We start from the raw sequence: 56,915 nt of genomic DNA on the forward strand, positions 1-56,915 counted from the left end.
TCATCTACTTTGTCTACAGTCTGAGACTGCAAACGCAGTCTTATTTTTTTGCTTTTTTTAATCCGCAATTTTTTTTCTAGGAAAAATTTTTAAAATAATTTGAAAATTAAAAATAAAAATTTTATTTGTGAAAATTTAATTTTATTATGATAGCATTCTACATTAGTTTAAAGTTATGGTTTTCATCAAAATTTAAAATAGAAAAATAAAATGATAAACAATTGACAAGTGCTTAAATATAAATTAAAATTAAATCGTAAATAAAAAATAAAAATCAAAAATAAGGAGGACTCTATGAAAGGGTTTGCGATGTTGGGAATTGGTAAGACAGGTTGGATTGAAAAACCAGAACCAGAAATGGGACCATTAGATGCGCTTGTTAAACCAATAGCTTTGGCTCCATGTAGCTCAGATATTCACACAGTTTGGGAAGGAGCTATCGGAGATAGACATGATATGATTTTGGGCCATGAGGCTGCTGGAGAAATTGTAAAAGTTGGAGAATTAGTTAAAGATTTTAAACCAGGAGATAGGGTTTTAGTTCCAGCTATTACTCCAGATTGGTCATCTCTTGAAAGTCAAGCAGGATTTCCAATGCATTCAGGCGGAATGCTTGCTGGATGGAAATTCTCAAATTTTAAAGACGGTGTATTTGGAGAAATTTTCCATGTAAATGATGCTGATGCTAACCTTGCTTTAATTCCTGAAGGAGTAGATCCAGTTTTAGCTCCAATGTTATCAGATATGGTTACAACAGGATTCCACGGAGTTGAACAAGCTGATGTTCAATTTGGAGATGAAGTTTTGGTAGTTGGAATTGGACCTGTAGGTTTGATGTCAGTTGCTGGAGCTAACCTAAGAGGAGCAAGTAGAATTTATGCAGTAGGAACTCGTCCAAATTGCGTTGAAGCTGCTAAATTTTATGGGGCAACAGATATAATTTCTTACAAAGACGGATCAATTTCTGAACAAGTTTTAAAACTTACAAATGGTAAGGGCGTTGATAGAGTTATAATTGCTGGTGGAACAGTTGATACATTTGAAGAAGCAATCAAGGCAATGAAACCAGGTGCAAAAATTGGTAACGTAAACTATCTTGACGGTGGAGATTACATTAAAATTCCTAGAGTTGAATGGGGAGTTGGAATGGGCCACAAGGCAATTAATGGAGGTCTAACACCAGGTGGAAGACTAAGAATGGAAAAACTTGCTAAACTTGTTTCTTGTGGAAAATTAGATCTTTCAAAACTTGTTACCCATAAATTCAATGGATTTGAAAATGTTGAAAAAGCATTATACTTAATGAAAGATAAACCAAAAGATTTAATTAAACCAGTTGTAATTGTAGCAGAAGATTTAATGGAAGATTAGATGAAAATAATAATAGTATCGGGATTTTTGGGAAGTGGAAAAACAACCTTTATAGAAAAATTATCAAAAAAATTGGATGATGCAGTAATTTTAGAAAATGATTATGCCAAGGCAAATATAGACAAGGATTTATTAAAAAATACAGGAAAAGAAATTTTATCCTTGGAAGAAGGCTGTATTTGTTGTTCAAAACAAAAAGATTTTGCAACGACAGTTATGAGCATAGAAAATACAATAAATCCAGAATATTTGATAATAGAGCCAACAGGTTTGGGATATCTTTCTAAAATAATTGAAAATATTAGTCCAATTGAATATGAAAAAATCAAAATTTTAAAACCAATAGCCATAGTTGACTATTACAGTATAGATAAGATTATGGGAGAATATAAAGAGCTTTTCCTTGATCAAATCCAAAATTCATCATATATACTATTATCAAAAACTGAAAATATAAGCACAGAAAAAATCGAAAAAGAAGCAAAAAAACTTGAAGACTTAACAAAAGCAAAAGTTTTTACCACCCACTACAATGATTTTGATAAAAAAGAATGGGACTCTCTTATTGGAGAATATGACAAAGAATCTCTAATAAGAGGGGACTATAAACATTTACACCTTGATAATCTGGTTTATGAAAATGTAGTTTTCAAAGATTTCAATGAACTTGGAACAAATTTCAATGCAGTTTGCCAAAATAGGTTTGGAAAATTAATAAGAGCCAAGGGTCTTGTAAATGTAGAAGATAAAAAAGTCAAGGTAGATGTTGTCGATAATAAATTTTCAGTAGAAAAATATGAGGGAGAATCTTTTACAAATTCCCTAATTTTTATAGGAGAAAATTTGGAAGAAAAATCTTTTGATATACTTTTTAAAAAATAATTAAAAGAAGCCCGAAAGCTTATCAGAGCGTAAACAAAATATAGATTCTGCCCATTTAGTACTATAAAAGTGTAAGTAGAAAAAAACTTTCTACTACACTTTTTTTAATATAATGAAGGCAACAGACGCAGTCTATTTAGTTTGAATTTATCTCTTAGTGATCTAATGACTTCAGATATCTGTCTATTTCTTCCTGTGTCATTTGAGAGAATTGAATCTTTTTTTTTAGAATTTCTACTTCCATTTGAAGATAGTAGTTTTCTTTTCTTAGTTTTTCTATTTCACTTATTTCTTTTTTTGTTTTACTACTTTAATCTTAAATTCTGTTTTGTATTTTGCCATTAAAAAACTGACCTCCTTAAGTTGGTTTTTAAGTCCAACTTTTGGGGTCAGTTCAGAATGAAAGTGGTTTTGGAAGAGACAAAAGGCATATTGAAATTGAAAAAATTAAAAATATAAGAATATTTAACTACACATCTTCAATCGAAATATTTATTAACGACGGAGAAGAAGTGATGACAAGTCGTGTTTATACCGAAAGAATTTCAAAAGCAAAATTTATTACAGAAAATATAGGAAAAATCAAATATTATATGCTAAGAAGATATGAATATATAAAATAAGCTACTAGCTAAATTAAAACTACGATTTAATAGAAAAAATTCTATTGGTCGTAGTTTTTTATATATAAATTTTTAATTGTTAATTATTTTACAAATTTTTTAATTAATCATTGAAATAAAAGATTTTTTAATGTACCATATATATAAGAATTTACATTTATTATGTTTGACTTATTAATAAATTGTTTCTAAAAAATCTTTGATTTTTAATTTTATAATTCAAAATCAAAGATGCGTTCGTAGGAGGGTATATTAAATACTTTAAATTTTTTACAAATTATAAAAATGATTTATCTTAGTAATTAAAATATAAGTATTTTATATAGGATTTTTACGAAAAATTAATTATAGGAGGAAAACATATGGTATGAGAGGATTAAAAAAATTTACATCCTTATTATTAGCCTTGTTTATAGTATTAGGAAACCTTGTCCCGGCTTTTGCGGATGAAATTGTTGAATCAAAAGATAAAGAGACCATTGAACAGAGTTCTCAGTCAAATGAAGAAAATAAAAAAATTGAAGATAGTAAAGATAAAAAAATAGAAAATAAAACGCCTATTGAAAAAGAAAATGATGATAAATCTGATTCTAAATCTTTAGAAAATAAAAACTTGACAACTCCATTAGAAAAATCTACGACTTTTCAAAGAGCACAAGTTGAACCTGGATGGGGAGAAAATAATGTTATTGTACAGGTAAATCTTCATGGCTTAAAAGGAAAAGAATTTAATTTTGATAAAATTTTTCCAAAACAAAAATTTCAAGATGGTCCAAGCATAGAATTAGAGGATAATTCTGAAGATGAGACTATTGGTAAAAAAAATTTTACACTTCAAAATACAAGATTAGACTTTAAAATACATCAACAAGTAGATATTGATGATTTTGGTATCTGCTTAGATGAATATTCTACTGATAATCATCAAGGAAGAATAATAGAGTGGATATCTTCCAGAAGTGGTGGATCAGATGGAACTTCAGTACTTAATTATGATATATATGAAGTTCAAAACACCAAGGCAAAATTTAAAACAGTTGACAAGGATGGAAATCTTATCGATAATTCTACAAATCTTACTGTGACTTATAAACTTGGAGATAAGACAAAAGCGAGTCAAAACTTGACTAATTCTACTGATGAAGAAAAAGATATGCTAGAAGGAGAAAGATTTCATAAACCCAATTGGCAAGGCAACTACGATGGTAGCCAAATGCCTACAGTTTCTCTTGATAAGGCCCAAAATGGTTTTGTTGTAGAAGGATATTATGCCTATAAAATTTTAAAGCAAGAGCAAAAAGATGACGATAAGTCAAATCCTTTGGAAGTAACTTTAATAAAAAAACAAAAAGTTATAAAAGGAGGGGAGCGTCCAAAATATATAGATCCAATAAGTGGAAAAGAAGTTGATGATCCTGATTATGTAAAAGTTGAATTTAAAGTTAATGAACATGGGTCAATTGATAGTGGAGAATCTGTTTATTGGGTTTTAAAAGATCTTGATTTAAAAGATTCAATCAAAGCTCCAAAAGTCAAATTAGAATATGGATATGGTTTTAAGGAGTGGAAGCCTTGGTTTAATACTGAAACTCAAAAGTATAGTCAAGATACAAGCCATATTGGTATAATTAATAAAATCAAATATTTTGATTATTTAACTTTTTCTGGAGATGTAACTACTAATAGACTTACATTTAAAGATGGAAGTAGATTAAAGTTAATTGGATTTGTCGATGAATATGGAATTTACAAGAGAGATCAAGTTAAAAGCTATATTGACTTTGAAAAAAATTCAGAAAGAGTAAGGGTGACCATGACAAATGGTTTAGTAGAAAATCCAGGAGTTGGGGAATTAGAAGTTCCTTTCCAGATGAAAGTTGATAATTTCTTTGGGAATGATATTCTAAAAACACAAAAAAAAGAACTTGTAAGAGAAACAACATTTTTTGCAAAAGATATTTATGGTAATACTTCTTGGTGGGGGATAAGATATAAAATCAAAAACCAAAACACCAAGGGAACAGTCACTCCAAAAGAAAAAGAAACTCTAAGGTATGTAGCTTTATCAAAAGATGAAATTTATAAAGCTGTAAAAGATGGAGAATTTACTTATAATGAAGGAGTACCAAAACAAAATAAAAGTGGAAACAATGCTCTTCATAAAGAAGTTGAAGGCAAAAATCTTTTAAATCCTGATAAGGTTAAAGAATTTAATATTAGTGATGAAGATTATAACAATATTGATTTTTCAAAGCTAGGGGATCAAGAAGTTCCAGTTACTATAACTTATTTAGACAATTCCAAATCAACTGTGAAGGTTAAAATAAAAATCAAGGAAAATGTTCCAACAGGAATTATTGATAATAACTACCAAATGCCAAAAATTCTTTTACTTGTAGGAGCTATTGGAGTTTTTGTAAGTGTAATTAATTTTAGGAAAAAAATTCTAAAAAATTATGATTAAGAAAGAAAAAAAGAATAAAAAAAATCAAAAAGATCCTGTGACAAGAGCTTTGCTTAAACTTGCTATAAAAATTGTAAGTATATGTTTGGTCATAGCTTTTGTGTTTACCTTTATTTTTGGAATGTATAGGGTCAATGATACTTCTATGGTACCAAATATAAGTCCAGGAGATATGATTCTTTTTTATAGGCTTGATAAGGACTTTGTTGTGGGAGAAACTGTTGTTTATTCTTACAACAAAGAAAATAAAATTGGTAGGATTGTGGCTATGCCGGGCGATGTTGTAAATATTGATGAAAAAGGATTAGTAGTAAACAATTCTTACCAATATGAACCGAAAATTTACAAGGAAACTTTGCCCTTTAAAGATGGAATAAAGTATCCAGTAAAATTAAAAGAAAATGAAATATTTTTGTTGGCTGATAACAGGGACAAGTCAGTCGATTCAAGATTATTTGGTCCGGTTGAAAAAAAATTTATAAAAGGAAAAATATTTACTCTTCTAAGAAGAAGGGGAATATAATAAAATTTTACGAAAGGAAAAAGAAATATGAAAACATTAAAAAAGAAAATTGTAGCAGGTGCCTTGGCATGTACCCTTGTTGGAGGAGCAGTAATAGCAAATCCACAAAAAGCAGAAGCAGCAAGTAAACCATTAAATATTAAAAAAGTATTAAACCTACCAGCTGAAGGTGTAGAAACACCATATGATACTTTTGGATTTAAATTTACTCCAGTTAGCTTTAATGGAGATACAAATGTTACTACTGATGAAAAAAAAGACTACAGGTGAGATTTATGTTCCACTGATAAGCGCTGGCGTAAATTATGAACCAACTGATAATATAGATAATGATACTAGTACTCCTGGAAAACAAGTTATTAGAGAAACAGAAGATGCATTAAAAAATGCGAACTGGAAAAACGCTGGTCAATATGTTTATAAAGTTACAGAGTATTCTCCATATCAAGATGAAGATGATATGAAAGATATGACTTATTCTAAAGCAGAATATACAGTATCAATTTTTGTAAAAGAACTTGAGGATGGTACTTTCGAAGTATATGATATCCAAATCAAAAAAGATAAAAAAGATGATGGAACAGTAGTGGAAGATGCAAATAAACAAGAATACACACCAGGCCAAGGTGATGATAAAAAAGGTAATGAATTTGTATTTGAAAACAACTGGGATAAAAAAGACGGTAACGATAATCCAAGTGGTGGACCAAAAATACAAGATGCAGATAAAAAAGGTTTTGCTTTAAGAAAAACAATAGCTGGAGAAAATCCAAGTACGACTGATAGATTTACTTTTTCACTTAATGTTGCAAAACCAGAAGGAAGTCACTCCGATGCAACAAGTTATAGCTATTATATAGTTGATTCAAAAGGAGAAAAAAGTGAAAAACTAACTGGAGAATACGGAAAAAATACAGAAGTTAAATTAAAACACAACGAAAGAGTCGTATTTGCTGAAGTTTTACTAGGATCAAAAGTGACAGCGAAAGAAACAAAATCTGGAACTTATATAGGAAAAGTTAAATCTTCAAGCTTTAATGGTACAGCCGGAGAAGCTAGTGAAGGTATCATAGGAGATCAAGGTGGAAACTTTGTAGAGTTTGAAAACAAAGAACAAACTCCTACAGGTTTACTAGTTGACAACCTACCATTTATTGCCTTAATAGCTGTAGCAGGATTAGGTATATTCTTCTTTGTTAAAAATAGAAAAGAAGAGGAAGCTTTAGCATAAATTTGTTGTAATTGATGAAAGAAAATAAGGAAAATACTAATTCTAAAATAAAAAATGAGGAAATGGAAGAGCACTCTTCCGTTTCCAAAGATAAATCAAATATTTTATCAAATAATCAAAGAAAAAAATTATTAGCAATTAGAAATGTTTCTAGATTTTTGGATTATATTGTTTTAATAATTTCCTTGCTTGCACTTTTTATTGGAATCTATGCTTTTTGGGATACTCACCAAATTATGGAAGTTGCTGATTCTGAAACTTATTCAATGTATAAACCAAACAGCGAGGATGATTTAACTTTTGACCAAATAAGGGCGAAAAATCCAGATGTTTTGGGATGGATTGATGTTTATGGGACAAATATTGATTATCCAATTGTCCAAGGCAAGGATAACGAAGAATATTTAAATAAAACTGTTCTTGGAAAATTTTCTACGACCGGATCAATTTTTTTGGATGCTTCAAATAAAAAAGATTTTTCAGATTTTCAAAATATTTTATATGGTCATTATATGGCTGAAAGAAAAATGTTTGGGGATATGGAACTTTTCAAAGACCAAGAATTTTTTAATACTCACAAGTATGGAGTAATTCATAGGCTTAATAAAAAAAGCAAGGGTATTGAATTTTTTGCTTTTTTAAAAACCGTAGGAACGGATGATAAAATTCTTTCTATTGCAAAAAATTCTCAGGAAAAACCTGACCTAATCGATTATATTTATGAAAATGCTGATTATTCTAGAAAATTAGATTTTGGAGAAAATGAAAATTTAGTCATCCTTGACACTTGCGATCTTTCTGTTACAAATGGGAGATATATTTTTATAGGAAGGCTTACGGACAAGGTAGAAGAAAATATTTTTAAAGAAGAAAAAAAGGAAAATAAATTTGCCAAACTTCTTAAAAAATTCTATAAAATTAATATTTTACTGACTTTACTAATAATTTGGATTTTATTAGTTTTGATTTATCTAATATATGATAGGATTAGCCGTAAAAAAGGAGAGGAGTCTAATAAGAATGTACAATAAAATAAGTATTAAGTTAAAAGCACTTTTTTGCTTTTCCTTAACTTTAGCTTTTCTCTCTGTGTTTTTTCTCTTTCAAACAAAAGTTTATGCTAAAGGTGTAGATTATTCTTTTGTGATGAGACAAAATGTGAGTATAAACTCACCATATTCGAAACCTCAAGATAGTTTTGAATATGTTTTGGAAGCAATTTCAAAAGATGCCCCTTTGCCAGAAGCAAGAAAAGGGACTTATAATTTTAGTCTAAAGGCTGATGAGAAAAAACAAATAAATATAGAATATCAAAAACCAGGTGAATACAAGTACAAATTATATCAAAATAAAACAGATATAAAAAATGTTAACCAAGATAAAGAGGTATATACTTTATTTATAAAAATTATAGAAAAAGATGGGCAACTTGTAAAAGATGAAATTATGATTATAAACTCTTCAAATAAAAAGGTTGAAGAAATGAATTTTCACAATATTTACAAAATAACAAGTCAAGAAAAAGCGAAAAATAAGAAAAATAGCCGTGCTATTGTAGCAACAGGTATAAAAGAAAATTTTATTTTGTTAATCTTGATTGTTCTAGTTGCAACAAGACTATTTATTTTAATTAATAATAGCAGAGATAAAGAAAAAGTATAAAAATAATAAGAATTTTGATGGGCTTTTGCAAAGTGTGATTTTCATACTTTTGTAAGAGCCCATTTTTTATGGATAAACTGGTATAATATTTTAAATTTATTAAATAGCACTAAGGAGAAAAAAATGAAATTTGTTTATTTGATAATGGGGCCTTTTGATTCAAAATTTGATAGGAAGGCTATTGGGAAAAATGCTAATGCTGAAATTATTGGTGTTAAAAATCTTGAGGAAGCGAAAGAAATTTCTAAATCTTTAATTGGACTTGCTGATGTGATTGAGCTTTGTGGAGCTTTTGGGGAAAGTGGTGCAATGGAAATCATTGATGCAACTTTTGGGAAAATTCTTGTTGGCTTTGTTGGGCATTTGGATTGCCAAAATGATTTGTTTGATGAATTATTTTCTTAAATTGATTTTTTTTAAATTCAATCTTTTGCTAAAATAAGAAATTATAATAAAAAAGTGCTTGTTGGCACTTTCATACTATTGAAAAACTAAAAATTTGCCATTTCGACCAGATAAATAACCGCCCGTTTCGGTTGTTTATCCCGATTTATCGTACGTAGTGAGTCGAGAAATCTCATGAGATCTCTCGACTACGCTCGAGATGGGTTATAGCGTAATTTTATTTTTAATTTAATAATGAATTACTAAACTGACTTTGTCTACACTCTGAGAAGATGTAAGGCTTCTTTTTTTTGAAAATTTTCAAAAACTAAAAAATCTATTATAATAATTTTAAGGAGTTATTATGGATATATTTATTGTTGAGGATGATAAAAAAATTTGTGAGGAGCTTTGTTTTCAGATTGAGCTTTTGGGATATAAGTGTTTTATTCCAAATGATTTTTCTAATATTTTGGAGGAATTTCAAAAAAGAGATTATAAGCTTGTTTTGATGGATTTGAAACTTCCTTTTGAAAATGGTTTTTATTGGTGTGAGAAAATTAGGGAAATTTCTAATCTTCCTATAATTTTTCTAACCAGTGCGGCTGATGATATAAATTTAATTAATGCTATAAATTATGGGGCAGATGATTTTATTTCTAAACCTTTTTCTATGCAGGTTTTAAATATGAAAATCAAGGCCCTTCTTAGAAGGTCTTATGATTTTTCTGGGAAAAATTTTGATCTTTCTTATAAAAATATTTCTTTGATTAAGGATAAGATGGTTTTAAAAATTAATGACAAAGAAACAAATCTTTCTAAAAATGAATTTTTGATTTTGGAAATTCTTATGGAAAATCCACAAAAAATTGTTTCAAGAGAGCTTATTATGGACAAGCTTTGGGCGACTGATTCTTTTATTGATGATAATACTTTGACTGTAAATATCAACAGACTTAGGAAAAAATTGAAAGATTTTGGCTTAGATGATTTTATTCAAACAAAAAAGGGAGTGGGATATTTTATAAAATGAAAAATTTAAAATTATTTTTTAGCATTAATAGGGCTTATATTTTCTCCTTTTTTATTTTTCTTATCTCATCCTTAATATTTTCTTTGGCCTTTTCAATAGATTTTAGGATTTTTTCCTATTGCTTATTAATTTTATTTTTTATATTTTTATTTATAGGAATTTTTAGATTTTTTAAAGTAAAAAAGTGTTTAGAGAAAAATTCTTTTTCTTTTTTTGAGAAAAATCTTTATGAAAGGCATTTGAAAGAAATTTTTAAAAGTAAGGAAAAAGAAATAGAAAATCTTAGAATTTCTAGCAAACTAAGGCAAAATGATTTGGAAAATCTTTTGACAATTTGGACTCATCAAATAAAAACTCCCCTTTCAAGTATTTCTTTAATTAGTGAAAGGGAAGAAAATTATGATATAAAAAGAGAACTTATTAGGATTGATGATTATATTGCATCGATTTTATCTTTTATAAAATTGGGTCAGGACAGTCTGGATTATTCTTTTAAATCTTTTTCTATTGAAAAGCTTATTAAAGATATTGTAAAAAGATATAGGAGTTTTTTTATCCATAAAAATTTAAAATTAATTCTTGATATAGAAGATGAAAATATAGTTTCAGATCCAAAATGGCTGGGACTTGTCCTTGAGCAGGTTTTGTTTAATTCTATAAAATATACCAATAAGGGTTTTATTAAAATTTCCTACCATGATTTTATTTTAAAAATTGAAGATTCTGGAATTGGTATTAAAAAAGAAGATTTGAAAAATATTAATAAATTTGGATTTAGTGGAGATAGTGATAAAAGAAATGAAAATTCAACTGGTATAGGACTTTTTTTGGTAAATGATATTTTAAAAAAGCTTGGATATGCTTATAAAATTGAATCTAAAGGGAAAGAGGGGACTATTTTTTCACTAAATCTTAAAAAATCTGGTATTATTGAAAATTAATCGGCATTTGCCGATTTTTTTAATCTTACAAAATGTAAGTTTAGGGGAAAAATTGTAAGTTTAGATTAGGGATTTTTTATTTTATTTTTTGTAATATAGACTTAGGAGGATCATATGAATATATTAGAAGTTAAAAATTTAAGAAAAGTTTATAATAGTGAAGATAAAAATACAGAGGTTGTTGCCTTAAAAGATATTAATTTTGAGGTTGAAGAAGGAGAATTTGTTGCCATAATGGGCGAAAGCGGGTCTGGGAAATCTACTCTTTTAAATTTGATTGCAACTTTGGATAAACAAACTTCTGGAGATGTGATTTTATCTGGTGAAAATACAAAAAATAAAAGTGACAAGGAAAGGGCAAAATTTAGGAGGGAAAAATTGGGCTTTGTATACCAAGATTTTTCGCTTTTATCATCTTTAAATAACAGGGACAATATATTTTTGCCTTTGGTTTTAGCAAATGAAAAATACAAAATTATGGAAGAAAAATTAGCTCCTATTGCAAAGGCATTAAAAATTTCTAATCTTTTGGACAAATTTCCCTATCAAATTTCTGGAGGACAAAAACAAAGAGTTGCCGTTGCAAGATCTCTTATTACAAATCCAAAAATTTTACTTGCAGATGAGCCGACAGGAGCCTTGGATTCAAATTCTTCCATGGAGCTTTTAAATATTTTTGAAAAAATAAACAAAAATGGCCAAACAATTTTGATGGTAACTCATTCAACCATGGCTGCTGCAAGAGCATCTAGAGTTTTATTTATAAAGGATGGGAAAATTTTCTATGACCTTTATAAGGGAGATAGGACCAATGACCAAATGTATGAAAAATTGGTCAAATCTCAAATGATGATTTTATCTGGGGGTGAGGGATTTGAACAAGCTTAATTTTAAAATGGCGACAAGGGGAATAAAAAATAATAAATTTTTGTATTTTCCCTACATTTTGGCATCAAGTTTTATGCTTTTTATTTTTAATCTTTTAATAGATTTAAAAAGTGAAAAATTTATTCTAGACTCCAGGGGAAGCGAAATCATAAAAACTCTTTTGGAAATGGGTTCATGGATTGTGGCTATTTTTTCTCTGATTTTTCTTGTCTACATGGCAAAAACCATTGTCAAAAATCGCTACAAGGAATTGGGACTTTTGTATGGACTTGGAATGGACAAAAAATCTTTGAGAAAAATTTTGATTATAGAAAATTTAATTCTTGGAATTTTAGTCTTGATAATTGGAACATTTTTTACAATTCTTTTGGGACCTCTTTTTATAAATTTGGTGGCAAGAATTTTAAAAATTCAAACTCAAATTAAACTTTCTATAAATTTTTCTAAGTTAGCTTTGGGACTTATGATTTTTGCCATAATCTTTATTTTAATAACTTTGATAAGTTTAAATTCAATTAGAAAAACAAATCCGATTGAGCTTTCAAAACTTTCCCAAAAAGGCGAAAGTGAGCCAAAGGCAAATATTATTTCTATGATTTTAGCCATAATTTTAATTGGCTATGGGTATTACACAGCCCTTTCAATTGATGGAGGAATATTTCAAGCTATCCCAAGATTTTTGCCAGCAAGTATAGCAGTAATAATTGGAACATATTTTTTCTTTAGATCTCTTGTAATTTGGATTTTAAAACTTTTTAGAAAAAATAAAAAAATTTATTATAAGGGCACAAATATGACCTTTATCGGAGAACTTATCAAAAGAAGCAAGGAATCTGCCATGGCACTTTCATCAATTACCATTATCTCTTCACTTTTTCTTTTGAGTTTTGTAGTTATGAGTGCCATGTTTGTTGGGAAAAATGATTTATTAGATAGGATTGCTCCAAGTGATTTTTTGATTCAATACCAAGAAAATGATAAGGAAAGTGAAAAATATACAAAAAATTTCCTTGAAAAAAATATAGGAAAAGAAAAAATAAAAAATCTTGGAGAATTTAAAAGGAAAGGTCTTGTAGTTAGTGAAAAATCGCCTGGAAAATTTTCTATACTAGAAGATGATGACTTAAGAAAAACAATAATGGATGATAAAACAAAAATTATATCCATAACAGATATAAAATCTTTTAATATGGCGAACAAGACAAATTTTTCTCTTAAAAAAGATGAGGCAATAGTCTTTGATTCAAAAGCAAAAAAATACGATAAAATTTCAATAGAAAATCAAAATTTGAAAGTAAAAGAAAATGCAAAAAACATTTCCTATGTCTTAATGGATCCTACGACAAGTCTTTTTCACAATATTCTTGTAGTTGTAGATGATATGGATGAATTTTCAAAAAATATATCTGATGGCAAAAATATTAAGACTTTCCCTAGTGTATCGGGAATATATTTTGACTTAAAAGATAAAAGTCAAAAAAATATTGACTACATGGATAAAAATTTGAATGAAAATATATCTGATAATATTTTAGTAAAAAATTCCATAGAAAATAGGATGGAATTTGATAAAATTCATACAGGTGCCTATATAGTAGTAACAATTCTTGCCTTAGTATTTTTAATTTCAACAATTGTAGTAATTTATTACAAACAAGCAGCAGAGGGCCTTGAAGATGGAAGAAATATAAAGATTTTACAAAAAGTGGGAATGAGCAAAAAAGAAATAAAAAATTCAGTCAAAAAACAAAACTATTTTACGTTTTTTGGACCTTTAATAATTTCAATAATCCATATTTTAATCGCATCAAAACTTGCCTTTGGCATGATTCAAATGTTTGCCATGCTTGAGCTTAGAAAATTTATAGAAATAGAGGCGATTTGTATAATAATTTTCTCATTAATTTATATAATGATATTTAGAATAACCCTTCCAATATATTTTGAGATGGGAAAATTAAATAAGGAGTAAAAATGAAAAAAATATTTAAAATTCTTCTATATATAATAATTTCGATTTCAATATTAGGATTTTTGTTTATATTTTTGTGGACAAAAATCCCAGAAATTAAAGCCAAAAAAGAAATTTCAGATTTGAGTAAATATGCTCAAAAAATAGAAGATATAAAAATTGACGACCAAGTAGAAATTATTGGTCTTGGCGAAGCTACACATGGAAACAAAGAATTTCAAGAATTAAAATTAGACCTATTAAAAAAATTAGTAAAAGATGCAAATGTTAGAGCCTTTGCCTTGGAATGTGATTTTTCAGAAGGAATGGAAATAGATTCTTATGTAAAATCGGGAAAATTTCAAAAAAATCCATCAAAAATTTTCTCCTTTCCAATCTATCATACAAATGAGATGAATGATCTAATAAATTGGATAAAAAAATACAACCAAAATCACGACGAAAAAATTTCCTTTTACGGTTTTGATATGCAAAATCCAGAAAAATCTGTAAAACTTGTAAAAGATTTTGTGAAAAAAGAAAATATTGATTTCGATATAAAAAGTCTGGAAATCCTAGAAGAAGATAAAATTTCAATAAAAGATCCAAAAATGAAAGCCTTGGAAGAAAATCTAAAAAAATTAAATGAAAAACTTGAAAAAAATACCAAAGAAAAAAGACTTATAGAAAATATTCTATCAAGTTTTCCATATTATAGAATGGTTGATGATTATGTAAAATCAAGTGAATACAGAGATGAAAAAATGGCAGAAAATGTTTCTTGGATAAAAGATTATGAAAAAAATTCAAGAATAATGATAGCAGGCCACAACGGTCATATTGGAAAAAAAGAAGCACTTTATAAAAATATGGGAGAAAATTTACTGGAAAAATATAAAAAATCATATTTTCCAATAGGAACAGATTTTTATAAAACAAAGGTAAACATAAAAACTATGCAAAAAAATCAAAGGACAATACAAAAATTTATATCAGCAGATCCATTTGCCTATGGGGCGAAAAATTATAACAATTCCTATTATTTAGATTTTTCAAAAGTAAAAGATGGAGATAGTAAAAACCTCTTAGATTCAAAAATAAAAATGGGTTCATTAGGTGAAGGCTACACTTGGGTAATGAAATTTGTACCATACTCATACAGAATAGAAGAATCTCCAAAAGAAATTTTTGATTCCATGATATTTGTATACGAAGCAAATCCGACTGATATTATAGAAAATTAATAAAGCTCTTGGCTTAACCAAGAGCTTTATTTTTACATTCCAAAAATCTCTTTTCCAAGTTTTGTATTTTTTGGATCTTCTTTTTCGAATACTATTTTTTTAACGTCATTTTGGAATTTTATGTCTTTGTAGAGGATGCCTCCTACAAAATCTTCGCCTTTTTTGAATAATTTGTAGACTTTTTCTTCGTCTTCTTTTTTGATTTCTTCGATTCCTTCGCCTGAATTAAATCCTGCTGAAAATAATTTAATATCACCAAGTAAAAGTGATGAGAATGGTTTTGGTGTTTGGTAGGTTTTATTATCACCTGTCATATTGCTTCCTGCAATTTCTCCCATTTCCATTGATGCGGTCCAAAGGCCTATTGTAGCTTTTCCTAATTGCATACAATCTCCTGCTGCATAAACATTATCATCACTTGTTTTTAAATTTTCATTTACAAGGATTCCACGTTCAATTTCAAGTCCAGATTTTTCTGCGACTTCTAGATTATTTCTTACGCCTGTTTGAACCAAAATTGTATTTGCTTCGATTTCTTCTCCATCTTCAAGTTTTATTCCACAAACTTTGCCGTCTTTTTCTAAAATTTCTGCAGTATTTTTTCCTGTAGAAGTTTTAATTCCTGCATCATTTAATTCTTTTTCTAATTTTTTGGAAAGTTCATTATCAAGTTGTTTTCCCAAAATATAGTCAAAAGTTTCAATAACAAGGACTTCACAACCTGTATTTTTTACAGAAAAAGCAGCTTCAAGTCCCAAAAGTCCTCCGCCAATTACTACAACTTTCTTATTTTCCTTGATGTGATTTTTGAAAGAATTCAAATCCTCAACACTTCTAATTGCAAAAACTCCATCAGCGTCAATATTTTTTATTGGTGGCACAAATGGATGAGATCCTGTTGCTATAAGAGCCTTTCCATATTCGATTTCTTCCCCGTTTTTTAAAATTGCCTTTTTATTTTCAAGATCAAGTTTTTCTACTTCACATTCAAGCTTTTCTTCTATATTATTTTTTTCGTACCATTCAGGTTTTTTTACCAAAATTTCATCATCTGTAAAATCTTTTGCAATAAGCTCAGATAATTTTGTTCTCCAATAGGTGTGTTTTGCTGATTTTGAAATTATAATAATAGAAGAATTTTCTTCTTTTTTTCTAATAGTTTCAGCAGCCTTTTGTCCTGCTATTCCATTTCCAACAATTAAATAATCGTACATTTATTCTTCTCCTTTTGTTTATTTATTAACTAATATTTTTTCTCTTCCTATTAGTTTACCCATTTTCAATTAATTTATCTATAAATTGGGTAAATTAATAAGGTAAAAGGAAATAAAAATTATAAAATTAAAATAAAGAAAGAATTTTAAAATGGATGATTATGTAAAACTTGCTTATGATGCAATTGAATATTATTTAGAAAATAAAACTTATTTAAGAGATTTTGACGAAAAATTTAAGGAAAAATCAAACGGTATTAGGGTTGAAGTTAAAATTAGTGGAAGGCTTAAGGGGATTTCTGGATCAATTTTTCCAACTAGGAAAAATTTGGGCCTTGATATAATCCATGAAGCAGTAAACGCAGGATTTTTTGATTTAAAATTTAATCCAATTACAAAAGAAAATTTAAAAGATTTAGAAATAAAAGTTTTTGAATATTTTGATGTAGAAAAACTTAGATTTATTGAAGATTTTAATGATTATGATGGAATAATGCTCTCTTTTATGGAAGAAAATTATTATGTCTATAGAAAAGACTTTGATTCTGATATAGAAATGTTAGAAAAAGCCCTAGAAATTTCTAATGTTGATAGCTGGGATAATTTTTCTATTGATAAATTTAGAATGAAAATACATAAATAAAGGAGATCTTATGCGGCTTTTACTTGCGATTTTTTCATCGATTTTTGCAGCTCTTACTTCAATTTTGGCAAAAATTGGAATAGAAGGGGTAAATTCAAATCTTGCAACTGCAATTAGGACTTTTGTAGTTTTAATAATGAGCTGGGGCATGGTTTTTATCACTTCATCATTTTCTGGAATTTATAATATTAGCAAAAAATCTTGGATTTTTTTAATTTTATCAGGCCTTGCGACTGGACTTAGTTGGCTTTGTTATTATGGAGCCTTAAAATATGGAAATGCTTCAAAAGTTGTTCCGATTGATAAAATGAGTGTGGTTTTAACTTTGATTCTTGCATTTTTATTTTTGGGAGAAGAATTTTCTACAAAATCTATTATTGGATGTATTTTAATTACAGCAGGAACTCTTTTTATGGTTTTATAAATATATATTTTTTTAAATAAAAAGCAATTTGACTTTTTTCTTTAAAAATAGTAAATTAGTCAGTAGATATAGGCAATTAAAAGAAGAGTAGTTTTAAAAAATAATTTACAGAGAGGCCTTTAGGTGAAAGTGGCTATGAATTTTTTATTATGAAGATCATCTTTTAGCTTAATAAATGAAAAAATTAGTTTATTACGTAAGATAGGCGTTAACTTCATACTCAATTTTTGGGTGGACCGTCCCTTCTGGGGGCGTTTTTTTATTATAATTTATTTTAAAAGAAAAAATTAAAAAAAAGAAAGGGAATTATGGCAAGTTTTAAATCATTAGATACAAAAAATACTAAACAAAGAGAACTTGATCTTTCCAAATACTGGGCTGATATAGACCTATTGGATAAGACTTTTACAACAAGAGAAGATGCAGACGAATATATAATTTATGACGGACCTCCAACAGCAAATGGAAAACCAGGAATCCACCACGTTATAGCAAGAACCTTGAAGGATATGACTTCAAGATATAAAAACATGAAAGGCTTTAAGGTTTTAAAAAAAGCTGGATGGGATACACATGGCCTTCCTGTAGAAATTGAAGTTGAAAAAGAATTAGGCTTTACAGAAAAAGATCAAATCGAAGCTTACGGCGTTGAAAAATTCAATCAAAAATGTAAGGATTCAGTTTTTAAATATTCAGATATGTGGAGAGATATGTCAGATAGGATGGCTTTTCTTTATGATATGGATAATCCTTATATAACTTTGGACAATGATTATATTGAAACTGAATGGTGGCTTTTAAACCAAGCTTTCAAAAAAGGATTAATTTATGAAGGCGCAAAAGTTATGCCATATTGTCCAAGATGTGGAACAGGTCTTGCAAGTCACGAAGTTGCTCAAGGCTATCAAATGGATAAGGCCATAACTTTAATTTGTAAATTTAAGAAAAAAGATGCCGAAAATGAATTTTTCCTAGCTTGGACAACAACTCCATGGACTCTTCCATCAAACGTAGCTTTAACTGTTCATCCAGAACTTGACTATGTAAAAGTAAATGATAAAACTGATGGCTGCTATTATTATTTGGCAAAATCTTTGCTTGAAAAAGTTATGGCAGATCATGATTATGAAGTTGTTGAAGAGATGAAGGGAAAAGATCTTGAATATGTTGAATATGAACAATTACTTCCATATGTAAAAGCAGATGGCAAGGCATTTTTCTTAACTTGTGCTGATTATGTTTCAGCAGAAGACGGAACAGGAATTGTTCACACAGCTCCAGCTTTTGGTGAAGACGACTACCAACTTGGAAGAAAATATAATTTGCCATTCGTTCAACCAGTTGACCTTGAAGGATGTTTTACAGAAACTCCTTGGAAGGGCAAATTTATTTTTGATACAAACGAAGAAATTTTCCTACATTTAAGAGATGAAGGAAAAGTTTATAAAAAACAAACAATCGAACACAATTATCCTCACTGTTGGAGATGTAAAACTCCACTTGTTTATTACGCAAAACCATCTTGGTATATAGAAATGAGCAAACTTTCTGAAAAAATGGTTGAAAATAATAACGGAGTTAATTGGTATCCACAAACAATCGGGGACAAAAGATTTGGAAATTGGCTTGAAAATGTAAAAGATTGGGCAATTTCAAGATCAAGATATTGGGGAACACCACTAAATCTTTGGAGATGTGATGATTGTGGTCACGTTGAATCAATCGGTTCAAGAAAAGAATTGGCTGAAAAAGCAAGAGAAGATATAAGTGAAGATATAGAACTTCACAGACCATATGTTGATGACGTAACAATAACTTGTCCGGATTGTGGAAAAGTAATGCACAGGGTTCCAGATGTAATTGACGTTTGGTTTGACTCAGGAGCAATGCCATTTTCACAAGTTCATTATCCATTTGCAAAGGGAGAAGATTTTGAAAATTATTTCCCAGCAGATTTCATTTGTGAAGGGATCGATCAAACAAGAGGATGGTTCTATTCACTCATGGCTATTTCAACAATTATTACAGGAAAAGCACCATACAAAAATGTATTAGTAAATGACTTGGTTGTTGATAAAAATGGACAAAAAATGTCAAAATCAAAAGGAAATACCCTAAATCCATTTGAATTATTTGATAAATATGGGGCAGATGCTGTAAGATTTTATTCTTTATATGTATCTCCTTGTTGGGTTCCAACAAAATTTGACGAAAAAGGTCTGATTGAAGTTAAAAATAATTTCTTTAGGACAATAGAAAATGTTTATAATTTCTTTGTTCTTTATGCAAATACAGATAATATTGGACTTGATGATATCAAAAATTTTGAAAATGTAGAGCTTGAAGAAATCGACAAGTGGTTATATTCAAGATTAAATTCACTATTAAAAGCCTATTATGAACAAATGGAATCTTTCGATTACAACAAGGTAGTTCATTTGGTAAATGATTTTGTTGTAGAAGATTTATCAAATTGGTATATAAGAAGAAATAGAAAGAGATTTTGGAGAGAAGAATTAACAGAATCCAAAAAAGCAGTTTACAAAACATGCTACGATGTTTTGCTAAGTCTTTCAAAAATGACAGCTCCAATAGCTCCATTTATTTCAGAAGAAATCTACAGAAATTTAACAGATGGACTTTCAGTTCACGTTGAAAAACTTGATGAAGTAAATGAAGATTTGATTGATGAAAAATTAGAAGAGAAAATGGATCTTGTAAGAAAAATGGTTACACTTGGTCGTGCATCAAGAGAAAAAGAATCAATCAAGGTTCGTCAACCTCTAGAAAAAATAATTGTAGATGGATCATTTAAAGACACAATCGGTGATTTAACAGGATTAATCAAAGAAGAATTAAACATAAAAGAAGTTGAATTTGCAGACGATCTTTCAGACTTTATGGATTATTATTTAAAACCAAATTTCAGAAAAGTTGGACAAATTTTTGCTAAAAACGTGGGAGCCTTTGGAAAATTCTTGGCTAGCGTTGATGCAAAAGAATTTGTAGAAAAAGTTGAAAATTCTCCACAAGAAATCGAAATAAATGGAGAAAAATACACTGTCGAAAAAGATTATCTTGACGTAAGAATCCAAGCAAAAGAAGGATTTGATGTTGAGATGGACGGAAATGTCTTTGTAGTTTTGGATACAGAAATCACAGAAGCTCTTAAAAAAGAAGGATACGCAAGAGAATTTGTATCAAAAATCCAAAATCTTAGAAAAGAAAATGGATACGAAGTTACAGATAGAATTGATATTTTCTACAGCGCAGATGATGAATTGAAAAATGCTCTTTGTGAATACGAAGAAGAAATCAAAAAAGAAACTTTAGCAGATACAATGGAAGTAAAAGACCTTGATATAGAAGAATTCGAATTAAATGATAAAACTGTAAAAATTGAACTAGAAAGAAAATAAATATAAGAGGAAGTGGGGAAACTTGCTTCCTTTTTTTGTGGATTGGAGTATATATGAAAATTGTACTTATGAATATGGTAAAAATTTATGATGAAAAAAATAATAAGGTTCTAGTTTTAGATAAAAAGAAAAAATATGGCTGGGAAGGCCTTACCTTTCCTGGTGGAAAAGTTGAAAAAAACGAATCTTTTGAAAATTCAGTAATAAGAGAGGCGAAAGAGGAAACAAACTTAGATATAAAAAATCCTAAACTTCTTGGAATAATCACTTGGGCCTTTACAAACGATGATGGAGAATTTCAAAAAGATGTTGGACTTTTATACCAAACAAGTGATTTTTCTGGAAAATTAATTGAAAATAATAGGGAAGGAAAATTGTTTTGGAAAGATTACGACGAATTTAAAAAAATGGATAAGATGAGCGAATCAATGCCAGAAATTTTAAAAATTTATGATGGGAAATACAGGGAAATTTATTGGGACGTGGATAAGGATAGAAAGGATTATTATTAATAAATTTAAAACTTAAAAAATATAAAGACTAATGATAGCAGAATAGGTATGTTCTGCTATTTTTTAGTTATTTATCTAATTGATTTCACAAAAAACATTAAAAAATCAATTTATAAATATATAAGTATTTAAAATATATAAAAAATATAGAAAAAAAATCAAAAAGTTTTACGCTAAGGTTAAGATTAAAGATAATGTAAGAAAAGAAAAATATAAAAATGTGACAAAAGAAAGCTAGAATTCCAATTGGAAACGTTGTTTTTATAAAAAAAGTTGACTTTTACGTTAGGTATATTGTTAATATCTAAACAAGGAAAACATTTATATGTTTTTAAATTAAAGAAGAAGGAGATAGAGTGGTGGAAAAAACAAAAAATTATTCAGATGCTGTTAGTAAAGCTGAATCCACGAAGAAAAAACTTGATAAAAAGTATTTTAGCAAGGGTTTAAATATTGGTATTCAATCTGGTATATATTATGGACTTTACACAGCATTAGTAACTACAGCCACAGTGTATGGAATATGGAAGTTTTGGTATTCAGGTGAAGCTGGACTTTCAGATATTACATTGGCTTTTATTCTTGGAACACTTGCAACAGGAATAAACGATTTAACATCAGCAATCTGGGCTTTAGCAAATTCAATTATCAAGGGGAAATTTGGAGATTTTATAAAGACTTTAAAAACAAAGCCAGGAATGATAATGGTATTTGCAGCTATAGTCGGAGGGCCGATAGCAGGAGTTACATATATTCTTGCTGTTCAAATGGGAGGACCAGTTGTTATACCTATAGCGGGTCTTAATGTAGCTATTGGAGCAATTCTTGGAAGAATAATCTTAAAGCAAGAATTATCAGCAAGAACAATTTTAGGAATTGTTATTTGCTTAGCCTCGTCTCTTTTAATAGGCGCGACAAGTCTTACTGGAGAGGTTAAAGATGGAATGGTTTTAGGAATAATCCTTGCAATCGTGGCAGCATTTGGATGGGGACTTGAAGGAGTTATAGCTGGATTTGGAACTTCAATGATTGATTCGGAAATAGGAATAGCTATTAGGCAAACCACATCATCATTAGCAAATCTATTAATAGTTTTACCAGTTTTTGGAATAATTGAAGGGAGCGGAATACATCTTATTTCTGGTCTTTTCATAAATGCTATTACTGATCCAACAATTTTAATTTTATTTGCTAGTGGATTTTTTACATTTATATCATTTGCCTTTTGGTATAAAGGAAATTCAATGTGCGGAGCAGCTTTAGGTATGGCATGCAATGGAACATATACTTTCTGGGGTCCATTTTTCTGTTGGATTATACTTGGAATAATTTTGAAAAATCCAGGTTATGAAATAGCACCAATAGCATGGTTCGGATCACTTCTTATGGCATTAGGAATATTTATAATGAGTGTAAATCCACTTGATTATTTTAAAAGAGGTAACAAATAATGAGAAGACCATTAAACTATGAAATATTAAAATATTTTACTAATGTGGATAAGGCGTCTGCAAAAGATGTTTATCAAGCGTTAAAAGATGAATTCAAAAACCACAAGGCTTTTACAATGGAAAATATAATAGAAAGTCTTATGACGGCGAAAGAAAATGGATTAATAGATGAGGATTCATATATGCTAATAGATGATGAATTAGTTGTTTATTATAAAGCAAGTGAAGAACAAAAAAATACTATAAATTCTTATATTAAGTAGGTGAAAATATGCAATACGAATCACAAGCAATAGGTCTTATAGAAACTTTGGGTATGTTGCCAGCTATAAAGGCATTAGATGCTATGCTAAAAGCAGCAGATGTAAAGTTTGTATCCTATGAAAACGTAGGATCAACTCTAGTTACTGTAATAGTAAGAGGAGATGTTTCATCATGTATGAGTGCAGTAAAAGCCGGAGTAGCTGAAGGTGAAAAAATTGGAAAAATAACAGCTCATAATGTTATGAAACGACCAGTAACAAATGTAAGTAAAGTAATTTCAGTTCATAAAGTAGAAGATTAGGAGAAAAGATGCAAGCATTAGGAGGCATAGAAACTTTCGGTTTAGTATATGTGCTAGAAGCCGCAGATGCAATGGAAAAAGCAGGTAGTGTAGAAATTATTGGTTACGAAAACGTAGCCAGTGGATATATTTCAATACTTGTAAAAGGAGATGTGTCAGCAGTTGAATCAGCAGTACAAGCAGGAGTTAAGGCAGTAGAAGCTATGGGAGCAGAAGTTTACTCGTCATTAGTAATACCAAGCCCACATCCAGATTTAGAAAAAGTAACCGAAATTTATAATTTAGATAATTTGATTTAAGGGGTGGACTATGAAAGTAATAGATACAGATCTTCTTTCGATTCAACAAGCAAGAATTTTATTAGAACAGGCAGAAAATTCTAGGGAAATTCTTCTTGACATTGACAAAGAAACAAGAAATGAACTATTAAAAAAAATAAAACAATATTACAAAACTAACATAGACCAACTTGCAAAAATGTCTTTTGAAGAAACATCATATGGAAAATATGAGGATGAGATAAAACTTGGAAATTATTATTTAGATAATTTGGATGATGAACTAAATTCCTATCCTCAAATATTTGACATAGTAAATGGAAAAAATTCAAAACAAGTAGCTCTTTCAAAAGGTGTTAGTCTTGTATTTATAGCCCCATACCTATCAACACTTACTAGTTTTCAAGCCATATATTTTGCAATAAGAGCTTTAAATCCTCTTATTGTAGTAAGTGATTTACGATGTGAAAAGACTGTAACAAAAATGGTTGAAGATATTAAGAAAATCTTAAAAGAAAATTTTTATCCAAGAGGTTTTTTAGATATTTTAACCTATAACTCTGACTTAGGAGAAAAAACCTTATATGAAAGTGAAAAAGTTTCATTCATATTGGAAAATCTTCTAAGCGAAAACAAAAGAAAAATCCAAAACGATAAGGCTCAAATTTTTAAAGCGGAAATAGGAAATAACATAGTATTTATCGACAAAGATTGTGATATAGATAAGGCAAGTTGTGAAGTTATAAATTCAAAAACATTTAATAACGGACTTTTGCCAGGAGTAGAGCAATCAATAGTAGTAGAAGAAAATGCTTATGAAAAGGTTGTAGAAAAATTTAAAGAATATGGAGCATTTTTTCTAAGCAAAGACGAACATATAAAACTTGAAAAAATATTATATGATCAAGACCATAATTGCAGAAAGGAACTTATAGGAAGAAGTGCAAGGCAAATCGCCGAAATTGCAGGAATAAAAGTTAATTCAGATACAAAAATTCTAGTGGTTACAAAACCATATGTATCAGAAAAAAGTCCTTATTCAAAAGAAAAATATAATCCTATAGTTTCTTTATATATAGAAAATGATTGGTTGAATGCTTGTGAAAAATGCGTTGAATTAATTTTAAACGACAAAAAAGGTCAAAGCCTTTCAATATATTCTGACGATGCATATGTAATTGAACAATTTATAGAAAAAAAACCTGTAGCAAGAGTTTTGGTGAACTCACCAACTGGTTTAGGTTCAGTAGGAATAGGAACAAACCTTCCCATAAGTTTTAGCCTATCAACAAAAAAAATAGAAGGATGCAATCAAACATCACTAACACCAAACCATTTTATGAAATTTAGAGAAATAGGTATATGTGATAAAAAAGATATAAGCTCCTTTCTAAGCGAAAAAACTGTCAAAAAAGATAAAGATTTATTTGATAAAATATTAAATTCATTAGAAAAAGATTATTAGGAGGAGAAATGGACTTAAGAGAATTTTCTAAGAAATTGGCAATGGCAACAGAGCATATGTCAGATTCAGAAAAAGAAAGTGTACGCAAATTATTTGAAAAAGTGCAAGATCAATTAAATAAAGAAGATAATAAAAATTGTGATTTAAGTGTGGGAATACAAAGTGAAGGAACACAAATTCCTAATGGACCTACTCAAAGACTTATTGATTTAAAGGCAAACTTTTTAAAACAAGTTCCAACTATAACCTTGCATAGGGCAAAAATAGTAACAGAACTAACAAAAGCAAATCCAGGAATGCCAAAGAATGTTCTAAGAGCAAAAGCTTTTAGAAAAAATTGTGAAACAGCACCACTTGTAATTCAAGATAATGAATTAATAGTAGGTTCACCTTGTGGGGCACCAAGAAGCGGAGCATTTTCTCCAGATATTTCTTGGAGATGGTTAAGAGATGAATTAGATACAATTGAAAACAGACCACAAGATCCATTCCAAATTTCAGAAGAAGACAAACAATATTGTAAAGACGTATTGTTCCCATTCTGGGAAGGAAGAAGTCTTGATGAAGTATGTGAAGACCAATACAGAGATGCTGGAGTATGGGAATTATCAGGAGAATCTTTCGTATCAGATTGTTCTTACCATCAAGTAAATGGAGGAGGAGATTCAAATCCAGGATATGATGTGATTCTAATGAAAAAAGGAATGAAAGATATCCAACAAGAAGCAAAAGAACACTTAGAAAAACTTGATTATTCAAATCCGGAAGATATAGATAAAATTTACTTCTACAAATCAGTAATAGAAACAACTGAAGGAGTAATGATATATGCTAAAAGATTAAGTGAATATGCAAAACAATTAGCTCAAAAAGAAACAAATCCAAAAAGAAAAATTGAATTGGAAAAAATAGCAGAAGTAAATGCTCACGTTCCAGCAAATAAACCTAGAACATTTTGGGAAGCGATACAAGCAGTTTGGACAATAGAATCCTTGCTTGTAGTTGAAGAAAACCAGACAGGAATGTCAATAGGAAGAGTTGATCAATATATGTATCCATTCTACAAAAAAGATATTGAAAGTGGAAGAATGAATGATTACCAAGCTTTTGAACTTGCAGGATGTATGCTAATAAAAATGAGCGAGATGATGTGGCTAACAAGTGAAGGTTCATCAAAATTCTTTGCTGGATATCAACCATTCGTTAATATGACAATCGGTGGAATCACAAGAGAAGGTGTCGATGCAACAAATGATTTAACATATCTTTTGATGGATGCAGTAAGACATGTGAAAATATACCAACCATCACTTGCAACAAGAATCCACACAAAATCTCCAGAAAAATATTTAAGAAAAATTGTAGATGTAGTAAGAGCTGGAATGGGCTTCCCTGCTTGCCACTTTGATGATACTCACATAAAGATGATGCTTGCAAAAGGAGTAAGCGTAGAAGATGCTAGAGATTATTGTATGATGGGATGCGTTGAACCACAAAAATCTGGAAGATTATATCAATGGACATCAACTTCATACACACAATGGCCAATAGCAATAGAATTAACATTAAACCACGGTGTTCCACTTTGGTATGGAAAACAAGTTACACCTGATTTAGGAAGTCTCTCAAACTTTGATACTTGGGAAAAATTTGAAAAGGCTGTAAAAGAACAAATTTCATATATAACAAAATTAACAGCAGCAGCAACTACAATATCTCAAATAGTTCACAGAGATATGGCACCTAAGCCTTTAATGTCAATAATGTATGAAGGCTGTATGGAACATGGAAAAGATGTTTCAGCAGGTGGGGCAATGTATAATTTTGGTCCAGGAGTTGTATGGTCAGGACTTGCAACTTATGCAGATAGTATGGCAGCGATCAAAAAATTAGTTTATGACGATAAAAAATATAGCCTAGAACAATTAAATGAAGCATTAAAAGCAGAATTTAAAGGCTATGAACAAATTAAAAGAGATTGCTTAGACGCTCCAAAATATGGTAACGATGATGACTATGCAGATAAGATTTGTAACGATATTATAAACTTTACAGAAAGAGAACACGCAAAATATAGAACACTTTATTCAAGACTTTGCCATGGAACACTTTCAATATCTAACAATACACCATTTGGACAAATGACAGGAGCATCAGCTAACGGTCGTGATGCATGGACACCATTATCAGATGGCATATCACCAACTCAAGGTGCTGATTTCAATGGCCCAACAGCAATTATAAAATCAGTATCAAAAATGGCAAATGATTCAATGAATATGGGCATGGTACACAATTTTAAAATTCAAAAAGGAATTTTAGATTCTATAGAAGGAGAAAATGCTCTTGTAACCTTATTACGTACAGCTTGTATGTATGGAAATGGAGAGATGCAATTTAACTATTTAGATAATGAAACTATGCTAGATGCTCAAGAACATCCAGAAAAACATAGAGATTTAGTAGTTCGTGTTGCTGGATATTCAGCATTCTTTGTAGAATTATGTAAGGATGTTCAAGACGAAATTATAAGCCGTACAATGCTAGAACACTTCTAGAATAGAAAGGAATATAAATGGATGTAGATTCAAAAAAAGAAGGGATTGAAAGAACTGCTAGAATTTTCAATACTCAAAAGTACAACGTCCATGATGGTCCAGGAGTAAGAACTTTAATATTTTTCAAGGGTTGCCCACTTAGATGTAAGTGGTGCTCCAACCCTGAAGGATTAAAAAGTGAATATCAAGTAATGCTTAAAAAAAATGCTTGTATAAATTGTAGTCAATGTGTTAATGTTTGTCCAAAAAAAAATTCATTATATGGAAAATGGAATACACAAAGTTCATAGAGATATAACTTGCATAGGTTGTAGAAGATGTGAGAAAAATTGCCTTCAAAAGGCAATAGAAATTGTAGGTGAAGACAAAACAATAACCGAATTAATGGATACTGTAAAAGAAGATAAAGATTTTTATATGATTAGTGGAGGCGGACTAACAGTAGGCGGAGGAGAATGCAGTGCTCAAGCTGAAAGTTTGAAATCCCTACTTGAAGCAAGTCATATGAGCGGAATTAATACAGCCATAGAAACTTGTGGTTATACTCCAAGAAAATCTTTAGATTTAATAAAAGACCATGTAGATTTATTCTTATTTGATATTAAGCAAATGGATCCTGTAAAACATAAATATTGGACTGGAGTAAATAATGAAAGAATCTTATCCAATCTAAGATATTTACTCGAATGTGGAAAAAAAGTTAGGGTAAGGATGCCAATTTTAAAAGGAGTAAATGATAGCCACGAAGAAATAAAAGCAGTTGTAGATTTTTTAGAAGATTTTAAATGTTTTAAAAATTTCGATGGCATAGATTTACTTCCTTATCATAGGTATGGGGTTGGCAAATATGAACAGCTTGATATGGATTATCCAATGGATTCTGAAATGGAAGGTGAATTTGCCTTGTCCAATGAACAGTTAGATGAAATTCAAAAATGGATTGATGAAAAGAAAATCGAAGTGAATTTAGTAAGGCATTAGGTGATAATATGGAAAATTTACAAAGAATAGTTCAAGAATCAGTACCAGGCAAACAAATAACACTTCTTCATCTTATTTCTTCTCCAGATCCATCAGTAAATGAAAGAATTGGTTTGGATAAGGGAAATGCCATAGGAATTATGACCTTAACTCCAACAGAAAGTTCCATAATAGCAGCTGATGTGGCAGCAAAAGCTGCGAATGTAGAAGTTTGCTTTATTGATAGATTTAATGGATGCGTTCTTTTACAAGGAGATAATGAAAGCGTAAAACAGTCCCTACAAGCAGTTAAAGATACTTTTGAAAGTATGTTAAAATTTACTTCTTGTCCCGTAACAATGTCATGAGTAGAAAGTGGTTAATAGCTGGAAATGATGGAGTGGGAAAGACAAGTCTTGCAAGCTTAATTGAAGAGAAAAATCTTAAATCAAAAAAAAGTTTAGATCTTCAATTTAGAGAAAAAACTATTGAAGTATCAGAAGGATATATAGAAAATCCCTACTTAAATAGTGCTTTGATTATGGTTGGACAAAATCAAGCCTTAGTAAATATTTTTATGATAGATTTACAAAAAGATTGTCATGTTCCACCAAACTTTGCAAAATCATTTACCAGACCAACAATTACAATAATCAATAAGATTGATCTTTATGATGATGTAAAGTTGGAAAAATTAAGGCAAATAGCAAATGCTATTGGAAGTGATTATATATTTGAGATATCACTAAAGACAGGTAAGGGACTAGAAAAATTAAGAAAATATATAAAAGAAACTGAGGAAAAAAGATGCTTTTTATAACAGAAGATAATTTAAGGTACAAATACAAAAAAAGCCCTTTTGACTCATACATCATTGAAAAAGGTAGTAAGCTAACTCCACAAGCTAGACAATTTCTTTTGGATTTTAGGATAGATATAGTTGATAAAACAAAGGCTAAAAACACAAAAAAGAAACAAAATAAGCTTGGGGATAATCCGATTTGCAAAAATTTGGATGAGAAAAAATTAGATGAAGAAGTGAGTTTGATAATTAAAAAAATTGCTTTTGAGCTTAAAGATTTTGACCATGAATTTGCTTCTTATTTAAATGACTTAGCGATAAAAATTTTTAAAAATGAAATTATAGACTTAGAGAAAATGAATTGTAAAGAAAGTGAAGCTATAGATATTTATATGAATATGAATCTTGATAATCCATATCTTAAAAGCTTTATAAGTATAGAAGAAGGTATTGATAAACTTAATAAGATTAAAGAAAAAAATAATGAAGAGTTTATATATAAAATAGCTGCTAAACTTTATATTTGGTTTATAAATATTTGCAAAGGAGGATAAGCTTATCAATTTAGAAAATGTTAATAAAGTCATAAAAGACTTTAAAGAATCAATAAAAAAGCCTATAAAAACAAAAAATAAAAAACTTTACACAGGTATAGATTTAGGAACTGCTTTTATAGTTTTGTGTGTATTTGATGAAGATAAAAAACCAGTTGCAGGGGCATATGAATTTGCTCAAGTTGTTAAAGATGGAATGGTTGTGGATTATATAGGAGCTTGCGATATTGTAAGAAAGTTAAAAAATCAACTAGAAGAAAAACTAGGAGAAGAACTTCTTATAGCAGGATGCGCTATACCACCAGGAACAGAAAATATAGACGGTGGAGCCGTTAAAAATGTAGCAGAGTCAAGTGGTTTTATAGTAGAAAAAGTTTTAGATGAGCCAACAGCTGCAAATAAATTATTAAATCTTGATAATGGAGCTGTAGTAGACATCGGTGGTGGTACAACTGGAATATCAATAGTAAAAGACGAAAAAGTAGTAAAAGTTTTAGATGAAGCCACAGGTGGAACACATTTTTCATTAGTATTATCAGGGGCATATAAAATTGATTTTGATAAAGCAGAAGAATTAAAAAGAGATTTTTCAAAACACAAAGAAATATTTCCTGTTGTAAGACCTGTTATAGATAAAATAATTTCTATAATAGAAAATGCAAGCAAAGATCAAGAAATTGATCAAATTGTTTTAGTAGGTGGTACAGCACTACTAAGTGGAATGGAAGATTATGTTGGTCAAAAGACAAATATAAAAACTTTAAAACCATCAAATCCTATGTTTGTAACGCCAATAGGGATAGCTTTGTCATTAATAGAGGATTAAAAATGGATATTAAACTTATTAAAGCACCAAGCCCAGCCACACTTGATATTGTAAAAAATAGGTCGAAACTAAAAAACGAAACAAATCCTGGAGCTTTAGGGCTTGTCCAAGGAAAATTAATAGAAATGACTGTGGCAAGTGATATAGCCTATAAAACTAGTGGGGTAGAAGTAGTAGATGTTAGAGGATCATGTCCACAAAATATGATTATGCTTGCAATAATAGGAGAGATGGAAGAAGTTAAAGTTGCCCTAAGAAATATTGAAGAAAAAATTAAGGAAAAAGATATATGGTAATCGCAAAACTTATAGGTAATGTATGGGCTACAAGAAAATATGATTCACTAAATGGTCTTAAATTTATGTTAGTAGAAATTTTAGATGGAAGTGAAAAAAATAAAAAAATAGTAGCAGTAGATACAATAGGAGCTGGTAGAGGAGATAGGGTTATTATAACCCAAGGTTCATCTGCAAGAGCAATTCTTGAGGAAAATCAAAATCAAAAAATTCCTGTAGATGCTGTTATAGTTGGAATAATAGATGAGGATTGTGATTTCTAGGAGGTTTTGATGAAAAGACTCATAAGTCAAGAAGAAGTCTTAAAGAAAAAAAATGAAAAAGAAATCTATATCGATGACAACACTATAATCACAGCTGCTGCCAAAGACTTGGCAAAAGATTTTGGCATAGAATTTAAAAAATGTGATTGTAAAGATAAAAAAAATGATATAGAAGAAAAAAAAGAATGTAAAAAATCATCAGCTGTTTTATCAGAAGATCAAATTTACAAGATTCTAAAAAAAGGAATAGAACAAGGCCTATTATCTGAAAATGATATTGAAAGGATAATAGGATAGGATGAATGAATTTAGTCAGTTGCTAGAAAGCTTAGTAGACAATTATAAAAAAAATAAGCAAAAAGTTAATATAGATCTTTATAAGATTCCTGTAGGAATATCAGGAAGACACATTCACTTATCTCAAGAAGATTTAGATACTCTTTTTGGGAAAGGATACAAGCTTACAACAATAAAAAGCCTATCACAACCAGGACAATTTGCATGCAAGGAATGTGTGACAATAGCAGCAAAAAAAGGTTGTATAGAAAAAGTTAGAATAATAGGTCCAGTAAGAAAACAAAGTCAAGTAGAAATACTAAGATCAGATGCCTTTAAACTTGGTATAAAACCAGTACTAAGATTGTCAGGAGATATTAAAGATACTCCAGGAATCACAGTAATAGGACCAGAAGGAACAGTTGTTTTAAAAGAAGGCACAATAGTTGCTCAAAGACACATTCATTTTAATAATCTTCAAGCAAAAGAAAGAGGATTAAAAAATGGAGATATAGTTTCAATAAAAACTAAAGGCGAAAGATCAGCATTACTTGAAAACGTAAGTGTTAGAGTAGGAGATAACGGATATCTTGATTGTCATATAGATCAAGAAGAAGCCAATGCTCTAGGATTAGGTCCTAAAGACTTTATAGAAATTATTATATAAGGGGTTTAGATGACAGAAAAAAAGAAAGAAGTAGCAAAAAAAACAGAAGCTACAAAAAATGAAGAAGTGAAGACAGAAGTAAATAAAAAAACCACAAATAAGATCGTAAAAAAAGCAGAAAAAAAGGAGATAAAAAAAATGGCACAATTAGACGCATTAGGAATGATCGAAACAAAAGGATTAGTAGGAAGTATTGAAGCAGCAGATGCAATGGTAAAAGCAGCTAACGTTACACTTGTAGGAAAAGAACACGTTGGAGGAGGACTTGTAACAGTTTTAGTTAGAGGAGATGTAGGAGCAGTAAAAGCAGCAACAGATGCAGGAGCAGCTGCAGCACAAAGAGTTGGAGAATTAGTATCAGTACACGTAATCCCAAGACCACACACAGAAGTTGAAACAATCTTACCACACAAAGAATAATTAACAAATAAATTAGAAAGAAGGTAAGCATGGCAGAATTAGATTTTGATCTATCTTCAATCCAAGCAGCAAGAGATCTTGCTAGAAAAGGAGCCGAAGCAGAAAAAAAATTAAAAAATTATACATTCGATCAAATTGATAGAATTATAAAAGCTATTGCTGAAGCTGGAGAAATTCACGCAAAAGAATTAGCAGAAATTGCAGTAGAAGAAACAGGCTTTGGAAAGGTAGAAGATAAAATATATAAAAATCACATGGCAAGTGGACTTTTATATGAAGAAATAAAAAATCAACAAACTATAGGCATAGTAGATGCTGACCAAGAAGGTCAAGTTATAACTATAGCAGATCCTGTTGGTTTGGTAATGGGAATTGTTCCATCAACAAATCCAACATCAACAGTTTTATACAATTCAATGATAGCTATAAAATCTAGAAACCCTATAATCTTTAGTCCACATCCAAAAGCTAGTAAATGTACATCAAGGGCAATAGAAATTGTAAATGAAGCAGCTGTAAAAGCAGGGGCACCAGAAAATATTGTACAAGGATTAACAAAACTTTCAATGGATGCAACAAATGAATTAATGCATGCTGATGAAGTTAAATTAATCATAGCAACAGGTGGTCCAGCAATGGTAAAAGCAGCATATTCTGCTGGAAAACCAGCTATAGGAGTTGGAGCAGGAAACTCTCCAGCTTATATAGAAAAAACTGCTGATATTAAAAAGGCTGTTAGAAACATAATGGCATCAAAAACTTTTGATAATGGAACAATTTGTGCATCAGAGCAATCATTAATAGTTGAAAGATCAAATAGACAAGAAGTTGTTTCAGAATTTGAAAAGGCTGGAGCATATTTCATGACAGATGAAGAATGTAAAAAAGTATGCACTTTATTATTTAGAAATGGAACAGCTATGAATCCTAACTTTGTAGGAAGAAGTGCAAAAGTTATAGCAGATGCAGCAGGAATTAGCATACCAAGCGGAACTAAAGTACTTGTAGGAGAACAATATGGAGTTGGAAAAGAATATCCGTTATCATATGAAAAATTAACATCAGTATTAGGATTTTACACAGTAAATGATTGGAAGGAAGCATGCGATCTTTCATTTAAACTTCTAGAAAATGGTATAGGACACACAATGAGCCTACATACAGAAGATAAAGAAATAGCAAGAAAATTTGCTATAAAACCAGCAAGTAGGATCCTTGTAAACACTGGTGGAACAATGGGAGGAACAGGACTTACAACAGGCCTTCCAATAGCTCTAACCTTAGGATGTGGAACAATGGGAGGATCAAGCGTATCAGAAAATGTTGGTCCAAAACACCTTGTAAACTTCAAAAAATTAGTTTATGGAATAAAAGATGCTGATAAACTTGTTGAAGAAGATGAAATATTTAAAAAATATCACGGAAATAATTCTTCATTAAATAACAATTCATTACCAAATTATGGAAACCAAGCAAAATATTTTGAATATTCAACAGGTTGTAATAATTGTAAAACAGAAGAAGAAAAGAAATCTTCAAACTTTAATGAAACAGGTGAGATAAATCTAGAAGAATTAAAAGAAATGGTAGACTCACTAGTAAATGCCTTTAAAGGTGAATAAATAAGTTAATAAAAAAAATAAAAAATATAAAGGAGAGAAAAAATGAACGAAGCTTTAGGAATGATTGAAACAAAAGGATTAGTAGGAAGTATCGAAGCAGCAGATGCAATGGTAAAAGCAGCTAACGTTACACTTGTAGGAAAAGAACACGTTGGAGGAGGACTTGTAACAGTTTTAGTTAGAGGAGATGTAGGAGCAGTAAAAGCAGCAACAGATGCAGGAGCAGCTGCAGCACAAAGAGTTGGAGAATTAGTATCAGTGCACGTAATCCCAAGACCACATACAGAAGTTGAAACAATTTTACCAAAAAATAAATAAGAATCATGAAATATGATTTATCAAACTTTTATAAAGATTTAAAGCTAAAGTTTAATAAATCAAATGGTAAGGAAGTTATTCTATTTCTGATGGAAGAATTTTCTAAAACTATAAGTTTAAAAGATGAAAGAGCCATTATCGCTGTTGGTAATGAGCTCGCATCTTTTCTTAGAGTAAAGGGTCAAACAGACTTGGCTTATAAGATTTATAAAGTTATAAAGAAATTAGTGTTAGATAATTGCGGATTTATTTCAAAAGATTATGCTAGTCTTCTTATAAATATATCGAATTGCCATATAGTTTCTAAAAATTATGATTTAGCAATTGATACTTTGAATGAAACGGAAACTATTCTTAGCCAACTTAGTGATACAAAACATTTAATGGCAAGCGTATATAATAATAGATCTCAAGCTTTTAGGGCAAAGAATATGTTGGATTTAGCACAAGAAGATATTGAAAAAGCTCTAAAAATAATAAAAAATGAAGAAAAAATAGCTGTATCTAAGATAAATCTTGCAGAAATATTAATACTTAAAAAAAAGTATGCTAAAGCATTGGTAAATGTAAATGAGGCTATAATTTATTATGAAAAAAATAAATTAAGACTTCCACATTTGGCAAATGCTTATGCGACAGCTGCTAATATTTATTATAATAATAAAGAATATTATACGTCTGTATACTATTATGAAAAAGCTATAAAAGTATTTGATGAAACTGTTGGTGAAGGGCCAGTAAAGGAAATTCTAATTAAAAACCTTAATCAAGCTAAAAAACAAAGGGAAATATCATGAATGGTATAGAATTATCAAAAAAATATTTTAATGATATAGCCTATCCTCTTTTTAAAAATAATTGTCCAGAAATTTTAGATCTTTGTTCAATTGGTCTTGTGGGAGAGGGCTCTGAATGTTTTGGTCTTGATGATGAAATCTCAAAAGATCATGATTTTGGTCCGGAATTTTGTATGTGGCTAAAAGAAGATGATGTAAAAATTTATAAAGATAAAATTGAATTTTTATTGGAAAAATTGCCCAAGGAATTTTTGGGATACAAAAGAGTTGATTCAAAAATTGTTGATAAGAGAGTTGGTTTATTTTCTGTAGAAGATTTTTATGAAAAATATACATCAGCTAGGAAATTTCCAATAAGTGATATAGATTTTTTAAAAATTCCAGAATCTTATCTTGCTACTGTTACTAATGGAGAAATTTTTTTAGATAATTGTAAATTATTTTCTGATTATAGAAAATATTTATTAGATTTTTATCCAGAAGATGTACTCAGAAAAAAACTTGCAGCATATCTTTTCCAAATGGCTCAAGCGGGACAATATAATTTAAAAAGATCTCTTGATAGAAATGATGTTTCAGCAGTTTTTTTTTGCAAAAGCTGAATTTATGGAAGCTTTATTGGGAGTACTTTTTTTATTTGCAAAAGTATATATGCCTTATTATAAGTTAAGATACAAAAGATTAGCACAAATTAATTATTATCCTCGTGATTTGTTTGAGGATATGAATAAATTTATGGAATCAAATCACAAAAAAGATCTTGTTTACTTGAGTGAAAAGTTAAGTATATATGTAAAGGATATATTAAAATATAGATCTATTACTAAATCAAATGATGATTTTTTATTGGCTCATGCTATTGAAGTACAAAATTCAATTATAAATCCACAAATTAAGGCTATTAATTTGGTGAAAGGAAATTGATATGAGATATTTATTTAAAAATATTGACAAGAACTTGATGAAAGATATACTTAGAGATTATAATTTATTATGTGTTTTCGATGAGCTTTCTTGGATTTTAGATTTTGAATGGAAAAACTTTGATGAAATAAGGGGACTTAATGGTAGGGCAGTTTGCCAAGATTCACCTAAAGAATTTTTCATTATGAGGCTTTCTCAATATTTGGCGTATAATCAAAAAATTATAGATTATTTATATAAAGACTTAAAAGAAATTGAAAAAAATGGCGTAAATCCTATTTTTGATAAGTATGCTAGAATGATGGAATTTACAGATAAAGAAAAATTTGAAGATATTAAACAAAACTTAGAAGAATTGTCACCTGTTAAAGTTCATTTATTAGAAAATATAAAAAAAATCTTAAACGATAAGTCAAAAAACATTCCCAAAGAACTAAAAAGAGTAAGACCAACAAAATCTCAACATAAAAGAATTTCATCTAATGACTATTATGTAGCAGAAATTACTTGTTTGTCTTTGAAAACATTATGGGCTATAGAAGAGATGATTGAAAGCCCTTTTTATAATTTAGAAGAAAATATTTATAAAAATACTAAATACTTATTTGAGAAAGTAAATAATTAAGGAGTAAAAATGATCAATAAAGAAAAATTATATTCCATTGGTCAGGCTTCAAGTAAAGCGGATGTATCCACAAGAGCTTTAAGACATTATGAAACTGTAGGACTTATAAAACCAGATGTAGTTAAAGAAAATGGATATAGATATTATACAGAGGATACTATTCTCTTGATTTCTATAATAAAATATTTGCAATTTATGGATTTTTCATTGTATGAAATTAGAGACTTTATATTTAATTCAGACTATGATGATGTGAGCAAATCATTCAATGAACTTATTAAAAGAACAAGTAATGAAATAAAAAAATTAGATGAGCGATTAACTATTATAAAAGATTGGAACGAGTTAATATCAGAAGCATCTTCAGCATTTATTATTGGCAATAATACCCCAAGTATTAAATATATAAAACAAAGTGAACTAATATCTTATCCTATAGATTTTAGTTTTTGCTATGAAGATACTGTATTAGATTTAGATTTTGCAAATTTTGTAAAAAGTGAAAATAACAAGATTACAGGTTCTGTAATGTTTTATTTTGATTCTTATATCCAAAGATTAAAGTGTGAAAAGGAAAATAGAAACATTAGATGTTTATACATACAAAAAGCAGTTAAACCTATTCAAGATGAAAGAATCATTTTCACATTGAAAGATGGATTCTATGGTTCTATTTATCATTTTGGAAAATATGAAAATTTAAGTAAATCCTATGAAAAACTTAGAGAGTGGGCTAAAAAGTATAGATATAAATTATCAGAAGATGTTATAGAGAGATTTGTAGTAGATTCTTGGACTTTTAGAGATGAAAAAAAATATGTAACAGAGATACTAATACCGATAGAAATGAAAGTTGAGGAAAATATATGACGTTTTCAGTAAAGCCTACTATAAATGTTGGAGATGATAGCATAAAAATTTTAAATTCTTTAAATCCTAATAAAATTTTTTTTGTAACAGATCCATTTGTAGTAGAAAGTAAAATGATAGATCAGGTGACAAAATTTTTAGATAAAAATATTTCCTATGATATTTTTAGCAATATTCAACCAGATCCTAGCCAAGAATTAGTTGAAGAAGGGAAAAAAGCTTTAAAAAATTCAAATCCTGATTTAATCTGTGCCATTGGTGGAGGCTCAGCTATAGATGCTACTAAAGCAATTATATATGATATATATAAAGAAGAAAAAGTAAAAAAAATTTTTGTAGCTATCCCGACTACAGCAGGAACAGGAAGTGAGTCTACAAATTTTGCAGTTGTAACAGTAGGCAATGATAAAAAAGTATTAATAGACGATATAATGCTTCCAGATTATGCTTTATTAATTCCAAAATTTACAAAAACTGTACCAAATTTTATTACAGCTGATACAGGTATGGACGTTTTGACTCATGCAATAGAAGCCTATAGTAGTAAAAATGCATCAATATATACCGATACTTTTGCAGAAACTTGCATAAAGACAGTTTTTGAAATTTTGCCAAAAGTATACGATGATGGAGATAGGTTAAAACTAAGAGAAAAAATGCTAGAAGTTTCAAATATGGCAGGAATCGCTTTTAACAATGCAGGACTTGGAATAAATCATTCCCTAGCCCATACAATTGGTGGAACTTTTCATATTTCTCACGGAAGATTAAATGCAATACTTTTACCTTATGTAATAGAATATAATTGTGAAAATAGTGAAGAGGCTAGAAAAAAATTAGACGATTTAGCTCAAAAATTAAATCATAGGGACTACACTTGTTTAATCAAAGTAATAAAAGAAATGAATAAAAAATTTAATATTCCAGAAAAATTAAGTGGACTTGGGAAAATTGATGAAAAAGCTTACCAAGATTCTATAGAAAAAATGACACTTACAGCTTTAAATGATAGGTGTACACCAACAAATCCAGCTTTGGTAACAAAATTTGACTTGGCAAATATCCTAAGAGATGCTTTTTAAGGTTTTAAAATCAATGTGTAATAAAAAGTGTGATGGTTATAATTATTTATTAGCCGTCACACTTTTTATTTATATTTAAACAAATCACTATTTTATAAGCAAGTCCATAATATTATGTAAAATTTACTAATAAAATATTGTAGACTTGACTTGCAAATTTTTTCTTCTTTTATGTTATACTGTTAAAAGAAACTAATGGGGGTGATCTTGTGTGTGAAAATTTAGATAAATATTCTGTGGTTTTAAAGGGCGTTTCTAAGTCTTTTGATGATGAAATGATTTTAAAATCGGTCGATTTGGATCTTGAAAAAGGGAAATTTTATACTCTTTTGGGGCCTTCGGGTTGTGGGAAAACTACAATTTTAAATCTTATTGCTGGATTTTTGGAAGCAAATTCTGGAGAGATTTATATTAATGGAGAAAATGTTTTGAATGTTCCTGCAAGTAAGAGAAAGGTTAATACAGTTTTTCAAAATTATTCTCTTTTTCCTCATATGAATGTTTTTGATAATGTTGCCTTTGGTCTTGAAATTAAAAAAACTGACAAAAAAATTATTAAAAAAGAGGTTGAAAAGGCTCTTGATATGGTAAATTTATCAGGGTTTGAGAAAAGAGAAATTTCTCAAATGTCAGGAGGACAAAGACAAAGAGTTGCCATAGCTCGTGCTCTTGTAAATAAACCTGATGTGCTTTTACTTGATGAGCCATTGTCTGCTCTTGATATGAAACTTAGAAAATCTATGCAGGTTTTACTTCGTGATTTACAGTGGGAGTTGGGAATTACTTTTGTTTTTGTAACTCACGATCAAGAAGAGGCTCTTGCCATGAGCGATTGGATTTTTGTAATGGATAAGGGCGAAATTGTCCAACAAGGAAGTCCAAAAGATATTTATGATGAACCAATCAATCGCTATGTTGCTCAGTTTATTGGTGAAAGCAATATTTTAAAGGCGAGAATGGTTGATGATTATAAGGTTGAATTTGCAAATAAAACTTTCGCCTGCTCTGATGCTGGAATTAATAAAAATGAAAGGGTTGAGGTTGTAATTAGGCCTGAAGATATAAATGTTGTGTCAGTTGATGATGCGGATATTGTTGTAAATATCGACAACATTTTGTATAGGGGAGTTTTTAATGAATTAATTTGTTTTGATTCTTCTGAATTTAGGTGGAAAATTCATACGACAAGAACTTTTGAAGAAGGCGATGATATTGGAATAAAAATTGATGCAGACAACATCCACGTTATGCGTTATAACGAAAGCGAGGATGATTTTGATAAAAGAATTGAAAAATATGCGATTGGAGAAGATGATGGCTAAAAAATACCAAAAATTATCTGCGATTTATTATTTGTGGATTTTGATTTTTATAATCGCTCCGATTCTTCTTTTGATTTACCAATCATTTTTTGATATTTATGGAAGTTTTACTTTAAACAATTACATTTCCTACTTTTCAAACAAAAATTATATGATTATGACTTTCAATTCTTTGTTGACTGCCTTTTTAATAACGGCTTTTACACTTTTGTGGGCTTATCCATTTTCGTATTTTTTGTCAAAGGCCAAGCACAAGGATTTTATTTTGCTTTTGGTAATTCTTCCGACTTGGATAAATTTGGTTTTAAAAGCCTACGCTTTTATTGGACTTTTTAATAAAAATGGAAGTATTATGGGATTTTTGGGACTTGCTAGTGAAGGATTTTTGTTTACAAATCCTGCCTTTATTTTGGTTGCTTCCTACGTTGAACTTCCTTTTATGATAATTCCAATTTTTAGGGCAATAGATTCTATTCCGAATGAATATATTATTGCAAGCGAGGATTTGGGTGCAAATAAATTTCAAACTTTTAGGAAAATAATTCTTCCCCTTTCTATGGATGGAGTTATGGCTGCAAGTCAGGCGGTTTTTATTCCTTCGATTTCACTTTTTCTTATTACAAGAATTATTGGAGGAAATAAAATTATAACTTTGGGAACAGCTGTTGAAGAACATTATTTGGTAACTCAAAATTGGGGCATGGGTTCAACTATTGGGCTTGTTTTGATTTTTATGATGTTTGCAGTTATTTCTATTTTAAATAAAAAGGCGGTCAAAGATGGAAAATAAAAAAAATAAAATTGGAAATTTGTATTTATTTTTTGTATTTATAATAATGTATTTGCCCTTAGCTTTTTTGATTTTTTATTCATTCAATAGCGGGGGAAATATGAATGTTTTTGAAAGCTTTACCCTAGATTATTATAAAAAAGTTTTTAATGACGAAAGGCTTATAAATATTGTAATAAATACTTTAATAATTGGCTTATTATCGTCTTTGATTGCAACAATTATTGGAACGCTTGGTGCAATTTCGATTTATTATATGAGAGATAAAAAATTAAAAAAGAAAGTTTTAAGTCTAAATTCGGTCCTTATGGTTTTGCCAGATGTTATGATGGGCGCTTCATTTTTGATTTTATTTTCTTTTTTATTAAAAATTCCTATGGGATTTTTTTCGGTTTTGCTTGCTCACATTGCCTTTTCAATTCCAATTGTGGTTTTGATGGTTCTTCCAAGACTTTACGCCCTAAATTCTGATATGATGAAGGCTGCTGAAGATTTGGGAGCAAATGATATTACAATTTTAAATAAAATTATTCTTCCAAATATTGCAAGCGGAATATTTGCAGGCTTTTTTATGGCACTGACTTATTCTTTGGATGATTTTGCAGTTACATTTTTTGTGACAGGCTCAGGATTTTCAACTCTTTCTGTAGAAATTTATTCAAGGGTTAGAACAGGAATTTCACTGGAAATAAATGCACTTTCTTCATTGATTTTTATTTTGTCATTAATTCTTGCAATCGGCTATTACGTCATACAAAGTAGAGAAGAAAAAAGGAGGACAAGATGAATAAGGTTTATAAATTTTTCTTAGGAATTTTAACTTTTTGCCTTCTTTTGTTTGTAGGACAAAAAAAATTAAATGAAAAAGCAAAAGATCAGGATTCAAAAAATATTTATTTTTATAATTGGGGAGATTATATTGACCCTGAAATTATAAAAGATTTTGAAAAAGAAACAGGCTATCACGTGATTTATGAAACTTTCGATTCAAACGAGGCGATGATGGCAAAAGTTGAGCAAGGAAAAACTTCCTACGATTTGGCTTTTCCATCAGAATATACGGTTGAGATTATGAGAGATAAAAAACTTTTGAAAAAATTAGACCACAAAAAAATAAAAGGTCTTGAAAATATTGACAAAAGATTTTTAAATCTTTCTTATGATCCGAACAATGAATATTCGATTCCATATTTTTGGGGCTCTTTTGGAATAATTTATAACAATAAAAAATACAAAAAAGAAGATTTTTCTTCTTGGAAAAATTTGTGGGATAAAAAATTTGAAGGAGAAATTTTATCTTTTGATGGAGCAAGAGAAACACTTTGCATTGGTCTTTTGGCAAATGGAAGAAGTCTAAATGAAAAAGATGAAAAAATTTTGAGAGAAACCAAGGATGACTTGGTTGGTTTTATGAAAAATGTAAAGGCAATTCTTGCTGACGAAATTAGAATGTATATGGCGCAAGGCGAGGCTGATGTTGGAATTACATTTTCTGGGGAAGCCTCAATGGCAAAAGAAATAAATCCAAATCTTTCTTATGCTATTCCAAAAGAAGGTTCAAATATTTGGTTTGATACCATGGTTATTCCAAAAACTTCAAAAAATACAAAGGGAGCTTATGCTCTAATAAATTATTTGCTAAAACCAAAAGTTGCAGCAAAAAACGCAGATTATGTTTGGTATCCAACTCCAAACAAAAAGGCGATGAAATATATTGACAAAGAAGCAAGAAATGATAAGACCTTGTATCCAGACGATGAAGATATAGAAAAATTAGAAGTTTTCAAAAATTTGGGCAAAGAAACAACAATTTTATACAATGATTTGTTTTTGGATTTAAAAATTTCGCCACAAGCTGATTAAACATTTCCTTGAAAATTTACTAGCCAGTAAGTTTTCAAGGATTTTTTTATAAATTAATTTATTGTATAATGGATTTAATAAGTAAATTTAAATTACAAAGAAAGGTTTTCACGAAAAAATAGGAGAAAATTATGCAAGCAAAAAATATTGACGAATTTGTAAGAGAAAATGCCCCTTGTTATATTTATCAAAAAGAAATAATTGATAAATCTTGCCAAAAATTACAAGAAAAATTTGAAAATATAGAATTTTTATATTCAATCAAGGCAAATCCATTTATGCCAGTAATAAAAACTATAAAGGAAAATGGAATTGGTTCTGATGCCGCATCAAGCAATGAAGTTTTGCTTTCAAAAAAGGCTGGCATGGAAAAAAATCATATTTATTATTCTGCTCCAGGAAAAACTATGGAAGATTTACAAAAAGCTTGGGATAAGTGTATTTTTATTGCAGATTCTTTCCACGAACTTGATTTGTTAGAAAAACTTGCAAAAAATCACGGAGAAATTTTAGAAATTGGCATAAGAGTAAATCCGAATTATTCTATGACAGATAAAAAAGCCCATTCAAGTAAATTTGGAATTGATGAAGATAAAATTTTTTCTTTCGATTGGACTTACAAAAATTTAAAACTTGTAGGTCTTCATGTTCACGTTCAAAGCCAAATTCTTGACACAAATCTTCTTTCAAATTATTACAAAAATACTTATGATTTGGCAGTAAAATTTTCAAAACTATCACATGCTGACATTAAATTTATAAATTTTGGCTCAGGAATAGGAGTTGCCTACGACAAAAAAAACGAAGATGATGTGAATTTGGATATTTTGGCAAAAACTATGAAAGATTTATATGAAAAAAATAAAAATGAACTTGGAGCAAAATTTTTGATAGAAAGCGGAAGATTTTTGGTTATGGATTCGGGAGTTTATTACACACCAATAATCGACAAAAAATATTCAAATGGGAAAACCTACCTTGTTGTAAAAAATGCCATGAACGGTTTTGTTAAAGGACCTATGAAAGAAATGCTAAAACAAGCTTTGGGATATGAGTGCGAAAAAGCTTTTGAGCCACTTTATACAGGAAAAAATCAATGCGAATTTGAAATTATTGGAGAAAATTCCCAAAAAGAAATCGTAGATATTGGGGGACACTTGTGTACAAGTTTAGATTTGCTAGCAAGTGATATAGAATTAAAAAAAGCAAATATTGGCGATATATTGAAAGTTTCAAACGCTGGAGCTTATTGCTTTAGCCTTTCGATTTTACACTTTGCAAGCCATGATTTGCCAAAAGAATTTTTGTTATAAAATTTAGTAAAAAAAGGCTTTTGTAAAATTTTTAATATTTTACAAAAGCCTTTAATTTATTTTATTTGGTCTTCTATATTTTCAAACTCCAAATCCTTGGAAAGTTTATTTATAGTATGTATGGTTGATTTCCAATTTTCAACTAAAAATTTTCTTGCATTGTCCAAATTTTTTTCTTTTAAGGCGTTAATTATGTTCATGTGCTCCTTATAAGTTGTGAAATTTTCATCTCCTGTTTCAAAAAAATAAATTTCCATTCTTTCAACTCTTCTTTTTAGCTTATCAATAATTGGTTTTATTTCAGCATTTCCAGAAAGTTCGATGAAAGCATCGTGAAATTCGTTGTCTTTTTTTATAGTTTTTAATTGGTCTTTTTTTCTATGAAAATAACTTATATCTTCATTAATATCTTGAATTTTTTCAATAAATTTCTCGTCAATTTTGTCGAAAGCTTCAATCAAAGCAAGCTCCTCCAAGCTATAGATAATTGGATAAATATCTTTTGCCTCGCAAGGATTTATAGGAGCAACTATTGTCCAACGATTTGCCTTGGTCATTACTAAGCCCTCGCTTTCGAGTTGCAACAAAGCTTCTCTTACTGGAGTTCTAGAAATTCCCAAATCATCTGAAAGCTCTTGGACTCTAAGTCTTTCACATGGTTTAAGTTCTCCATTAATTATTCTTTGTGCAAGCAAATTATAGGCTTCGTCTTTTACAAAAGTCCTGCTTATTTTTTTTATTTTAACTTTATTTTTATCATTTTCGCTCATAAATTCCTCTTTTATCAAATTATTCTATACAGAAATATTATAACAGAAATATAAATATCTACAAACGTTTTATTGAAAAGGATTGAGTGATATGTTATACTCTACTTATAAATATGAGGAGGATATATGAAACTTGTTGCAGGATTTGATACGACAAACGACGCTCTTTTGATGGAAAATTTTTGTAAAAACAAAAAAATAAATGGAGAATTAATTCCAGTTCCAGAAGAATTTGGAGCAGGTTGCGGTTTGGCGTTTAGATTTGATGATGAAAATTTTGAAAAAATAAAAAAAATCCTCAATGATGAAAATGTATCGTATAAGATTTTAAAAATTTTAGATATATAATTGTTTTTAATTTGAACTTATAAATAAAGCCATAAAAGTGTTTTATCACAAGGAGGTAAGATGGAATTAGTAAAAGATTTACCGGAAGTTTTTGAAGAATTTGCTGAGCAAAGAAAAAATTCTTTTTTGCAAGTTAAAAAAATAAAAGATAGTGGAAAGCCTGTTGTTGGGATGTATTGTACATATTTTCCAAGAGAAATTGCTCAAGCCATGGGAGCAAGAACAGTTTCTTTATGTTCTACATCAGACGAAACTATAAGCGAGGCTGAAAAAGATTTGCCAATTAATCTTTGTCCTTTGATAAAATCATCTTATGGATTTGCAATCACAGACAAGTGTCCATTTTTTCATTTTTCAGATTTGGTAATAGGGGAAACTACTTGTGATGGAAAACAAAAAATGTATGAGCTTATGGGAGAATTTAAACCAGTCCACGTGATGAATCTTCCTCACAACCAAGGAGAAGATGCCCTTAATCTTTGGAAAAAAGAAGTTATTAGAGTAAAAGAAAAAATTGAAGATACTTTTGGAGTAGAAATTTCTGATGAAAATTTAGAAAATCAAATTAAGCTTGAAAATAAAATTAGAAAAGCCTTCAAAAAACTTGCGGGCACTATGGCAAATGATCCAACTCCTATGTCAGGCTATGATTATTTTAAAGTTTTGTATGGTTCAACTTTTAAATTTGATAGGGAAAATCTTGCTGATGAGCTTAATAATTTGGCAGAAAAAATCATGGAAGAATATGACGAAAATCTTCCGAAAAAACCAAGAATTTTAATTACAGGTTGTCCAATCGGTGGGGCAACTGAAAAAGTTATACAAGCTGTTGAAGATAATGGGGCAGTTGTTGTAAGTTACGAAAACTGTACAGGCGAAAAAAATTATGATAGACTTGTAGAAGAAAATACAAAAAATCCAATAAAGGCGATTGCAAAAAGATACATAGATATTGGTTGTTCAGTGATGAGCCCAAATAAAAATAGATTTGATTTATTGGATAGGTTAATCGACAAATATAAAGTCGATGCAGTTTTGGATGTAGAGCTTCAAGCTTGCCACACTTATGCAATAGAAACTACATCAATTAGAAAATTTGTAACAGAAGAAAAAAATATCCCATACCTATCTTTGGAAACTGATTTTTCAAAAACAGATATTGGACAAATAAATACAAGAATTGCAGCTTTTATAGAAATGCTTTAAGCTAATAGTGAACTTGGTGTAAGAGGGCAAATCTTTTAATTTTCACTTTAGTTATTTAATGAGATTTAGAAGATTTACTTTCTTTCCAAGTTCAATTTTTTTTAAAATTTTAAGAATATTGTTTATTTGGTTTTAAGCTAGGATATTATAAAAATATAGAAAGTAGTTGATTATATGCTTGATAAGTATGAAAGAAAAATAGATTATTTGAGAATTTCTCTTACAGACCGTTGTAATTATAGGTGCAAATATTGTATGCCAGATGGTCTTTCTTGCAAAAAAAATCATGAAGATATGTTGACTTTAGAAGAGATTAATGAAATAAGCAAAATTTTTGTAAAAAAAGGAATCAAAAAAATAAGACTTACTGGTGGCGAGCCTTTAGTTAGAAAAAATGTAGAAAGTTTGGTAAAAATGCTTGCTGAAATTGATGGACTAGAAGATTTGGCAATGACTACAAACGGATATTTTCTAAAAGAAAAGGCAAAAATTTTGTGGGAAAATGGACTAAAAAGATTAAATATTTCTCTTGATAGCCTTGATGAGAAAAAATATAAGATGATGAGTCAAGGTGGCGATTTAAAAAAAGTCTTTGATGCAATTTCTTATGCTAAAAATTTTGCCTATAAAATAAAAATTAATTGTGTCTTGATAAAGGGATTTAATGATGGAGAAATTTATGATTTTATAAAATTTGCCAAAGAAAATGACATAGAGCTTAGATTTATTGAGCTAATGCCAATAGGCGGCACGGCAGATTTTTCAAAAGATAAATTTATTTCAAGCGATGAAATTATAAAAAAATTAAATTTAATTCCAATAAAAAATCCCGACAAAAATTCGCCAACAAGTCTTTACAAAGTCCCAGATTTTGATTATACACTGGGGATTATTGAGCCATTAAGTCATAAATTTTGCTCTACTTGCAATAGATTAAGACTTACAGCAGATGGTAAAATTAGACCTTGTCTTCATTCGGATTTAGAAATTGATTTAAAAAAAGCTATAAGAGCAAATGAAAATATAGAAAAATTAATTGATGAGGCTCTTATGAAAAAACCTCAAAGACATCATTTGGAAAAAGAAGTAATAAAAGAATCTATGTATAGGATAGGAGGATAAATGTTTACACATTTAGACAAAAATGGCAGGGGGCAAATGGTTGATGTATCTCAAAAAGAAATCAGCCAAAGAGAAGCCATAGCCAAAGGTTCAATTGAATTAAAAAATGAAACGATAGAAGCTATAAAAAATGAAAAAATAAAAAAGGGAGACGTTCTTGCCATAGCTCAAGTTGCAGCAATTCAGGCTGTAAAAAATACATCTTCAATAATTCCTATGGCTCATCCGCTTTTGTTAAATGGAATAAATGTAGATTTTTATTTTGAGGGAAATTTATTATTTTGCCAAGTAAAAGTTAAGTGCCAAGGAAAAACTGGAGTTGAAATGGAAGCTTTGACGGGAGTTTCTGCTGGGCTTTTGACAGTTTATGATATGTGCAAGGCTCTTGATAAGTCTATGACCATAAAAGATATATATTTAGTAAAAAAATCAGGAGGAAAATCAGGGCTTTATGAAAGAAAAAATTTATAATTACGCCTTTGTGGTAATTTCTGATACCAGATCAAGCGGAGAAAACAAAGACGGATGCATTGACGCTTGTCAAAAAATAATGCCAGAAAATTATAAGATGGTTTATAAATCTATAATTAACGATGATTTGGAAAATATTGAAAAAGAATTAAATAAATTAGTTGATGAAAACATCCAATTAATTTTAACATCTGGTGGGACTGGACTTTCAAAAAGGGACAATACACCAGAGGCAAGTTTAAAAGTAATAGAAAAACAAACGCCAGGCATAAGCGAGGCTATAAGATTAATTTCAAAAGAAAAAACTCATATGTGGGCCTTATCAAGAGCAGTTTCTGGAATAAAAAATAATTCTTTAATTATAAATTTACCAGGATCTCCCAAGGCTGTCATAGAAAGTATAGAAGGAAGTTTGCCTTTTTTAAGTCATGGCTTAGATATATTAGAAGGGGATAATAGTGGACACAAATAATAACTCAACAGTTTTATCAATAAATATTTCAAAGACAAAGGGAGTGAGAAAGGAACAGATAGGTCAGGGTTTATTTAAAAAAGATTTTGGGCTAGAAAATGACGCCCACGCAGGAAAGTGGCACAGGCAAGTAAGCCTTTTGGCAGTAGAATCAATTAGAAAAATGGAAAATGAAAATCGCAAATTTGCTTTTGGGGATTTTGCAGAAAATATTACAACCAAAGGAATAATTTTGCATGAGCTTCCAATTGGAGAAAAATTAAAAATTGGCGATTGTATTTTGGAAGTTAGTCAAATTGGAAAAGAATGTCACAAGGGCTGCGCCATAAAGCAAAGTGTAGGAAAATGTATTGTGCCTTATGAGGGAATATTTGCAAAAGTAATTAAAGAAGGCGTAATAAAAACAGGTGATGAAATTAAAATTTTAGGAGAAGAAAATGAATATTAAAAAAATCGCAATGACAGCTCTAGCAGGAGCATTATTAATCGGAACAGCAGCTTGTGGTAACAACAAAAAAAATGACAACAATTCAAATGAAGCTATGTCAAATTCAAATGCAAGCGTAGAAAAATCAAATGAAAATGCGGGCAAAATGGAGAAAAAAGACCTTGTAGTATTCGCAGCAGCTTCAATGACAGAAGCCTTAGAAGAATTAAAAACAGAATTTGAAAAAGAAAATCCAAATCTTAGTTTGACATTCAACTTTGATTCATCAGGAACTTTAAAAACTCAAATTGATGAGGGAGCAGACTGTGATGTATTTGTTTCAGCAGCTCAAAAACAAATGGATGAACTTGACAAAGAAGAAAAAATAGACAAAGAAACAAGATTTGATTTACTTGAAAATGAAGTAACTCTTGCAGTAGCCAAAGGAAATGAAAAAGAAATCAAAGATTTTAAAGATCTTGAAAAAGATGAAGTAGAAAAAATCGCTCTAGGAAATGCTGACGTTCCAGTTGGACAATATTCAGAAGAAATTCTTAAAAATTTAGGAATTTGGGATAAGATTCAAGATAAAGTTACACTTGGTTCAAACGTAAAAGAAGTTACATCATGGGTAAGTGAAAAAGCTGCTGATTGTGGAATAGTTTATAAAACTGACGCAAAAACAGCAGGACTTGAAACAGTAGCAGTAGCTGATGATTCAATGCTAGAAAATAAAGTAATTTATCCAGCAGCTTTACTTAAAAATTCAAAAAATCCAGAAGAAGGCAAAAAATATTTAGAATTTTTAAAAGGCGAAAAAGCATCAGAAATTTTAGATAAATATGGATTTAAGCCATTAAATAAAGGCATTAAATAAATAGATATGGACTTATATCCTTTATATAATTCAATAAGGATTGCAAGTATATCATCGGTAATAATATTTTTTCTTGGTATATTTGCTGCTTACTATATTAAAAAATTACCTGCAAAAGTAAAGGGGGCAATCGATGTGGTATTAACCTTACCCTTGGTATTGCCTCCTACTGTTGTAGGATTTTTTCTAATAAAAATTCTAGGAACAAATTCGCCACTAGGAAAAATCGCAGTAGAATATTTTAAATTTCCTCTTATAATGAATTGGTATTCAGCAATTTTTGCAACAGTTATAGTAACATTTCCTTTGATGTATAGGACAACTAGAGGAGCTTTTGAAGCTTATAACCAAAATTTATCATACGCAGCTCAAACTTTGGGCAAGTCAAATACATGGATTTTTTGGAAAGTTTTGATGCCAAATTGCAAAAAAGGCGTTATGGCAGGTTTTGTTTTATCATTCGCAAGAGCCCTTGGAGAATATGGAGCAACATCCATGGTAAGCGGATACACTCCAGGAAAAACTGCAACCATTTCAACAACTGTTTATCAATTTTGGAGAATCGGTCAAGACGCTGTTGCTTATAAGTGGGTTATGATAAATGTTTTGATTTCATTTGTTGTTCTTGTTGCCATAAATTTCTTAGAAGATACAAATCCAAAGGAAAAAAATTATGCTTGATGTTGAAATAAAAAAAGAATTTACAAATTTTAAACTTGATGCAAAATTTACAAATGAAGAAGGGATTTTGGGAATTTTGGGAGCATCAGGCTCTGGCAAAAGCTTAACCCTAAAAGCAATAGCGGGAATTATAAAACCAGATTATGGAAGAATAGTTTTAAATGATAGAATCCTTTTTGATAAAGATAAAAAAATAAATATACCAACCAAAGATAGAAAAGTTGGCTATCTATTTCAAGATTACGCACTTTTTCCAAACATGACAGTTTATGAAAATATAAAAACTGGACTTAGGGGAAAAAATAGAAATTCTGAAAAAATAATAAATAAAAAATTAGAAGAACTTCATATTGGACATATAAAAAATTCTATGCCAGAAATGATTTCTGGTGGAGAAAAACAAAGAGCAGCTCTTGCAAGAATTTTGGTAAACGAGCCAGAAATTCTTTTGTTAGACGAGCCATATTCAGCAATTGATGGATATTTGAGATGGTCAATTGAGCTTGAAGTTAGAAAAATTATAGAAGAATATAAAATACCAACCCTTTTTGTCTCCCACGATAGGGATGAAATATACAGAATGTGTGATGACATTGTAATAATGACAAAAGGAAAATCAGAAGCAAAAAAACCAACCAAGGAGCTTTTTCATAATCCAGAAACCATGGCAGCAGCAGAGCTATCAGGTTGCAAAAATTTCTCAAAAGTTGAAAAAATTGGAGAAAATACTTATAAGGCTGATGCTTGGAACCTAGATTTAGATTTAGAAAAAAATCACAATGAAAAATTTATAGGCATAAGAGGTCATGATGTAGAAATTTCCAAAAATAAAAAAGAAAAAAATTCATTTCAAATGGAAATAATAAAAGAAATCGACCAGACTTTCAACACTTGCCTACTAATAAGAAAAAAAGAAGGCGAAGGACAAATTACCGTATTTTTGGAAAAAGAAAAATGGAATGATTTAAAAAATGAAAAAAATCTATATTTTAATTTAGATGAAGATAAAATAATGTTTTTAAAATAAAAGCTAGGATTACCCTAGCTTTTTTCATTTGCTATATTTTTTACAGCCTCTATTGTTTTTTCTATTTCTTCTTTTGTGTTATAAAATGACAGGCTCATTCTTACTATGCCTTGTTTTTTTGTTCCCATTTTTTCGTGAAAAAGTGGGGCACAGTGGCTGCCTGCTCTTACGCAAATTTCGTAATCATCCCATAGCTTCATTGCTATATAATTTGCTGGAATATCTTTTATGTTAAATGAAATTATTGGAACGTGTTTTAAATTTATATTTGAATAAAATTTAATTCCATCAATATCTTTTAGACCATTATACAAAATTTTTGTAAGCTCATTTATATCTTTTTGAGTATTTTCTGTCAAAAATTCTATGGCACTTTTTAGTCCTGCAAAGGAATGAACATTTGCAGTTCCAGGTTCAAATAAATCTGGCAAGACGTGTGGTTGGGTTTTTGAAAATGAATCAAAACCTGAACCACCAGCAAAAACTTGTTTGAAATCAAAATTTCCATTTACAATAAATCCACCCGTTCCTTGGGGAGCGTGAAGTCCCTTGTGGCCTGTAAATAAAAATATTGATTCGGGATATTTTTTTATATCAAAAGGCACATAACCTGCAACTTGAGCTCCGTCTATTATTAATTTCAACTTATATTTTTTACAAATTTCGCTTGCCTTATCAAGGTCTGTCAAAACTCCTGATACGTTTGATGCTCCTGTAATTACTAGAGCTTTTGTATTTTTTTTGACTAAACTTTCAATTTTTTCAAGATCAAGGCTAAAATCATCTTTTATATCGATAAAAGAAAGCTCTGTTCCGTTTTTTGCCAAATCATAAAGGGGTCTTAGGACGGAGTTGTGTTCTGCAAGGCTCGTTATGACGTGGTCGCCTCTTGTAAAAAGTGATTTTATCACAAAATTTAGGGCGAAAGTTATGTTTGGACACAAAACCACATTTAAGGGATTGTCCATACCGAAATAAGCCCCAACTTCTTTTCTAGTTTGCATCAATAAATTTAGGGCATCAAGGCTAACTTTATAAGCTCCTCTTGAGGGATTGCCAAAAGATTTTGAATTTATAGCATTATAAACTGCCCTTGCAACTGATTCGTCCTTGTCGATTGTAGTTGCAGCATTATCAAGATAAATCATAAGCTTTAACCTCTGGCTTTCTTTTGTTTTCTTTGTAAATAAGCAGGTATTTTTCTTCAAAATCAAGCTTGTTTTTTGAAAAAATTTCTTTTACCTTCTCATCAAATTTCTTTTCATACCTAAGACAAAGTCCACAACCTGCATCAATTTCTGGCAAAAGAGGGACTAGCCTTGCCCTAATATTTTCGCTTTCGACTTTGCTTAGGGCAAGATAGGCTAAATTTGATGATTTGAAAGTATAAATTATATATTCCATTATGGTCTAATGGTGTGATGGGTTCTCATTAATGAAGAAATTTCATACATATTTGAAATTCTTCCAACTTTTAATTCTTCCTTTACTCCATAGTGGTCAAGGCAAAGACCGCAAGAGATTATTTCAACCCCATTATCAGCAAGTTTTTTCAAATCTTCTATGGTGTTTTCTCTTTGTGTTGTCAAAAATACTCCCTTGTTGTAGCAAATTACATATTTTGGAAGTACGTCTGCCTCAGTTATTGAAACTAAGAAGCTTTCCAATAAAGATTTTGAGAAATCTTCATCCCCATCGCCAATTTTATCAGAATCAAAAACTACAACATAAGAAGAAGATAGGCTTTCTTCCTTATCATCTTTCTCTGTTTTTTCTTCATTTTTATTAAAATTTAATTTGAAAACTCCATCTTCTTTTTCTTCGATTTCAATATCAAAGTTAGTTTCTTTTGCAAGTTTTTTCAAATTTTCTACAGCTATATCCTCATTTACAAGTACATAAAAATTTTCTTCACCATTTTTAATTTCTCTTTTTGCCATAATTACAGGCATTGGACATTCTATTCCTCTAGCATCAATTTCTTTCATTTTTTTACTCCTTTTTATTCTATAAATATTGATTTATCATATTTTTTACTTATTTGACCTACAATTTTTGCATCTATCTTGTTTCTCCTTAATTCTTCCAAGGCATCTTTTGCATCATCCTTATTAATACTTACCAAAAGTCCTCCAGATGTTTGAGGATCGTATAAAACTTCCTCAAGAGCAAAGTCATCAACAAGAAATTCCACCATATTTTCCATGTGCATCCTATTTCTTTGTCCTCCCTTGGTAAAAACAAATTCGCTTGCAGCTTTTTTTGCTCCATCAAGGATTGGAATATTTTTAGAATCAATTATGGCAGAATATTTATCGTCAAGCATTTCCGACAAGTGCCCCATAAAAGAAAAACCGGTAACATCAGTAGCTGAGCTTATCCTATATTTTTCCAAAATCTCCTTGGCATATTTATTTAAAAATATCATAGAAGAAATGGCCTTATCCATCTCCTCTTGACTAAGAATATCAATCCCGTAGGCGTTTGTAACTAAAGTTACACCCAAAGGCTTGGTTAAAATCAAAATATCTTTTTCATTTGGCGTATTATTTTTCCAAACTTTATCAATATCGACTTTTCCCGTTACAGAAAGTCCGTATTTTATTTTTGGATCATGAATTGAATGACCGCCTACAAGAGATGCACCAGCTTCTATAACCTTGCTTGCACCTCCTTGGAGAATTTTTTTCAAAATATTTATATTTTCATCTTCAGGAAACAAAACAATATTTAGCCCACAAATTGGTTCGGCTCCCATAGCATAAATATCTGATAGGGCATTTGCCGCAGCGATTTGTCCAAAAATATATGGGTCAGAAACCATCGGCGGGAAAAAATCTAGGGTAGATACAATTCCATTATTTTTATCAACTCTTACAAGAGCACAATCGTCCATGGTATCGTATCCAATCAAAACATCATCTCTTTTAAAATTTTTAATAGAAGATAAAGTTTCGCCTAGACTTTCTTGGGGGATTTTCGCATTACAACCCCCACAAACTTCTAGTTCTATATTAGACATATCTTCCTTCTTTCTATAAATTATTGATTTTTAAAGAATATATTTAAATTATACTATAGGAAAAATTTAATGAAAGAAAAAATTTAAATAGAAATTTTTCAAAAAAATTTCGTAGCAAAATAAAAATTTAAAATAGAAAAATATTAAAAAATAAAAATTTAAAAAATTTTTTGAAAACATTTTTAAAAAAGTCTTGCTTTTTGATGTGTGATATGTTACTATAATACCAGAAGAAGTTCTAGAAAGGAGAAAAGATTGAAAGAGAGTTTTAATATAGTTTTAAATGAAAGAAATTTGGAAGATTTAGCTGATTTAAGTTTTATTAATGAAGAAGAATCTTCAAAAGCTCAAAAATTTCATGCGAGCTTTCCCCAATATTCTGTAACACCATTAAAAAGATTAAACAATCTTGCAGATTTATTTGGTGTGGAGGATATATTTGTCAAAGACGAGTCATTAAGATTTGGTCTCAATGCTTTTAAAGTTTTGGGAGGATCTTATGCTATGGCAAAATACATAGCCCAAAAACTTGATATGGATTTAGATGATCTACCTTATGAGAAATTGATTTCTCCTGAAATCAAAGAAAAATTAGGCAAGGTAACTTTTATTACAGCAACTGATGGAAATCATGGTAGAGGAGTTGCTTGGACAAGCCAACAATTAGAACAAGATTGTGTGGTTTTGATGCCTGATGGATCAGCTCTTGAAAGAAGAGATAATATCAGAAAAACTGGCGCTAAATGTGACATTATGGATGGACTTAACTACGATGCTTGCGTAAGACTTGCCAATAAATATGCTGAAGAAAAAGGCTATATTATGGTTCAAGATACAGCTTGGGAAGGATATGAAGAAATTCCTACATGGATTATTCAAGGATATTCAACTCTTGCAAAAGAAGCATCTGATCAATTAAAAGAAGCAGGCAAAAAACCAACTCACATATTCTTACAAGCAGGAGTGGGCTCTTTTGCAACTGGAGTAACAGGATTTTTCTCAGACGAATTTAAGGGAAGTGAGAAACCTTTTATAGGACTAATCGAACCAGAAAAAGCAAATTGTAACTACCTAACAGCAAAAATAAACGATGGCAAAATCCACAACGTTGAAGGCGAAATGAATACAATCATGGCAGGACTTGCTTGTGGAGAACCAGTTACTGTTGGATACCCAATTTTAAAATCTTACGTTGACGCATTTTTATCAGTTCCAGATAGTTCGGCTGCAAGAGGAATGAGAATTTTGGGAAATCCAATTGGAGAAGATGAGAGAGTTATATCTGGAGAATCTGGAGCAGCAACTGTTGGAGCTGTTAGTGAAATTTTACAAAGAGAAGATTTAAAAGATATAAAAGAAAAATTAAAATTAGATGAAAATTCAGTAATTTTATTTATCTCAACAGAAGGAGATACAGACTTCGAACACTACAGAAAAGTAGTTTGGGATGGATATTATACAAACGATGAAAAATTTGAATATAAAAAAATAATTAGATAGGAGAAAAAATTAATGACACAAGATATTAACAAATTATTAGAAAAATTAGAAGGCTTAGATTTTGAAAACTTATACCACGATGACTTTTTCCACACATGGGATAAATCACAAGATGAACTTGAAGCAATCTTTACAGTAGCTGATACATTAAGAGCAATGAGAGAAAAAAATATTTCTCCAAAAATCTTTGACTCAGGACTTGCTATTTCATTATTTAGAGATAATTCAACAAGAACAAGATTTTCATACGCATCAGCTGCAAATATGCTAGGACTTGAAGTTCAAGACTTAGACGAAGGAAAATCACAACAAGCTCACGGTGAAACTGTAAAAGAAACAGCTAACATGATTTCATTTATGGCTGATACAGTTGGAATAAGAGATGATATGTATATAGGCAAAGGCTACAAATATATGAAAGACTTTGCTGAATATGTACAAGAAGGATATGATCACGGAGTTCTTGAACAAAGACCACACCTTGTAAATCTTCAATGCGATATTGACCATCCAACTCAAGCTATGGCAGATTTACTTCACGTTATTCACGAATTTGGTGGAATTGAAAATCTTAAAGGCAAAAAAGTTGCTATGACTTGGGCTTATTCTCCATCTTATGGTAAACCACTTTCAGTTCCTCAAGGAATTTCAGGTTTATTTACAAGATTTGGAATGG

General features: G+C 29.8%; 66 protein-coding genes (1 of these 66 running past the window's edge). 60 read left to right on the forward strand and 6 right to left on the reverse strand.

Annotation, left to right across the window (positions count from 1 at the left end):
* Nucleotides 1-294 precede the first annotated feature (294 nt).
* The 15 genes from HMPREF2852_RS03290 (at nt 295) to HMPREF2852_RS03360 (ending at nt 15,197) form a co-directional block, all read left to right on the forward strand.
* Nucleotides 295-1,371 carry an NAD(P)-dependent alcohol dehydrogenase gene (locus HMPREF2852_RS03290; protein ID WP_070605920.1) on the forward strand — a complete coding sequence of 359 codons (1,077 nt, stop codon included), beginning with the start codon at nt 295-297 and terminating at the stop codon, nt 1,369-1,371.
* Nucleotides 1,372-2,253, forward strand: a complete 882-nt coding sequence (locus tag HMPREF2852_RS03295; protein ID WP_070605921.1) for a GTP-binding protein — start codon at nt 1,372-1,374, stop codon at nt 2,251-2,253. It abuts the gene before it with no gap.
* Nucleotides 2,254-2,636: 383 nt separating this feature from the next.
* On the forward strand, nt 2,637-2,876 hold the full coding sequence (locus HMPREF2852_RS03300; RefSeq protein ID WP_070605922.1) for a GH32 C-terminal domain-containing protein: 240 nt from the start codon (nt 2,637-2,639) through the stop codon (nt 2,874-2,876).
* 367 nt (nt 2,877-3,243) lie between these two features.
* Nucleotides 3,244-5,340 carry a Rib/alpha-like domain-containing protein gene (locus HMPREF2852_RS03305; RefSeq protein WP_070605923.1) on the forward strand — a complete coding sequence of 699 codons (2,097 nt, stop codon included), beginning with the start codon at nt 3,244-3,246 and terminating at the stop codon, nt 5,338-5,340.
* Complete coding sequence (gene lepB, locus HMPREF2852_RS03310; protein ID WP_083306959.1) at nt 5,333-5,863, forward strand: signal peptidase I; 531 nt, start codon at nt 5,333-5,335, stop codon at nt 5,861-5,863. The genes HMPREF2852_RS03305 and lepB overlap by 8 nt, the downstream gene beginning before the upstream one ends.
* A 27-nt stretch (nt 5,864-5,890) precedes the next feature.
* Nucleotides 5,891-6,133 carry a hypothetical protein gene (locus HMPREF2852_RS03315; RefSeq protein ID WP_070605924.1) on the forward strand — a complete coding sequence of 81 codons (243 nt, stop codon included), beginning with the start codon at nt 5,891-5,893 and terminating at the stop codon, nt 6,131-6,133.
* The gene (locus HMPREF2852_RS03320) at nt 6,099-7,094 is read left to right on the forward strand and encodes a DUF7601 domain-containing protein (protein WP_186821921.1); all 996 of its coding nucleotides are present in this window, start codon (nt 6,099-6,101) and stop codon (nt 7,092-7,094) included. The genes HMPREF2852_RS03315 and HMPREF2852_RS03320 overlap by 35 nt, the downstream gene beginning before the upstream one ends.
* A gap of 14 nt (nt 7,095-7,108) precedes the next feature.
* Complete coding sequence (srtB, locus tag HMPREF2852_RS03325; RefSeq protein WP_070605926.1) at nt 7,109-8,125, forward strand: class B sortase; 1,017 nt, start codon at nt 7,109-7,111, stop codon at nt 8,123-8,125.
* 115 nt (nt 8,126-8,240) lie between these two features.
* Nucleotides 8,241-8,756 carry a Spy0128 family protein gene (locus HMPREF2852_RS03330; protein ID WP_222563204.1) on the forward strand — a complete coding sequence of 172 codons (516 nt, stop codon included), beginning with the start codon at nt 8,241-8,243 and terminating at the stop codon, nt 8,754-8,756.
* Between the two features lie 123 nt (nt 8,757-8,879).
* On the forward strand, nt 8,880-9,161 hold the full coding sequence (locus tag HMPREF2852_RS03335; RefSeq protein ID WP_070605928.1) for a DUF6506 family protein: 282 nt from the start codon (nt 8,880-8,882) through the stop codon (nt 9,159-9,161).
* 343 nt (nt 9,162-9,504) lie between these two features.
* On the forward strand, nt 9,505-10,173 hold the full coding sequence (locus tag HMPREF2852_RS03340; protein ID WP_070605929.1) for a response regulator transcription factor: 669 nt from the start codon (nt 9,505-9,507) through the stop codon (nt 10,171-10,173).
* Nucleotides 10,174-10,412: 239 nt separating this feature from the next.
* The gene (locus tag HMPREF2852_RS03345; RefSeq protein WP_261667979.1) at nt 10,413-11,114 is read left to right on the forward strand and encodes a sensor histidine kinase; all 702 of its coding nucleotides are present in this window, start codon (nt 10,413-10,415) and stop codon (nt 11,112-11,114) included.
* Nucleotides 11,115-11,228: 114 nt separating this feature from the next.
* Complete coding sequence (locus tag HMPREF2852_RS03350; protein WP_070605931.1) at nt 11,229-12,002, forward strand: ABC transporter ATP-binding protein; 774 nt, start codon at nt 11,229-11,231, stop codon at nt 12,000-12,002.
* Nucleotides 11,980-13,974, forward strand: coding sequence for an ABC transporter permease (locus HMPREF2852_RS03355; protein ID WP_261667982.1), 1,995 nt, complete (start codon nt 11,980-11,982; stop codon nt 13,972-13,974). Before HMPREF2852_RS03350 ends, HMPREF2852_RS03355 begins: the two co-directional genes overlap by 23 nt.
* Before the next feature lie 2 nt (nt 13,975-13,976).
* The gene (locus tag HMPREF2852_RS03360; protein WP_070605933.1) at nt 13,977-15,197 is read left to right on the forward strand and encodes an erythromycin esterase family protein; all 1,221 of its coding nucleotides are present in this window, start codon (nt 13,977-13,979) and stop codon (nt 15,195-15,197) included.
* A 32-nt stretch (nt 15,198-15,229) separates the two neighbouring features.
* On the opposite strand, the gene HMPREF2852_RS03365 is transcribed toward HMPREF2852_RS03360, so the two are convergent.
* Nucleotides 15,230-16,411 (reverse strand): NAD(P)/FAD-dependent oxidoreductase, encoded by a 1,182-nt coding sequence (locus HMPREF2852_RS03365; protein WP_070605934.1) that lies wholly within the window; start codon nt 16,409-16,411, stop codon nt 15,230-15,232.
* 151 nt (nt 16,412-16,562) lie between these two features.
* Between HMPREF2852_RS03365 and HMPREF2852_RS03370 the strand changes: the two genes are divergently transcribed.
* From HMPREF2852_RS03370 to HMPREF2852_RS03525, 34 genes are all read left to right on the forward strand, one after another.
* Entirely contained in the window at nt 16,563-17,054 is a 492-nt protein-coding gene (locus HMPREF2852_RS03370; RefSeq protein ID WP_070605935.1) for an AMMECR1 domain-containing protein, read from the forward strand.
* A 10-nt stretch (nt 17,055-17,064) separates the two neighbouring features.
* Nucleotides 17,065-17,478: an EamA family transporter gene (locus HMPREF2852_RS03375; protein WP_070605936.1), complete on the forward strand. Its 414-nt coding sequence runs from the start codon at nt 17,065-17,067 to the stop codon at nt 17,476-17,478.
* Between the two features lie 308 nt (nt 17,479-17,786).
* A complete protein-coding gene (gene ileS / locus HMPREF2852_RS03380) occupies nt 17,787-20,897 on the forward strand; it encodes an isoleucine--tRNA ligase (RefSeq protein WP_070605937.1) in 3,111 nt (1,036 codons plus the stop codon).
* A gap of 53 nt (nt 20,898-20,950) precedes the next feature.
* Nucleotides 20,951-21,409, forward strand: coding sequence for an 8-oxo-dGTP diphosphatase (locus HMPREF2852_RS03385; protein WP_070605938.1), 459 nt, complete (start codon nt 20,951-20,953; stop codon nt 21,407-21,409).
* A 356-nt stretch (nt 21,410-21,765) separates the two neighbouring features.
* Nucleotides 21,766-22,860: a DMT family transporter gene (locus HMPREF2852_RS03390; protein ID WP_070605939.1), complete on the forward strand. Its 1,095-nt coding sequence runs from the start codon at nt 21,766-21,768 to the stop codon at nt 22,858-22,860.
* Nucleotides 22,860-23,123, forward strand: a complete 264-nt coding sequence (locus tag HMPREF2852_RS03395) for a hypothetical protein (protein WP_019118683.1) — start codon at nt 22,860-22,862, stop codon at nt 23,121-23,123. The genes HMPREF2852_RS03390 and HMPREF2852_RS03395 overlap by 1 nt, the downstream gene beginning before the upstream one ends.
* Nucleotides 23,124-23,131: 8 nt before the next feature.
* Entirely contained in the window at nt 23,132-23,425 is a 294-nt protein-coding gene (locus HMPREF2852_RS03400) for a BMC domain-containing protein (protein ID WP_004839425.1), read from the forward strand.
* Nucleotides 23,426-23,433: 8 nt separating this feature from the next.
* Nucleotides 23,434-23,724, forward strand: a complete 291-nt coding sequence (locus tag HMPREF2852_RS03405; RefSeq protein WP_004839424.1) for a BMC domain-containing protein — start codon at nt 23,434-23,436, stop codon at nt 23,722-23,724.
* Nucleotides 23,725-23,734: 10 nt separating this feature from the next.
* Entirely contained in the window at nt 23,735-25,168 is a 1,434-nt protein-coding gene (locus HMPREF2852_RS03410; RefSeq protein ID WP_070605940.1) for an aldehyde dehydrogenase family protein, read from the forward strand.
* Between the two features lie 8 nt (nt 25,169-25,176).
* Nucleotides 25,177-27,726: a choline trimethylamine-lyase gene (cutC, locus tag HMPREF2852_RS03415; protein ID WP_070605941.1), complete on the forward strand. Its 2,550-nt coding sequence runs from the start codon at nt 25,177-25,179 to the stop codon at nt 27,724-27,726.
* A gap of 17 nt (nt 27,727-27,743) precedes the next feature.
* Complete coding sequence (locus tag HMPREF2852_RS10000) at nt 27,744-28,016, forward strand: 4Fe-4S cluster-binding domain-containing protein (RefSeq protein WP_261667988.1); 273 nt, start codon at nt 27,744-27,746, stop codon at nt 28,014-28,016.
* Entirely contained in the window at nt 27,988-28,707 is a 720-nt protein-coding gene (locus HMPREF2852_RS03420) for a glycyl-radical enzyme activating protein (RefSeq protein ID WP_261667990.1), read from the forward strand. Before HMPREF2852_RS10000 ends, HMPREF2852_RS03420 begins: the two co-directional genes overlap by 29 nt.
* A gap of 8 nt (nt 28,708-28,715) precedes the next feature.
* Nucleotides 28,716-29,054 carry a BMC domain-containing protein gene (locus HMPREF2852_RS03425; RefSeq protein WP_070605942.1) on the forward strand — a complete coding sequence of 113 codons (339 nt, stop codon included), beginning with the start codon at nt 28,716-28,718 and terminating at the stop codon, nt 29,052-29,054.
* Nucleotides 29,051-29,506 carry a EutP/PduV family microcompartment system protein gene (locus tag HMPREF2852_RS03430; protein ID WP_004839419.1) on the forward strand — a complete coding sequence of 152 codons (456 nt, stop codon included), beginning with the start codon at nt 29,051-29,053 and terminating at the stop codon, nt 29,504-29,506. The genes HMPREF2852_RS03425 and HMPREF2852_RS03430 overlap by 4 nt, the downstream gene beginning before the upstream one ends.
* The gene (locus tag HMPREF2852_RS03435; RefSeq protein WP_004839418.1) at nt 29,494-30,042 is read left to right on the forward strand and encodes a hypothetical protein; all 549 of its coding nucleotides are present in this window, start codon (nt 29,494-29,496) and stop codon (nt 30,040-30,042) included. Before HMPREF2852_RS03430 ends, HMPREF2852_RS03435 begins: the two co-directional genes overlap by 13 nt.
* Before the next feature lie 64 nt (nt 30,043-30,106).
* Complete coding sequence (gene eutJ / locus HMPREF2852_RS03440) at nt 30,107-30,868, forward strand: ethanolamine utilization protein EutJ (protein WP_395853340.1); 762 nt, start codon at nt 30,107-30,109, stop codon at nt 30,866-30,868.
* 2 nt (nt 30,869-30,870) lie between these two features.
* Nucleotides 30,871-31,164 (forward strand): BMC domain-containing protein, encoded by a 294-nt coding sequence (locus tag HMPREF2852_RS03445; protein ID WP_070605944.1) that lies wholly within the window; start codon nt 30,871-30,873, stop codon nt 31,162-31,164.
* Nucleotides 31,158-31,427: a EutN/CcmL family microcompartment protein gene (locus tag HMPREF2852_RS03450; RefSeq protein WP_004837443.1), complete on the forward strand. Its 270-nt coding sequence runs from the start codon at nt 31,158-31,160 to the stop codon at nt 31,425-31,427. The genes HMPREF2852_RS03445 and HMPREF2852_RS03450 overlap by 7 nt, the downstream gene beginning before the upstream one ends.
* A gap of 9 nt (nt 31,428-31,436) precedes the next feature.
* Entirely contained in the window at nt 31,437-31,724 is a 288-nt protein-coding gene (locus HMPREF2852_RS03455; protein WP_019118673.1) for a hypothetical protein, read from the forward strand.
* A 1-nt stretch (nt 31,725) separates the two neighbouring features.
* Nucleotides 31,726-32,370, forward strand: coding sequence for a phosphate propanoyltransferase (locus tag HMPREF2852_RS03460; protein ID WP_070605945.1), 645 nt, complete (start codon nt 31,726-31,728; stop codon nt 32,368-32,370).
* Nucleotides 32,371-32,508: 138 nt separating this feature from the next.
* Entirely contained in the window at nt 32,509-32,790 is a 282-nt protein-coding gene (gene eutM, locus HMPREF2852_RS03465; protein ID WP_026065049.1) for an ethanolamine utilization microcompartment protein EutM, read from the forward strand.
* Nucleotides 32,791-32,819: 29 nt separating this feature from the next.
* Entirely contained in the window at nt 32,820-34,412 is a 1,593-nt protein-coding gene (locus tag HMPREF2852_RS03470; RefSeq protein WP_070605946.1) for an acetaldehyde dehydrogenase (acetylating), read from the forward strand.
* 42 nt (nt 34,413-34,454) lie between these two features.
* Entirely contained in the window at nt 34,455-34,730 is a 276-nt protein-coding gene (eutM, locus tag HMPREF2852_RS03475; protein ID WP_019118669.1) for an ethanolamine utilization microcompartment protein EutM, read from the forward strand.
* Between the two features lie 5 nt (nt 34,731-34,735).
* Complete coding sequence (locus tag HMPREF2852_RS03480; RefSeq protein ID WP_070605947.1) at nt 34,736-35,527, forward strand: tetratricopeptide repeat protein; 792 nt, start codon at nt 34,736-34,738, stop codon at nt 35,525-35,527.
* Nucleotides 35,524-36,129: a DUF4037 domain-containing protein gene (locus tag HMPREF2852_RS03485; RefSeq protein ID WP_261667992.1), complete on the forward strand. Its 606-nt coding sequence runs from the start codon at nt 35,524-35,526 to the stop codon at nt 36,127-36,129. The genes HMPREF2852_RS03480 and HMPREF2852_RS03485 overlap by 4 nt, the downstream gene beginning before the upstream one ends.
* Entirely contained in the window at nt 36,086-36,451 is a 366-nt protein-coding gene (locus HMPREF2852_RS10005; RefSeq protein ID WP_261667994.1) for a DUF4037 domain-containing protein, read from the forward strand. Before HMPREF2852_RS03485 ends, HMPREF2852_RS10005 begins: the two co-directional genes overlap by 44 nt.
* Nucleotide 36,452: 1 nt before the next feature.
* Nucleotides 36,453-37,076 (forward strand): DUF4125 family protein, encoded by a 624-nt coding sequence (locus HMPREF2852_RS03490; RefSeq protein WP_019118665.1) that lies wholly within the window; start codon nt 36,453-36,455, stop codon nt 37,074-37,076.
* A 9-nt stretch (nt 37,077-37,085) separates the two neighbouring features.
* Nucleotides 37,086-37,946, forward strand: a complete 861-nt coding sequence (locus tag HMPREF2852_RS03495; protein WP_070605948.1) for a MerR family transcriptional regulator — start codon at nt 37,086-37,088, stop codon at nt 37,944-37,946.
* A complete protein-coding gene (locus HMPREF2852_RS03500) occupies nt 37,943-39,028 on the forward strand; it encodes a 1-propanol dehydrogenase PduQ (RefSeq protein WP_070605949.1) in 1,086 nt (361 codons plus the stop codon). Before HMPREF2852_RS03495 ends, HMPREF2852_RS03500 begins: the two co-directional genes overlap by 4 nt.
* 209 nt (nt 39,029-39,237) lie before the next feature.
* Nucleotides 39,238-40,350 (forward strand): ABC transporter ATP-binding protein, encoded by a 1,113-nt coding sequence (locus HMPREF2852_RS03505; RefSeq protein WP_070605950.1) that lies wholly within the window; start codon nt 39,238-39,240, stop codon nt 40,348-40,350.
* A complete protein-coding gene (locus HMPREF2852_RS03510) occupies nt 40,343-41,140 on the forward strand; it encodes an ABC transporter permease (RefSeq protein WP_070605951.1) in 798 nt (265 codons plus the stop codon). Before HMPREF2852_RS03505 ends, HMPREF2852_RS03510 begins: the two co-directional genes overlap by 8 nt.
* Nucleotides 41,130-41,927 carry an ABC transporter permease gene (locus tag HMPREF2852_RS03515; RefSeq protein WP_004839403.1) on the forward strand — a complete coding sequence of 266 codons (798 nt, stop codon included), beginning with the start codon at nt 41,130-41,132 and terminating at the stop codon, nt 41,925-41,927. The genes HMPREF2852_RS03510 and HMPREF2852_RS03515 overlap by 11 nt, the downstream gene beginning before the upstream one ends.
* Nucleotides 41,924-43,003, forward strand: coding sequence for an ABC transporter substrate-binding protein (locus HMPREF2852_RS03520; protein ID WP_070605952.1), 1,080 nt, complete (start codon nt 41,924-41,926; stop codon nt 43,001-43,003). The genes HMPREF2852_RS03515 and HMPREF2852_RS03520 overlap by 4 nt, the downstream gene beginning before the upstream one ends.
* A 131-nt stretch (nt 43,004-43,134) precedes the next feature.
* A complete protein-coding gene (locus tag HMPREF2852_RS03525; protein ID WP_070605953.1) occupies nt 43,135-44,316 on the forward strand; it encodes a diaminopimelate decarboxylase family protein in 1,182 nt (393 codons plus the stop codon).
* A 56-nt stretch (nt 44,317-44,372) separates the two neighbouring features.
* On the opposite strand, the gene HMPREF2852_RS03530 is transcribed toward HMPREF2852_RS03525, so the two are convergent.
* Complete coding sequence (locus HMPREF2852_RS03530; protein ID WP_070605954.1) at nt 44,373-45,086, reverse strand: GntR family transcriptional regulator; 714 nt, start codon at nt 45,084-45,086, stop codon at nt 44,373-44,375.
* Between the two features lie 126 nt (nt 45,087-45,212).
* Between HMPREF2852_RS03530 and HMPREF2852_RS03535 the strand changes: the two genes are divergently transcribed.
* From HMPREF2852_RS03535 to HMPREF2852_RS03575, 9 genes are all read left to right on the forward strand, one after another.
* Nucleotides 45,213-45,434, forward strand: a complete 222-nt coding sequence (locus tag HMPREF2852_RS03535) for a putative Se/S carrier protein (RefSeq protein ID WP_070605955.1) — start codon at nt 45,213-45,215, stop codon at nt 45,432-45,434.
* Nucleotides 45,435-45,494: 60 nt separating this feature from the next.
* On the forward strand, nt 45,495-46,640 hold the full coding sequence (locus HMPREF2852_RS03540) for a double-cubane-cluster-containing anaerobic reductase (protein WP_070605956.1): 1,146 nt from the start codon (nt 45,495-45,497) through the stop codon (nt 46,638-46,640).
* Nucleotides 46,641-46,814: 174 nt separating this feature from the next.
* Complete coding sequence (moaA, locus tag HMPREF2852_RS03545; protein WP_083306962.1) at nt 46,815-47,762, forward strand: GTP 3',8-cyclase MoaA; 948 nt, start codon at nt 46,815-46,817, stop codon at nt 47,760-47,762.
* Nucleotides 47,763-48,233 (forward strand): cyclic pyranopterin monophosphate synthase MoaC, encoded by a 471-nt coding sequence (gene moaC, locus HMPREF2852_RS03550; RefSeq protein ID WP_070605957.1) that lies wholly within the window; start codon nt 47,763-47,765, stop codon nt 48,231-48,233. It begins immediately after the preceding gene.
* Nucleotides 48,214-48,705 (forward strand): MogA/MoaB family molybdenum cofactor biosynthesis protein, encoded by a 492-nt coding sequence (locus HMPREF2852_RS03555; RefSeq protein WP_070605958.1) that lies wholly within the window; start codon nt 48,214-48,216, stop codon nt 48,703-48,705. Before moaC ends, HMPREF2852_RS03555 begins: the two co-directional genes overlap by 20 nt.
* Complete coding sequence (locus HMPREF2852_RS03560; protein ID WP_070605959.1) at nt 48,692-49,153, forward strand: MOSC domain-containing protein; 462 nt, start codon at nt 48,692-48,694, stop codon at nt 49,151-49,153. Before HMPREF2852_RS03555 ends, HMPREF2852_RS03560 begins: the two co-directional genes overlap by 14 nt.
* The gene (modA, locus tag HMPREF2852_RS03565; protein WP_070605960.1) at nt 49,143-50,009 is read left to right on the forward strand and encodes a molybdate ABC transporter substrate-binding protein; all 867 of its coding nucleotides are present in this window, start codon (nt 49,143-49,145) and stop codon (nt 50,007-50,009) included. Before HMPREF2852_RS03560 ends, modA begins: the two co-directional genes overlap by 11 nt.
* 6 nt (nt 50,010-50,015) lie before the next feature.
* On the forward strand, nt 50,016-50,690 hold the full coding sequence (gene modB, locus HMPREF2852_RS03570; protein ID WP_070605961.1) for a molybdate ABC transporter permease subunit: 675 nt from the start codon (nt 50,016-50,018) through the stop codon (nt 50,688-50,690).
* Nucleotides 50,683-51,717 carry a sulfate/molybdate ABC transporter ATP-binding protein gene (locus HMPREF2852_RS03575; protein WP_070605962.1) on the forward strand — a complete coding sequence of 345 codons (1,035 nt, stop codon included), beginning with the start codon at nt 50,683-50,685 and terminating at the stop codon, nt 51,715-51,717. Before modB ends, HMPREF2852_RS03575 begins: the two co-directional genes overlap by 8 nt.
* A gap of 14 nt (nt 51,718-51,731) precedes the next feature.
* Here HMPREF2852_RS03575 and HMPREF2852_RS03580 read toward each other — a convergent pair whose 3' ends face one another.
* The 4 genes from HMPREF2852_RS03580 to selD are packed head-to-tail and all read right to left on the reverse strand — an operon-like array spanning nt 51,732 to nt 54,739.
* On the reverse strand, nt 51,732-52,865 hold the full coding sequence (locus HMPREF2852_RS03580) for an aminotransferase class V-fold PLP-dependent enzyme (protein ID WP_070605963.1): 1,134 nt from the start codon (nt 52,863-52,865) through the stop codon (nt 51,732-51,734).
* On the reverse strand, nt 52,852-53,121 hold the full coding sequence (locus HMPREF2852_RS03585) for a putative Se/S carrier protein (protein ID WP_070605964.1): 270 nt from the start codon (nt 53,119-53,121) through the stop codon (nt 52,852-52,854). Before HMPREF2852_RS03585 ends, HMPREF2852_RS03580 begins: the two co-directional genes overlap by 14 nt.
* The gene (yedF, locus tag HMPREF2852_RS03590) at nt 53,121-53,705 is read right to left on the reverse strand and encodes a sulfurtransferase-like selenium metabolism protein YedF (RefSeq protein ID WP_070605965.1); all 585 of its coding nucleotides are present in this window, start codon (nt 53,703-53,705) and stop codon (nt 53,121-53,123) included. Before yedF ends, HMPREF2852_RS03585 begins: the two co-directional genes overlap by 1 nt.
* Before the next feature lie 14 nt (nt 53,706-53,719).
* Nucleotides 53,720-54,739 carry a selenide, water dikinase SelD gene (selD, locus tag HMPREF2852_RS03595; RefSeq protein ID WP_070605966.1) on the reverse strand — a complete coding sequence of 340 codons (1,020 nt, stop codon included), beginning with the start codon at nt 54,737-54,739 and terminating at the stop codon, nt 53,720-53,722.
* A gap of 255 nt (nt 54,740-54,994) precedes the next feature.
* Between selD and dpaL the strand changes: the two genes are divergently transcribed.
* Nucleotides 54,995-56,239 (forward strand): diaminopropionate ammonia-lyase, encoded by a 1,245-nt coding sequence (gene dpaL / locus HMPREF2852_RS03600; RefSeq protein WP_070605967.1) that lies wholly within the window; start codon nt 54,995-54,997, stop codon nt 56,237-56,239.
* 12 nt (nt 56,240-56,251) lie between these two features.
* Nucleotides 56,252-56,915: the 5' portion of a knotted carbamoyltransferase YgeW gene (gene ygeW, locus HMPREF2852_RS03605; protein ID WP_004839385.1), read on the forward strand. Its footprint extends 551 nt past the window's final position; only the first 664 of its 1,215 coding nucleotides appear in the window; its start codon is at nt 56,252-56,254; its stop codon lies beyond the right edge, outside the window.

Origin of the sequence: Anaerococcus sp. HMSC065G05 (genome assembly GCF_001812365.1) — a bacterium.
GTDB classification, from domain to species: domain Bacteria; phylum Bacillota; class Clostridia; order Tissierellales; family Peptoniphilaceae; genus Anaerococcus; species Anaerococcus vaginalis.

Bases quoted from the DNA above. Each gene is read 5' to 3' on its own strand.
- HMPREF2852_RS03290 (WP_070605920.1), top strand. From the start codon at position 295: ATGAAAGGGTTTGCGATGTTGGGAATTGGTAAGACAGGTTGGATTGAA.
- HMPREF2852_RS03295 (WP_070605921.1), top strand. From the start codon at position 1,372: ATGAAAATAATAATAGTATCGGGATTTTTGGGAAGTGGAAAAACAACC.
- HMPREF2852_RS03305 (WP_070605923.1), top strand. From the start codon at position 3,244: ATGAGAGGATTAAAAAAATTTACATCCTTATTATTAGCCTTGTTTATA.
- lepB (WP_083306959.1), top strand. From the start codon at position 5,333: ATGATTAAGAAAGAAAAAAAGAATAAAAAAAATCAAAAAGATCCTGTG.
- HMPREF2852_RS03315 (WP_070605924.1), top strand. From the start codon at position 5,891: ATGAAAACATTAAAAAAGAAAATTGTAGCAGGTGCCTTGGCATGTACC.
- HMPREF2852_RS03320 (WP_186821921.1), top strand. From the start codon at position 6,099: ATGTTACTACTGATGAAAAAAAAGACTACAGGTGAGATTTATGTTCCA.
- srtB (WP_070605926.1), top strand. From the start codon at position 7,109: ATGAAAGAAAATAAGGAAAATACTAATTCTAAAATAAAAAATGAGGAA.
- HMPREF2852_RS03330 (WP_222563204.1), top strand. From the start codon at position 8,241: ATGAGACAAAATGTGAGTATAAACTCACCATATTCGAAACCTCAAGAT.
- HMPREF2852_RS03335 (WP_070605928.1), top strand. From the start codon at position 8,880: ATGAAATTTGTTTATTTGATAATGGGGCCTTTTGATTCAAAATTTGAT.
- HMPREF2852_RS03340 (WP_070605929.1), top strand. From the start codon at position 9,505: ATGGATATATTTATTGTTGAGGATGATAAAAAAATTTGTGAGGAGCTT.
- HMPREF2852_RS03350 (WP_070605931.1), top strand. From the start codon at position 11,229: ATGAATATATTAGAAGTTAAAAATTTAAGAAAAGTTTATAATAGTGAA.
- HMPREF2852_RS03360 (WP_070605933.1), top strand. From the start codon at position 13,977: ATGAAAAAAATATTTAAAATTCTTCTATATATAATAATTTCGATTTCA.
- HMPREF2852_RS03365 (WP_070605934.1), bottom strand. From the start codon at position 16,411: ATGTACGATTATTTAATTGTTGGAAATGGAATAGCAGGACAAAAGGCT.
- HMPREF2852_RS03370 (WP_070605935.1), top strand. From the start codon at position 16,563: ATGGATGATTATGTAAAACTTGCTTATGATGCAATTGAATATTATTTA.
- HMPREF2852_RS03375 (WP_070605936.1), top strand. From the start codon at position 17,065: ATGCGGCTTTTACTTGCGATTTTTTCATCGATTTTTGCAGCTCTTACT.
- ileS (WP_070605937.1), top strand. From the start codon at position 17,787: ATGGCAAGTTTTAAATCATTAGATACAAAAAATACTAAACAAAGAGAA.
- HMPREF2852_RS03385 (WP_070605938.1), top strand. From the start codon at position 20,951: ATGAAAATTGTACTTATGAATATGGTAAAAATTTATGATGAAAAAAAT.
- HMPREF2852_RS03395 (WP_019118683.1), top strand. From the start codon at position 22,860: ATGAGAAGACCATTAAACTATGAAATATTAAAATATTTTACTAATGTG.
- HMPREF2852_RS03400 (WP_004839425.1), top strand. From the start codon at position 23,132: ATGCAATACGAATCACAAGCAATAGGTCTTATAGAAACTTTGGGTATG.
- HMPREF2852_RS03405 (WP_004839424.1), top strand. From the start codon at position 23,434: ATGCAAGCATTAGGAGGCATAGAAACTTTCGGTTTAGTATATGTGCTA.
- HMPREF2852_RS03410 (WP_070605940.1), top strand. From the start codon at position 23,735: ATGAAAGTAATAGATACAGATCTTCTTTCGATTCAACAAGCAAGAATT.
- cutC (WP_070605941.1), top strand. From the start codon at position 25,177: ATGGACTTAAGAGAATTTTCTAAGAAATTGGCAATGGCAACAGAGCAT.
- HMPREF2852_RS10000 (WP_261667988.1), top strand. From the start codon at position 27,744: ATGGATGTAGATTCAAAAAAAGAAGGGATTGAAAGAACTGCTAGAATT.
- HMPREF2852_RS03420 (WP_261667990.1), top strand. From the start codon at position 27,988: ATGGAAAATGGAATACACAAAGTTCATAGAGATATAACTTGCATAGGT.
- HMPREF2852_RS03425 (WP_070605942.1), top strand. From the start codon at position 28,716: ATGGAAAATTTACAAAGAATAGTTCAAGAATCAGTACCAGGCAAACAA.
- HMPREF2852_RS03430 (WP_004839419.1), top strand. From the start codon at position 29,051: ATGAGTAGAAAGTGGTTAATAGCTGGAAATGATGGAGTGGGAAAGACA.
- HMPREF2852_RS03435 (WP_004839418.1), top strand. From the start codon at position 29,494: ATGCTTTTTATAACAGAAGATAATTTAAGGTACAAATACAAAAAAAGC.
- HMPREF2852_RS03445 (WP_070605944.1), top strand. From the start codon at position 30,871: ATGGATATTAAACTTATTAAAGCACCAAGCCCAGCCACACTTGATATT.
- HMPREF2852_RS03450 (WP_004837443.1), top strand. From the start codon at position 31,158: ATGGTAATCGCAAAACTTATAGGTAATGTATGGGCTACAAGAAAATAT.
- HMPREF2852_RS03455 (WP_019118673.1), top strand. From the start codon at position 31,437: ATGAAAAGACTCATAAGTCAAGAAGAAGTCTTAAAGAAAAAAAATGAA.
- HMPREF2852_RS03460 (WP_070605945.1), top strand. From the start codon at position 31,726: ATGAATGAATTTAGTCAGTTGCTAGAAAGCTTAGTAGACAATTATAAA.
- eutM (WP_026065049.1), top strand. From the start codon at position 32,509: ATGGCACAATTAGACGCATTAGGAATGATCGAAACAAAAGGATTAGTA.
- HMPREF2852_RS03470 (WP_070605946.1), top strand. From the start codon at position 32,820: ATGGCAGAATTAGATTTTGATCTATCTTCAATCCAAGCAGCAAGAGAT.
- eutM (WP_019118669.1), top strand. From the start codon at position 34,455: ATGAACGAAGCTTTAGGAATGATTGAAACAAAAGGATTAGTAGGAAGT.
- HMPREF2852_RS03480 (WP_070605947.1), top strand. From the start codon at position 34,736: ATGAAATATGATTTATCAAACTTTTATAAAGATTTAAAGCTAAAGTTT.
- HMPREF2852_RS03485 (WP_261667992.1), top strand. From the start codon at position 35,524: ATGAATGGTATAGAATTATCAAAAAAATATTTTAATGATATAGCCTAT.
- HMPREF2852_RS03490 (WP_019118665.1), top strand. From the start codon at position 36,453: ATGAGATATTTATTTAAAAATATTGACAAGAACTTGATGAAAGATATA.
- HMPREF2852_RS03495 (WP_070605948.1), top strand. From the start codon at position 37,086: ATGATCAATAAAGAAAAATTATATTCCATTGGTCAGGCTTCAAGTAAA.
- HMPREF2852_RS03500 (WP_070605949.1), top strand. From the start codon at position 37,943: ATGACGTTTTCAGTAAAGCCTACTATAAATGTTGGAGATGATAGCATA.
- HMPREF2852_RS03510 (WP_070605951.1), top strand. From the start codon at position 40,343: ATGGCTAAAAAATACCAAAAATTATCTGCGATTTATTATTTGTGGATT.
- HMPREF2852_RS03515 (WP_004839403.1), top strand. From the start codon at position 41,130: ATGGAAAATAAAAAAAATAAAATTGGAAATTTGTATTTATTTTTTGTA.
- HMPREF2852_RS03520 (WP_070605952.1), top strand. From the start codon at position 41,924: ATGAATAAGGTTTATAAATTTTTCTTAGGAATTTTAACTTTTTGCCTT.
- HMPREF2852_RS03525 (WP_070605953.1), top strand. From the start codon at position 43,135: ATGCAAGCAAAAAATATTGACGAATTTGTAAGAGAAAATGCCCCTTGT.
- HMPREF2852_RS03530 (WP_070605954.1), bottom strand. From the start codon at position 45,086: ATGAGCGAAAATGATAAAAATAAAGTTAAAATAAAAAAAATAAGCAGG.
- HMPREF2852_RS03535 (WP_070605955.1), top strand. From the start codon at position 45,213: ATGAAACTTGTTGCAGGATTTGATACGACAAACGACGCTCTTTTGATG.
- HMPREF2852_RS03540 (WP_070605956.1), top strand. From the start codon at position 45,495: ATGGAATTAGTAAAAGATTTACCGGAAGTTTTTGAAGAATTTGCTGAG.
- moaA (WP_083306962.1), top strand. From the start codon at position 46,815: ATGCTTGATAAGTATGAAAGAAAAATAGATTATTTGAGAATTTCTCTT.
- moaC (WP_070605957.1), top strand. From the start codon at position 47,763: ATGTTTACACATTTAGACAAAAATGGCAGGGGGCAAATGGTTGATGTA.
- HMPREF2852_RS03555 (WP_070605958.1), top strand. From the start codon at position 48,214: ATGAAAGAAAAAATTTATAATTACGCCTTTGTGGTAATTTCTGATACC.
- modA (WP_070605960.1), top strand. From the start codon at position 49,143: ATGAATATTAAAAAAATCGCAATGACAGCTCTAGCAGGAGCATTATTA.
- modB (WP_070605961.1), top strand. From the start codon at position 50,016: ATGGACTTATATCCTTTATATAATTCAATAAGGATTGCAAGTATATCA.
- HMPREF2852_RS03575 (WP_070605962.1), top strand. From the start codon at position 50,683: ATGCTTGATGTTGAAATAAAAAAAGAATTTACAAATTTTAAACTTGAT.
- HMPREF2852_RS03580 (WP_070605963.1), bottom strand. From the start codon at position 52,865: ATGATTTATCTTGATAATGCTGCAACTACAATCGACAAGGACGAATCA.
- HMPREF2852_RS03585 (WP_070605964.1), bottom strand. From the start codon at position 53,121: ATGGAATATATAATTTATACTTTCAAATCATCAAATTTAGCCTATCTT.
- yedF (WP_070605965.1), bottom strand. From the start codon at position 53,705: ATGAAAGAAATTGATGCTAGAGGAATAGAATGTCCAATGCCTGTAATT.
- selD (WP_070605966.1), bottom strand. From the start codon at position 54,739: ATGTCTAATATAGAACTAGAAGTTTGTGGGGGTTGTAATGCGAAAATC.